The organism is Fundidesulfovibrio soli (assembly GCF_022808695.1).
In the GTDB taxonomy this organism is placed as follows: Bacteria; Desulfobacterota; Desulfovibrionia; order Desulfovibrionales; family Desulfovibrionaceae; genus Fundidesulfovibrio; species Fundidesulfovibrio soli.
Window position 1 is genome coordinate 57,672 of record NZ_JAKZKW010000010.1, and the last position, 57,671, is coordinate 115,342.

General features: G+C 69.9%; 47 protein-coding genes (2 of these 47 cut by a window edge). 38 read left to right on the forward strand and 9 right to left on the reverse strand.

Annotation, left to right across the window (positions count from 1 at the left end):
- Positions 1 to 205, reverse strand: partial view of a DegT/DnrJ/EryC1/StrS family aminotransferase gene (locus MLE18_RS10475; RefSeq protein WP_243438748.1) — the beginning only. It extends 923 nt beyond the left edge of the window; 205 of the gene's 1,128 nt are visible here — the first part of the coding sequence; its start codon is at positions 203 to 205; its stop codon lies off the left edge, out of view.
- A 67-nt stretch (positions 206 to 272) separates the two neighbouring features.
- On the reverse strand, positions 273 to 1,292 hold the full coding sequence (locus MLE18_RS10480; protein ID WP_243438749.1) for a Gfo/Idh/MocA family protein: 1,020 nt from the start codon (positions 1,290 to 1,292) through the stop codon (positions 273 to 275).
- Between the two features lie 88 nt (positions 1,293 to 1,380).
- Here MLE18_RS10480 and MLE18_RS10485 point away from each other — a divergent pair, with 88 nt between their 5' ends.
- Together MLE18_RS10485 and MLE18_RS10490 are read left to right on the forward strand one after the other, a co-directional pair.
- Positions 1,381 to 2,178, forward strand: coding sequence for a glycosyltransferase family 2 protein (locus MLE18_RS10485; RefSeq protein WP_243438750.1), 798 nt, complete (start codon positions 1,381 to 1,383; stop codon positions 2,176 to 2,178).
- Positions 2,175 to 3,407: a radical SAM protein gene (locus MLE18_RS10490; RefSeq protein WP_243438751.1), complete on the forward strand. Its 1,233-nt coding sequence runs from the start codon at positions 2,175 to 2,177 to the stop codon at positions 3,405 to 3,407. The genes MLE18_RS10485 and MLE18_RS10490 overlap by 4 nt, the downstream gene beginning before the upstream one ends.
- On the opposite strand, the gene MLE18_RS10495 is transcribed toward MLE18_RS10490, so the two are convergent.
- The 4 genes from MLE18_RS10495 to MLE18_RS10510 are packed head-to-tail and all read right to left on the reverse strand — an operon-like array spanning position 3,364 to position 7,278.
- Positions 3,364 to 4,467: a glycosyltransferase family 2 protein gene (locus MLE18_RS10495; protein WP_243438752.1), complete on the reverse strand. Its 1,104-nt coding sequence runs from the start codon at positions 4,465 to 4,467 to the stop codon at positions 3,364 to 3,366. The two genes, MLE18_RS10490 and MLE18_RS10495, sit on opposite strands and share 44 nt — an antisense overlap.
- Positions 4,464 to 5,243: a class I SAM-dependent methyltransferase gene (locus MLE18_RS10500; protein WP_243438753.1), complete on the reverse strand. Its 780-nt coding sequence runs from the start codon at positions 5,241 to 5,243 to the stop codon at positions 4,464 to 4,466. Before MLE18_RS10500 ends, MLE18_RS10495 begins: the two co-directional genes overlap by 4 nt.
- Positions 5,231 to 6,427 carry a radical SAM protein gene (locus MLE18_RS10505; RefSeq protein ID WP_243438754.1) on the reverse strand — a complete coding sequence of 399 codons (1,197 nt, stop codon included), beginning with the start codon at positions 6,425 to 6,427 and terminating at the stop codon, positions 5,231 to 5,233. Before MLE18_RS10505 ends, MLE18_RS10500 begins: the two co-directional genes overlap by 13 nt.
- Complete coding sequence (locus MLE18_RS10510) at positions 6,424 to 7,278, reverse strand: radical SAM protein (RefSeq protein ID WP_243438755.1); 855 nt, start codon at positions 7,276 to 7,278, stop codon at positions 6,424 to 6,426. The genes MLE18_RS10505 and MLE18_RS10510 overlap by 4 nt, the downstream gene beginning before the upstream one ends.
- A 133-nt stretch (positions 7,279 to 7,411) precedes the next feature.
- Between MLE18_RS10510 and MLE18_RS10515 the strand changes: the two genes are divergently transcribed.
- The 21 genes from MLE18_RS10515 to MLE18_RS10615 all read left to right on the forward strand — a co-directional run bounded on the left by MLE18_RS10515 (position 7,412) and on the right by MLE18_RS10615 (position 35,989).
- Positions 7,412 to 9,154 (forward strand): tetratricopeptide repeat protein, encoded by a 1,743-nt coding sequence (locus tag MLE18_RS10515; protein ID WP_243438756.1) that lies wholly within the window; start codon positions 7,412 to 7,414, stop codon positions 9,152 to 9,154.
- 63 nt (positions 9,155 to 9,217) lie between these two features.
- A complete protein-coding gene (locus MLE18_RS18120) occupies positions 9,218 to 12,337 on the forward strand; it encodes a glycosyltransferase (protein WP_243438757.1) in 3,120 nt (1,039 codons plus the stop codon).
- Entirely contained in the window at positions 12,334 to 13,071 is a 738-nt protein-coding gene (locus tag MLE18_RS10525) for a TylF/MycF/NovP-related O-methyltransferase (protein ID WP_243438758.1), read from the forward strand. Before MLE18_RS18120 ends, MLE18_RS10525 begins: the two co-directional genes overlap by 4 nt.
- A complete protein-coding gene (locus tag MLE18_RS10530; protein WP_243438759.1) occupies positions 13,068 to 13,739 on the forward strand; it encodes an acylneuraminate cytidylyltransferase family protein in 672 nt (223 codons plus the stop codon). The genes MLE18_RS10525 and MLE18_RS10530 overlap by 4 nt, the downstream gene beginning before the upstream one ends.
- Positions 13,727 to 14,866, forward strand: a complete 1,140-nt coding sequence (locus MLE18_RS10535) for a hypothetical protein (protein WP_243438760.1) — start codon at positions 13,727 to 13,729, stop codon at positions 14,864 to 14,866. The genes MLE18_RS10530 and MLE18_RS10535 overlap by 13 nt, the downstream gene beginning before the upstream one ends.
- 243 nt (positions 14,867 to 15,109) lie before the next feature.
- Entirely contained in the window at positions 15,110 to 16,924 is a 1,815-nt protein-coding gene (locus tag MLE18_RS10540; RefSeq protein ID WP_243438761.1) for a hypothetical protein, read from the forward strand.
- 2 nt (positions 16,925 to 16,926) lie between these two features.
- Positions 16,927 to 18,819 carry an asparagine synthase (glutamine-hydrolyzing) gene (gene asnB, locus MLE18_RS10545; protein WP_243438762.1) on the forward strand — a complete coding sequence of 631 codons (1,893 nt, stop codon included), beginning with the start codon at positions 16,927 to 16,929 and terminating at the stop codon, positions 18,817 to 18,819.
- The gene (locus MLE18_RS10550; protein ID WP_243438763.1) at positions 18,816 to 20,006 is read left to right on the forward strand and encodes a radical SAM/SPASM domain-containing protein; all 1,191 of its coding nucleotides are present in this window, start codon (positions 18,816 to 18,818) and stop codon (positions 20,004 to 20,006) included. The genes asnB (MLE18_RS10545) and MLE18_RS10550 overlap by 4 nt, the downstream gene beginning before the upstream one ends.
- 2 nt (positions 20,007 to 20,008) lie before the next feature.
- On the forward strand, positions 20,009 to 20,788 hold the full coding sequence (locus MLE18_RS10555; RefSeq protein WP_243438764.1) for an amidohydrolase family protein: 780 nt from the start codon (positions 20,009 to 20,011) through the stop codon (positions 20,786 to 20,788).
- A gap of 3 nt (positions 20,789 to 20,791) precedes the next feature.
- Positions 20,792 to 22,891: a hypothetical protein gene (locus MLE18_RS10560; RefSeq protein WP_243438765.1), complete on the forward strand. Its 2,100-nt coding sequence runs from the start codon at positions 20,792 to 20,794 to the stop codon at positions 22,889 to 22,891.
- The gene (locus MLE18_RS10565; protein ID WP_243438766.1) at positions 22,888 to 24,111 is read left to right on the forward strand and encodes an ATP-grasp domain-containing protein; all 1,224 of its coding nucleotides are present in this window, start codon (positions 22,888 to 22,890) and stop codon (positions 24,109 to 24,111) included. Before MLE18_RS10560 ends, MLE18_RS10565 begins: the two co-directional genes overlap by 4 nt.
- Positions 24,108 to 25,292, forward strand: coding sequence for a radical SAM/SPASM domain-containing protein (locus tag MLE18_RS10570; protein ID WP_243438767.1), 1,185 nt, complete (start codon positions 24,108 to 24,110; stop codon positions 25,290 to 25,292). Before MLE18_RS10565 ends, MLE18_RS10570 begins: the two co-directional genes overlap by 4 nt.
- On the forward strand, positions 25,289 to 26,125 hold the full coding sequence (locus MLE18_RS10575; RefSeq protein WP_243438768.1) for a class I SAM-dependent methyltransferase: 837 nt from the start codon (positions 25,289 to 25,291) through the stop codon (positions 26,123 to 26,125). Before MLE18_RS10570 ends, MLE18_RS10575 begins: the two co-directional genes overlap by 4 nt.
- On the forward strand, positions 26,122 to 26,811 hold the full coding sequence (locus MLE18_RS10580; RefSeq protein ID WP_243438769.1) for a polysaccharide deacetylase WbmS family protein: 690 nt from the start codon (positions 26,122 to 26,124) through the stop codon (positions 26,809 to 26,811). Before MLE18_RS10575 ends, MLE18_RS10580 begins: the two co-directional genes overlap by 4 nt.
- A 51-nt stretch (positions 26,812 to 26,862) precedes the next feature.
- The gene (locus MLE18_RS10585; RefSeq protein ID WP_243438770.1) at positions 26,863 to 28,104 is read left to right on the forward strand and encodes a glycosyltransferase family protein; all 1,242 of its coding nucleotides are present in this window, start codon (positions 26,863 to 26,865) and stop codon (positions 28,102 to 28,104) included.
- Positions 28,086 to 29,201 (forward strand): DegT/DnrJ/EryC1/StrS family aminotransferase, encoded by a 1,116-nt coding sequence (locus MLE18_RS10590; RefSeq protein WP_243438771.1) that lies wholly within the window; start codon positions 28,086 to 28,088, stop codon positions 29,199 to 29,201. The genes MLE18_RS10585 and MLE18_RS10590 overlap by 19 nt, the downstream gene beginning before the upstream one ends.
- 396 nt (positions 29,202 to 29,597) lie before the next feature.
- Positions 29,598 to 30,581 carry an NAD-dependent epimerase/dehydratase family protein gene (locus tag MLE18_RS10595; protein ID WP_243438772.1) on the forward strand — a complete coding sequence of 328 codons (984 nt, stop codon included), beginning with the start codon at positions 29,598 to 29,600 and terminating at the stop codon, positions 30,579 to 30,581.
- A 7-nt stretch (positions 30,582 to 30,588) separates the two neighbouring features.
- Entirely contained in the window at positions 30,589 to 32,424 is a 1,836-nt protein-coding gene (gene asnB, locus MLE18_RS10600) for an asparagine synthase (glutamine-hydrolyzing) (RefSeq protein ID WP_243438773.1), read from the forward strand.
- Positions 32,421 to 33,344 (forward strand): glycosyltransferase family 4 protein, encoded by a 924-nt coding sequence (locus MLE18_RS10605; protein ID WP_243438774.1) that lies wholly within the window; start codon positions 32,421 to 32,423, stop codon positions 33,342 to 33,344. The genes asnB (MLE18_RS10600) and MLE18_RS10605 overlap by 4 nt, the downstream gene beginning before the upstream one ends.
- Entirely contained in the window at positions 33,337 to 34,731 is a 1,395-nt protein-coding gene (locus tag MLE18_RS10610; protein WP_243438775.1) for a B12-binding domain-containing radical SAM protein, read from the forward strand. Before MLE18_RS10605 ends, MLE18_RS10610 begins: the two co-directional genes overlap by 8 nt.
- Positions 34,732 to 34,738: 7 nt before the next feature.
- Complete coding sequence (locus tag MLE18_RS10615; protein ID WP_243438776.1) at positions 34,739 to 35,989, forward strand: glycosyltransferase; 1,251 nt, start codon at positions 34,739 to 34,741, stop codon at positions 35,987 to 35,989.
- 184 nt (positions 35,990 to 36,173) lie between these two features.
- Here MLE18_RS10615 and MLE18_RS10620 read toward each other — a convergent pair whose 3' ends face one another.
- Positions 36,174 to 36,485: an RNA recognition motif domain-containing protein gene (locus MLE18_RS10620; protein WP_243438777.1), complete on the reverse strand. Its 312-nt coding sequence runs from the start codon at positions 36,483 to 36,485 to the stop codon at positions 36,174 to 36,176.
- Positions 36,486 to 36,887: 402 nt separating this feature from the next.
- Here MLE18_RS10620 and tssJ point away from each other — a divergent pair, with 402 nt between their 5' ends.
- The 3 genes from tssJ (at position 36,888) to modA (ending at position 39,434) form a co-directional block, all read left to right on the forward strand.
- Positions 36,888 to 37,475, forward strand: a complete 588-nt coding sequence (tssJ, locus tag MLE18_RS10625) for a type VI secretion system lipoprotein TssJ (protein ID WP_243438778.1) — start codon at positions 36,888 to 36,890, stop codon at positions 37,473 to 37,475.
- Positions 37,476 to 37,805: 330 nt separating this feature from the next.
- Complete coding sequence (locus MLE18_RS10630; protein WP_243438779.1) at positions 37,806 to 38,588, forward strand: alpha/beta hydrolase family protein; 783 nt, start codon at positions 37,806 to 37,808, stop codon at positions 38,586 to 38,588.
- A 90-nt stretch (positions 38,589 to 38,678) separates the two neighbouring features.
- A complete protein-coding gene (gene modA, locus MLE18_RS10635; protein ID WP_243438780.1) occupies positions 38,679 to 39,434 on the forward strand; it encodes a molybdate ABC transporter substrate-binding protein in 756 nt (251 codons plus the stop codon).
- Positions 39,435 to 39,562: 128 nt separating this feature from the next.
- Here the strand turns inward: modA and MLE18_RS10640 are convergent, their stop codons facing one another.
- Together MLE18_RS10640 and MLE18_RS10645 are read right to left on the reverse strand one after the other, a co-directional pair.
- A complete protein-coding gene (locus MLE18_RS10640; RefSeq protein ID WP_243438781.1) occupies positions 39,563 to 39,901 on the reverse strand; it encodes a YegP family protein in 339 nt (112 codons plus the stop codon).
- A gap of 320 nt (positions 39,902 to 40,221) precedes the next feature.
- A complete protein-coding gene (locus tag MLE18_RS10645) occupies positions 40,222 to 40,548 on the reverse strand; it encodes a YegP family protein (protein ID WP_243438782.1) in 327 nt (108 codons plus the stop codon).
- A 205-nt stretch (positions 40,549 to 40,753) separates the two neighbouring features.
- Here MLE18_RS10645 and dnaE point away from each other — a divergent pair, with 205 nt between their 5' ends.
- The 12 genes from dnaE to MLE18_RS10705 all read left to right on the forward strand — a co-directional run.
- Complete coding sequence (dnaE, locus tag MLE18_RS10650; RefSeq protein WP_243438783.1) at positions 40,754 to 44,227, forward strand: DNA polymerase III subunit alpha; 3,474 nt, start codon at positions 40,754 to 40,756, stop codon at positions 44,225 to 44,227.
- 171 nt (positions 44,228 to 44,398) lie between these two features.
- Complete coding sequence (queD, locus tag MLE18_RS10655; protein ID WP_243438800.1) at positions 44,399 to 44,812, forward strand: 6-carboxytetrahydropterin synthase QueD; 414 nt, start codon at positions 44,399 to 44,401, stop codon at positions 44,810 to 44,812.
- The gene (gene dtd, locus MLE18_RS10660) at positions 44,809 to 45,300 is read left to right on the forward strand and encodes a D-aminoacyl-tRNA deacylase (RefSeq protein ID WP_243438784.1); all 492 of its coding nucleotides are present in this window, start codon (positions 44,809 to 44,811) and stop codon (positions 45,298 to 45,300) included. Before queD ends, dtd begins: the two co-directional genes overlap by 4 nt.
- Entirely contained in the window at positions 45,300 to 46,847 is a 1,548-nt protein-coding gene (locus MLE18_RS10665; protein ID WP_243438785.1) for an ATP-binding SpoIIE family protein phosphatase, read from the forward strand. The genes dtd and MLE18_RS10665 overlap by 1 nt, the downstream gene beginning before the upstream one ends.
- Positions 46,835 to 47,188, forward strand: coding sequence for an STAS domain-containing protein (locus MLE18_RS10670; RefSeq protein ID WP_243438786.1), 354 nt, complete (start codon positions 46,835 to 46,837; stop codon positions 47,186 to 47,188). The genes MLE18_RS10665 and MLE18_RS10670 overlap by 13 nt, the downstream gene beginning before the upstream one ends.
- A 5-nt stretch (positions 47,189 to 47,193) precedes the next feature.
- Positions 47,194 to 48,420, forward strand: coding sequence for a CgeB family protein (locus tag MLE18_RS10675; protein WP_243438787.1), 1,227 nt, complete (start codon positions 47,194 to 47,196; stop codon positions 48,418 to 48,420).
- On the forward strand, positions 48,417 to 50,033 hold the full coding sequence (locus MLE18_RS10680) for a glycosyltransferase (protein WP_243438788.1): 1,617 nt from the start codon (positions 48,417 to 48,419) through the stop codon (positions 50,031 to 50,033). Before MLE18_RS10675 ends, MLE18_RS10680 begins: the two co-directional genes overlap by 4 nt.
- Positions 50,030 to 51,472, forward strand: coding sequence for a glycosyltransferase family 9 protein (locus MLE18_RS10685; protein WP_243438789.1), 1,443 nt, complete (start codon positions 50,030 to 50,032; stop codon positions 51,470 to 51,472). The genes MLE18_RS10680 and MLE18_RS10685 overlap by 4 nt, the downstream gene beginning before the upstream one ends.
- Positions 51,473 to 51,644: 172 nt before the next feature.
- Positions 51,645 to 53,363, forward strand: coding sequence for a flagellar hook-length control protein FliK (locus MLE18_RS10690; protein WP_243438790.1), 1,719 nt, complete (start codon positions 51,645 to 51,647; stop codon positions 53,361 to 53,363).
- Positions 53,364 to 53,379: 16 nt separating this feature from the next.
- Positions 53,380 to 54,060 carry a flagellar hook assembly protein FlgD gene (locus MLE18_RS10695; protein ID WP_243438791.1) on the forward strand — a complete coding sequence of 227 codons (681 nt, stop codon included), beginning with the start codon at positions 53,380 to 53,382 and terminating at the stop codon, positions 54,058 to 54,060.
- A gap of 39 nt (positions 54,061 to 54,099) precedes the next feature.
- Positions 54,100 to 55,737 (forward strand): flagellar hook protein FlgE, encoded by a 1,638-nt coding sequence (locus tag MLE18_RS10700; RefSeq protein ID WP_243438792.1) that lies wholly within the window; start codon positions 54,100 to 54,102, stop codon positions 55,735 to 55,737.
- A 177-nt stretch (positions 55,738 to 55,914) separates the two neighbouring features.
- Positions 55,915 to 57,671, forward strand: partial view of a DUF7024 domain-containing protein gene (locus MLE18_RS10705; RefSeq protein WP_243438793.1) — the 5' portion only. Its footprint extends 382 nt past the window's final position; the window shows 1,757 of its 2,139 coding nt (coding positions 1-1,757); it begins with the start codon at positions 55,915 to 55,917; its stop codon lies off the right edge, out of view.

Here is a 57,671-nt window from a genome sequence, read left to right on the forward strand (position 1 = left end):
CCATCAAGGCCAGGAGCAGGGCGTCCGTGCCCGAGGAGCAGCCCAGGCAGCGCCGCACCCCCGCGAACGCCGCAAGGCGCTCCTCAAGTGCGCGCACCTCGGGGCCCATGATGAACTTCCCGTGGTCGAACACGGCGCGTATGGCCGCCTCCAGCCGGGGGCGTATGCGCTCCTGCTGGGCCTTGAGCCCGCTGAACTCCATCATCGGTTCTCCTCGGCCGCCCCGCCGAAGGGGTTCGCCTTTGGCGTGAGCCGCAATCCGGCGGATTCCATCACCGCGCCTCCCCGATCGCTTCCCTGACCCCGGCGGCGTTGAGCGAACGCTGGCACGCGCCCAGCACCGTGAGCACGCGCAGGCCCTCCTTGCCGTCGGTGCGCGGCCTGGCGCCGGTGGCCACGCACTCCAGGAAGTGCTCGCACTCGCGCAACAGAGGCTCGCCCGGGGCCACATCCACTCGGACGGCCTCGGCCTTGACCGGCACGGGCGCGCCCGAGTCCCAGCGTATTTCGTGGGGGTAGAGCAGGAGCTTGTCCTCCCAGGGCTGGCCGTCGTCGAACACGGCCATGCCGCCCTGGCCCACAACCACCAGCCGTTGCTCCTTGTAGGGGTGCAGCCAGGAGACGAAGATGTGTCCCTTGAGCCCGGAGGCGAAGTCCATCTGCGTCACGGTGACGTCGGCGATGGCGGACTGGAGCCAGCTCCCGCCCGTGGCCAGCAGGGACTGCGGCATGGCCCCGGCCAGGGCCAGGATCATGGAGATGTCGTGCGGCGCGAAGGACCAGAGGATGTTCTCCTCTCGCCGGATGCGGCCCAGGTTCAGGCGGTGGGAGTAGATGTAGTCGATGCGGCCCAGTTCCCCGGCGGCGCAGAGGGCCTTCAGACGCTCGAAGGCCGGGTGGTAGTGCAGCAGGTGCCCCACCATGAGCGTCAGGCCGCGTTCGCGGGCCAGGGCCACAAGCTCCCGAGCATCCTCCTCGCGCAGGGTCAGGGGCTTCTCCACCAGGGCGTGCTTCCCGGCCAGCAGGGCCTGCCGGGCCAGGGCGTAGTGCGTCTCGGAGGGGGTGGCCACGGCCACGGCCCGCACGTCCGGACGGGCCAGCAGATCATCCATGTTGGCGCAAAGGAAAACGCCTGGGCAGGCCTCCCGCGCTCTCTCCAGGTGCGCCGCATCCCTGGAGCAGACCGCCCGCAACGCGCCCAGCCCGTGGAACACGCGCACCAGGTTGCGGCCCCACTGGCCCGCGCCCACAACACCCACTCCGGGCGAAGATTGAGGCCACGATCCGCTCATCCCTGAAACTCCTTGCCGCCACGGCGGGCCTTGCTTAACACTGCGGCGCATGAAGCCCGCAGAACCAGGCGCCGCCTTGAGGATATCCGTGGTCGTCCCCGCCTACAACCAGGGGCGCTACCTGGCCGCCTGCCTGGACTCCCTCTGGTTCCAGGACCACCCCGACCTTGAAATCATCGTGGTGGAGGACGGCTCCACCGACGACACCCCCTGGGTGCTCGCCGAATACCGCCGCGCCCTGGAGCAGGACGAGGCCTCCTACGCCAGCCGTTACATCCCCGAGACCGACACCCTGGAGCGCGCGCATCATCCGCGCTACCCCAAGGCGGGGCGCAGCCTGCGGGTGATAGAACACGGCCGCAACCGGGGCCTGGCCGCCGCCCTGAACACCGGCATGGCCGCCGCCACGGGCCAGGCCGTGAGCTACGTCCCGGCGGACGACTGGTGCATGGCGAACATGTTCTCCGAGCTGGCCCGCGCCCTGGACGAGGCACCGGCCAGAGCCCGGGCGGACTTCGCCTACGCCGACATGCTCATCGTGGACGACGCCTTCCGGGTCACGCGCCGCTTCGACCTGCCGGACTACAGCTTCGAGCGCAGCTTCGCGGACTGGTACCTCTGCGGCAACTGCAAGCTCTACCGCCGGGAGCTGCACGAGCGCTTCGGCTATTACGACGAGGCCCTGCTGGCCCACGACCACGACCTCTTCCAGCGCTTCGCCCTGGGAGGGGCCAAATTCGTCCACGTGCCCAAGGCGCTCATGGCCGTGCGCGACCATGCCCAACGCCAGGTGGACATCCACGCGCCCTCCAACTGGAGCCGCCTGATCGGCGAATCCAAACGGCTGGCGCTGGAGGCCCGCAGGCACATGGCGGGCACGAAGTGAGCCTTACGCCGCACCACATGCTCCACACGCCGGGCCAGCCCGCGCTTTCCGGCGTGCTTGATCTGGGGCTGCGCTGCGTGCACTCCTGCCGCTTCTGCTACTACTCCTTCCACGGGGGGGCGGTGGAGCAGTTCGCGCCCCTGCGCGGCGCGCCGCTGCGTTCCGCCGAGGACTGCCGCGAAATCCTCACGCTCTTCAAGGAGCAGGGCTTCGTGCGCTTCGACGTCACCGGGGGCGAGCCCACCCTGCACCCGGAGCTGACCGCCATCATCCGCCACGGGTGCGCCGAACTGGGCCTGGCCGGGCGGGTCATCACCCTGGGCCAGCTGCTGGCGCGGCCCGGCGCGGCCTGCGGCAAGTACCTGCTTGACGACCTGCTGGACGCCGGGCTCACGGACTTCCTGTTCTCTCTCCACGCCGCGGACGAGGACTCCTTCAAGGACTTCACCGGCGGCAGCCTCAAGCGCCAGCTGCGGGCCATGCGCGAGCTGGACCGCCGGGGCGTGCAGTACGGGGCCAACACCGTGGTCTTCAGCGGCAGCGCGCCGCTTTTGCCCGACATCGCCAGGCTGGCGGCCTCTCGCGGGGTCTGGGCGCACAATTTCATCCTGTTCAATGCCTACCACGAGTGGTCCGCGACTGGACGCGCCGCCGGGGTGCAGGCCCCCTACCGCGACATCGCCCCGAAGCTGGCCGAAGCCGTGGAGATCCTCACGGAGGCGGGTGTTGCAGTGAACATCCGCTTCGCTCCGCTGTGCGCCTTCCCGGGGCTTGAGCGCCACGTGGTGGGCGTGCTGGGCCTGCCCTTCGACCCCAGCGAGTGGCGCAACCGGGCCTGCAACATCGAGCGCGAGCCCGCCTACTGCGCCAAGGCCATCGAGCTGCCAGCCGACGGCGTGCGCCCGGAGCACGCCGTCTCCCCCCTGGACGAGGCGCTGCAGCACGGGGTGCGCGCCACGGGCCAGCGCGGCAAACGCTTCAAGCTCTTCGCCGGGCCGTGCGCGTCCTGCGCCGCCCGCCCAGCCTGCGACGGGTTGGACCCCGCCTACCTTGAGCGGTACGGCGACGCCGAACTGCGCCCCTTCGCCGAGGCGGCGCTCTCCGGGCCGCTGCTACGCGCGCGCCTGGACTACGCCCCGGCCTTCGCCGTGAAGCTGGCCCAGCAGGCGGACATGCGCGCCTTCGTCAGGGGGCTGGCCGCCCAGGTTCCGCCTCTTCCGGCGCGATGATCTCCAGCTTGTCGGGCCAGGGCGACCTGTCGCGCCGCCAGCGCGAAATCCTGAAACGCAGATAGCCCGCCCAGGCCTTCCAGGCCGGGCCGGGGAACAGGTCCGGCCGTTTGCGCAGCACCTCGCCGAACGCCTTGAGCGTCGCCACCTTCCACACCAGCACCCGAAGCCCCGGCCCGCCCAGGATGGGCAGGAAGCGCGCGCTGTTGGCCAGCACGTGCTCGATGATGGCCTTGCGGAACTCGGGGTGGGGCGGGTGCTTGCTCATGCAGCCCACGGAGTTGAGCGCGCCCAGCACCGGGTTGGAGCCGAAGTTGTTCTCCCCATGGCGGCGGTAGCAGCCGTGGATGGACGGGATGAGCAGGGAGCAGCCGATGAGGTTGGCGAAATGGGCCACGTAGTAGTCCGCGCAGATGCGGAAGGTGCGGGGCTGATGCTCCAGGATCAGGCGCAGCACGTCGGCGCGGTACATCATGGAGCTGGCCGTGGCCCAGACCCAGAAGCCCCGCTGGAACGTGGTGCGCGAGACCAGGCGATAGAACCCCTTGGACTGGTGGTCCAGGTGCTCGGCGCTGAGCACGCGCCCGGCCCCGTCGATCTGGTACTGGTTGGAGCTGGTGAAGGCCACGGGCCTGCGCCCCAGGTGGGCGCGCACGTGGGCCTCCAGGAAATCCTCCAGGAGCACGTCGTCCGCGTCCAGCAGCACCACCAGGGCTCCCGTGGCCAGGGCCAGGCCGTCCTTGAAGGCCTCCATCTGCCCGCCGTTCTCGGTGCGGCGCACCATCCGGAAACGGCCGCGAGATTCCTCCGATGCCGCGAAGGCCTCGATGATCTCCGCCGAGCCGTCCGTGGAGCGGTCGTCCACCACCACGCACTCCCACTCGGGGTAGGTCTGGCGGGCCACGGAGCGCAGGCACTCCAGCACGTAGGGCGCGTAGTTGTAGCTGGTCACCAGCACGGTGACCTTGGGCGGGGCGATCCCGGCGTTGGTGAGGCGGGCGTCCTCCAAGGCGGGGGGCAGGGCGGGGATCTGGGCGAAGGGCGTCGTGCCGGCGGTCATGGCGCATCCTTGAAGGCCAGCGCCAGGGCGGACCCGATGGCCCGGCCCGAGGCGTCGGCGAAGACGTTGGCTTCGGTCTCCACTCCCGTGAACAGCTTGCGCAGGGCATGCCCCAGGGATGCCTCGCTGAAGAAGTGCAGGTGGTCGCGGTTGTCGTGGTCCGGCTCGTTCAGGGGCACCTCCAGGAAGACCGCGCCGCCCGGGCGCAGCAGCTCCCGCTGGCAGTCCAGCGCCGCGAAGGGGTCGCGCAGGTGCTCCAGGGTGTGGAAGGAGATCACCGCGTCGAAGTTCGCGGGCGCGAAGCCGCACTCCTCGGGCGAACCCGGCCGGATGTCCAGCCCGAAGAGGCGCGCGCCCAGGGCGGCCACCTCTGCGTTGACGTCGCAGCCGGACACGTTGTGCCCAAGTCGGGCCAGGCCCTGGAGCACGCGGCCCTCCAGGCAGCCCACCTCCAGGATGCGCAGCGGCCCCGGCCCCAGGCGGGGCAGCAGCAGGCGCTCAAGCTGGCCTAGGCGGTGGGCGGTCCAGCCCTGCCAGGCCGCGTCGTCCTCTATGGAGGCGATGCCCTGGTGGGCGCAGTTCTTCCGGAAATACTCCATGCCCTGGTAGAAGGAGCGGACCTCGGCCTCGCTCCAGGGGTTGAGCACGAAATGGTGCCCGCAGGCCGCGCATCCGGCCACAACCCGGCCGTGCCGGTTGGGCGGGGCGGCTGTTGCCTCAGCAGCGCAGACCGGGCAGGGGTGGCCCGGCTGGATGTGCCCGGCTAGAGCGCCCATGACGCGTCCTCATCCTCCACGATCTTCACCTGCTCGCGGATGAAGCGGCGGGGGTCGCCCGCCGGGCCGGAGAAGTCCGTCAGCTCCTGGGCGTGGGCCTCGCCCGCCCCATACAAGCCGGAGTAGTCCCCGTGGAAGCCGTCGCAGATGTCCTTCAGGGCGCAGGCTTGGCAGGCCGGTGCGAATGAGTAGCCGCAGTGCTCCCTGGCGCGGATGAGCGCGCTGTGGCGGTATTCGTCCTCCACGCTCACGGAGGGATCGGCCAGGTATCCCTCGTGGCCGAACAGCTTCGAGCGGTGGTTGGCCTCCCGCAGGGTGATGGGCGGCTCCAGATCACCGTCCTTGCGGCGCTGCGGGTTGCGCCCCGACCAGGACCAGGATGCGTAGTCCCACTCGTGCAGGTCGAAGGGCAGCTGCTGGAAGTTGTAGAAGTTCTTGCGGTGGCGGGGCTTGGCCGCGCACAGGGGCAGGTAGCGCACGTTGGCCTCCAGCCCGTTTTCCTCGAGGAAGTCCAGGGCGTCGGCCAGCGGCCCGGCCACCTCGGAGTAGCGGGGCACGTCCTGCCCGGTTCGTCCACCCTGCTGGTCCTCGAAGGGGTTGAAGGCAATGAAGTTCATCACTCTGGCCCCGCGTTCCACGGCCAGGCGGGCGATGGCCGCCAGGTCCGGCAGCACAGAGGCCGCCAGCACGCAGTTGAGCCGGAAGGGGATGGCCTCGGCGGCCAGGTTGTCCAGGGCCTTCATCTGCCGGGCGTGCGCCCCGGCCAGGCCCACGGCCTCGTCGTAGGCCGCGCCCAGCCCGTGCACGGAGACCAGCAGGTCGCGCAGGCCCGCCTCCTTGAGGCGGCGGCAGCGCTGCGGGTCGTCCATGGCCACGGCGTTGGTGATGAGCGTGGGCAGCAGGCCGATCTCCCGGCAGTGGGCCACCAGGGCCTCGATCCGCGGGTAGATGGTGGGCTCGCCCCCCTGGATGTCCACAGCGGTGTTGCCGTAGTGGCCACGCAGGGTGGAGCAGATGGCGCGGGCCTTCTCCAGACTCATGAAGGGGTGGTCGGGGTGCTCCCTCGTGGCCACGCGCGTCTGAAAATAGCAGAACCGGCAGCGCAGGTTGCAGGTCTGGCCCAGCCAGACGACGCCCCTGCGGGTGCGCACGCGCCGCGTGGTTGTCGAAAAACCGGTGCTCATTCGGTGGCGTCCAGGCGCTTGGCGATGCGTTCGCGGTACTGGGCCTCGCCCTCCACCTCGGACATGTACCAGTTGTGGTGCGGGTTCCAGTCCTCGGCCTGTTCGCCCCGGTACAGGGCCACGCGGCCCTTGCGCACCTTGGGGGAGGCCATGCGCTCGAGCTCGGCCAGGTTGCCCCGGCTCACGTCGTCCACCTGCTCGGTGCTGGCCCGGCGGGGCAGGGGCACGGCGCAGCCGCAGCGCGGGCACCAGCGCTCCTTCTGGTCGCCGAACTGGTGGGGTTCGCGCAGCCACCAGCCGGGCTCCACGGGCCAGCCGCCCGGGCCGTCGAAGAGCATGTCGAAGGCGGCGGCAACCTCGCAGAAGAAGGCCCCCTTGGGCGTGATGGAGGCCGACCAGCACTTCTGCACCCAGCACTCGTCGATGAGGCTCCACATGCGCGCCGGGTCGGGCACGGCCTCGCTTGCGGCCACCAGCACGGGCTGATGCATGATTTTGTCCACGGTGTGGTCGTTCAGGTACAGATTGCCGAACACCTCCCGGATGAGCGCGCCGTGGCGGGTGCCCTCCGGCACGGTGGACCACAGGCCCCGGCGCTTGGGGTCCTCGATGCGCTCCTGGAGGTAACGGGCCATGCGTGGGAACTCGGGGTGCAGCAGGGGCTCGCCGCCGATCATGCCCACCATGCCGGGGAAGTCCGCCAGGGAGTCCACGGCGCGCGTGAACATGTCGAACTCCATGAAAAAAGGCTTGCGGTGGTGGCCTATGAGCCTCGTGCAGTTGGAGCAACTGTTCACGCAGGCGTTGGTGATGTCGATCTGGATGATCATCATGTCGCGGATGGCAATCATGCGAGAGGCTCTCTGGTGGCGGTGTGCGCGGCCTGCCGGGGCGGCAGAATAGTCCCTGTCCGGGGGCAAGCATCATGCATGCCACGGGCGGTCCCCGTTGCACGGTCAAGATGGCTAGGGTACTCCTTCGTCAATGATATCGCAATCGGACACCCGCCGGGAGGGCGAAAAGCCCGCCACGCTGCTGCTGGTCAACCCCATGGGGCGCGGCCACGGCGCGGCCTACGCCAGCAGCTTCACGCGCTGGGCGATTTCACGCGGCTTCCGGGTTGTCCACGCCGGGGCGGACCTGCGCGCCACCGCTTTCGGCCGGGCCTGCGCGGCGGGCGGGCGCGTGGAATTCGTGGCGGACGGCGGCATCGACTGCTCCCTGGAGGGCGTGCGTGCCCTGCGGGAACGCACCGGCGCGGCGCTCACCGTGCATCTGGGCGCGGACGAATGGCTTTTCACCTGTGACGACATGTTCGCCCCGGGCGCGGCTCCGCTTGCGAACACCATCGCCGTGGCCACCTTCGCCGGGCGCGAGGCCCACACCGGGCAGCGCGAGCCCTACGGGCTGCGCCTGGACGCGGTGCTGGAGAGAGGGCTTGTCTCCGGCGTATTCACCCTGGACGAGTACCACGCGCACGCACAAATCAGGCGCGGGGTGCGCTTCCTGCCCGATCCGTGCCGCGAGCTGATGGGATCGGGGGAGCCCTCCGGCCACGAGGCGGCGCGCCTGCGCGCCTTCCTGGACGCCGCGCCCGGGCCGGTGCTGCCGGTGCTCGGCAAGCGCGACGCCCGCAAGAACAGCCTTTGGATTTTCAAGGCCGTGGCCGACTCCGGGCACATGCGCTGCGTGGTCCTGGGCGAGGCCGTGCGCTCCGAGACCGCGGGCGAGGAGGACGAGCTGCTGGCCTGGCTGGCGGCCAGGGGACGGGCCTTGGTCCACGAGGGCTACCTTCCGGGGGACAGGCTCTTCCTGAGCGTGCTGGCGCACAGGGCCGTGCCCTTTGCGGCGCTGCCCTACCGGCGGCATTACGGCTCCTCGGGCATCCAACTGCTGGCCCATCGCTGCGGCAAGCCAGCGCTGGTGGCGGGCCAGGGGCTCATGGCCCGGCGCGTTGAGGGCAACGCCCTGGGCCTGGCCCACCACCCCGGGGACGAGGCCCACTTCCGCGAGCAACTGGGCCGCATGTTCCAGCGTGATGCGGGGGCCGATAGGGCCGCTGCCCGGGCCTTCTCGCGATATTTCCGCACCCGGGCCGTGTTCGCCGCCATGGACGCCATGCTGCCCGGCCGCCCGCTGCCGCAGCTGCCGCCCTGGGCCTCGGGGCCGCTCCAGCCCGGCCCGTCGCTCGATGAGCTGGGCCGCAGCCCCCACACGGCCACGGAGTTCAACTTCCTTTGTGGGCTGCGCTTCGATCTGGCCGGGGTGCTGCAACGCCTGGGCCGCCCAGATGAGGCCCGCGCGGAGATGGACGCCGTGCTTGCCATGGCCTCGGCCGGTGAGGGCGGGATTCCCGTGGGGCTGGACGCCTCGGCCCTGGAATCCCTTGGCTCCGCCCTGGCCGCCATGGCCCGGCCGGACGAGGCCGAGCGGGCCTTTGCCCGGGCCGTAGGCCTGGCCCCGCGAAATCTGGATTTGCGCCTGTTCCTGAGCGACTCCCTGCGCTACGCGGGCCGCAGCGGGGAGGCCCTGGCCGCGCTGGCCGAGCTGGAAGCCCTGGCCCCGGCCCACCCCGGCCTGCGCCACAAGCAGGGCCAGGCCCTGGCCTGCCTGGGCCGCACGGACGAGGCCCTGGCCCGCTTCGCCCAGGAGCCCGAAGGGTCGCGCTGGAAGCGGCCCGCGCAGGAGTGGGAAGCCAAGCTGCGGCGCGGGGATCAGGCCCGGTAATTGCTGCGGCCGCCATCCGGGTCCAGACGGCAAAAACTGCCGCGCCCGAGCACGAGGAACGCCGTGAAGACAGCCATTTTCACCATCTGCTGCGCCAACTACCTGCCCCGGGCCGCCGTGCTGCTGGAGTCCGTGGCGGCCAACGGGGCGGCCAACGGCGCGACGCAGGGGCTGCACCTCGTGCTGGCCGAGGATCCGGCCTCCATCCCTGCCCTGGGGGCGGATTTCGCCCCACCCGCCGGTGCCCGGCTGATGAGCGTCGACGAGTTGGGCCTGCCGGACGCGCGCGGCATGGCCTTCCAGTACAACGTCACGGAGTTCAACACCGCGCTCAAGCCCTGGGCCATGCTGCGCCTGCTGGACATGGGCTACGACGCGGTCATGTACCTTGACCCGGACATCCGCTTCTATTCGAGCCTCGCGCCCCTGCTCGCCCCCTTGGAGCGCGCCGAGCTGCTGCTCACCCCGCACATCGCCAAGCCCTGCGACTGCGACGGCGTGTTCCCCACCGTGCGCGACTGCCTGCACGCGGGCCAGTTCAACCTGGGCTTCATGGCCCTTCGCCGCTCAGGCCAGACGCTGGACTTCCTGCGCTGGTGGAGCGGGCGGCTGCGCGAGCACTGCCTGCAGGAGCCGGGCTACGCCTACTTCGTGGACCAGCTCTGGGCCAGCCAGGCTCCGTCCTTCGTGGACAAGGTGGAGGTGCTGCGCGGCCCGGGCCTCAACGTGGCCTACTGGAACCTGTTCCAGCGGGAGCTGGCCCGCCGGGGCGACGGCTGGGCGGCGGGCGGGGAGCCCCTGACCTTCTTCCACTTCAGCGGCTTCGACCCGGCCCGGCCGCAGCGGCTCTCGCGCTACAGCGCCAAGGGCAGCCCGGTGGTGCCGGGCGCCCCGCTTGCGGAGCTGCTGGAAGGCTACGCCCTGGCCTTGGCCGAGGCCGGGGAGCGCTACCCCTTCGCGGGCCAGCCCTACAGCTTCGGCACGTACAAGGACGGCGAGCCCGTCACCCAGGAGGACCGGCGGCGTTACCTGGCCCTGCCGAGGTCCGCGCGGGAAAGGGCGGGCGACCCCTTCGAGGGCCGCTGGCGCTGGCCCGAGGCCCCTGTGGCCACGGGCCGCCCATCACTCGTCCTTACGCCCAGCCCCAGCTCTGGCCTCTGCCTGGAAACGGGCGCGCCCCCCGTGCGGCTGGCCTTCCTGCTCATGGGCGGGGAGGGCTGGTTCGCGGGGCTGGTGCACATCCGCAACCTCGTCCGGGCCCTGAAGCTGGCCGAGCCGGAAGCTCAGGCCCACATCCTGGCCCTGCCCGGACCCGGCCCCCTGGAGCGGGCCCGGCTGGAGGCCTACCTGGACGCCCCTTTGGTCCCCTGCGCCTCCCCGGGGGAGGTGCGCGCGGCCCTGGCCCGGGGCGGCTACGACACCCTCTTCGCGCCGGAGCGGCCCTTCCTGCACGGGGAGCTGCCCGTGCCCTGGCTGGCCTTCCTGCATGACTTCCAGCATTTCCGCCTGCCGGAGCACTTCCCGGCCCAGGAGGCCGCCGCACGGCGGGCCTCCTTTGAGCGGGCGGCCCTGCTGGCCGACGGGCTGGCCGTCAGCGGCCGCGACGCCCTGGCCGACTGCGCCGCCTTCCTGCCCGGGGAGGCGTTCAAGGCCCATGTGCTGCCCCCCGCGCCCTGGCCCGGCCCCGAGGTGCAGGCCCTGGAGGAGGCCCCCTGGCGAACGGCCCTGCGCCTGGGCCTGCCCCGGCGCTATCTGCTGCTGCCTAACCAGATGTGGAGCCACAAGAACCACCTCACTGCCTTGGAGGCCCTGGCCCGCTGCCCCGAGCAGGACATGGCCCTGGTGCTCACCGGCGCCCCGCTGGACGGCCGCGCTCCCGGTCACGCCCGACTCCTGCGGGAGCGCATGGCCCCCCTGGAGCGGGAAGGGCGGGTCTTCGCCGCGGGGCTTCTGCCCCCTGAAGACGCCCTGCAGCTCATGCGCGGGGCCAGGGCGGTGGTCCTGCCCTCCCTGTTCGAGGGCTACGGCCTTGCCGTGGCCGAGGCCCAGGGCCTGGGCAAGCCCCTGTTGCTCTCGAACATCGCGGCCCACCGCGAGCACGGCGCGCCCTCGGCCCGATATTTCGAGCCCACGGACGCCCAGGCCCTCTCCGAGCTCATGCGCGAAGCCTGGGCCGGGCCTTGCCCAAACTTTGACCCCGGGTCTGCCGGGGCTGGCCCGGACCACGACCTGGCCCGAGAGCGCGAGGCGTTGGCCCAGGCCCGTGAGCGCGCCATGGGGGCAGGTGAGGCCCTGCTGCGGGCCGTGGCGGCCTGCAAGTCGGCCTCGGCCGCGCGCGTCAGACCGTCGGTCAGTGATCTGGCCGCCAGGGGCCTGCACACGGACGCCGCCGTGGCCCTGGCCCGTGCCGGAGCTGGGGCCGGAGCTGGGGCCGGAGCTGGGGCCGGAGCTGGAGGCGACAAAGCGTTGGCCCAGGCCCGTCTTGCCGGGCTGGCCGCGAGTGTTCGCCACTCCTTCCTCATGGGCGAGGAGGAGGCCGGGCGCATCCTGGGCCGCGCCCTCATCAAGCAGGGGCCGGACGGCGACGCCGAGCGCTTCTATTGGGCCGGGCTGGAGGCCCTGCGCCAGAGCGAGCCCATCGGGAGTGAGATACTGGAGCGCGTCCGCGCCGGAGGGCAGGGCGTGGGCGCGGGCCTGCGGGCTTGGGCCTGCTTCAAGCTGGGCGAGACTTTACTAGGCCGTGACGAGGCAGCCGCCAGGGGGCTCTTCCGGGAGGCCCTGGCCCATGACCCCGGGCTGGCCAAGGCCCGGCTGGCCCTCTTGCCGCACGGCCATTTGCCTTTGCTGGCTGTGAACCTGCCCGGCCCCGGCCCGGAGTGGGTCCGCGCCGATTTCGACCTCCTGGACGAGCCCCTCTGGGCCTACTATCTGGGGCCTTCCGGCAAGGCCGGGGGGCTGCTGCTGGCCCTGCCTGAGGGGCTGCCCCCGCACAAGGCCCGCGAGCTGGCCGTCTTGTTGGCAACCTGGCTGGCTCCAGGAGCATCTGCCCGGCTGCGCATGGGCCGCGAAGGGCTTCCTTCCGATCTGGCCCAGTCCCTCCTCGGCCAGGGGGGGGCACTCTCGCAATCCGGTTCCGACCTGACCGTAACGTTCCCATCCACTGGAGACGTCCGACATCCATGAACGACTACGAACGCCAGAAATACCTCGACGCCATCACCGAGCTGTACGCGCTGTACCGGCGCACGGTCTTCCCGTCCCTGCCCGGCATCGGCAATCGCGCCCCCCTGATGACCGATCTGCTGGGCACCAGCCTGGGCGAGGCCGTCTACCTTCTGGACACCCTGCTCCGCTGCCTGCCGCTGCCGGGCGACGTCTGCGAGTTCGGCATCTGCCAGGGGGCCACCTCCGCCTTCATGGCCAACGAGATCATGGACACGGGCAAGTCTCTCTGGCTCTACGACTCCTTCCAGGGCCTGCCCAAGCCGGGCGAAAAGGACGAGCTGCTCGACGACATCTTCGGCCTGGGCCACATCGGGAAATACCACGGCACCATGCGCTGCGGGCGGGAGGTGGTGGAGGGCAGGCTCGAGCGCCTGGGCTTCCCGGCGGAGCGCACCCGCATCGTGCCCGGTTTCCTGGAGGAGACGCTCACCCCCGATGCCTTGCCCCACCAAGTGTGCTTCGCCTACCTGGACATGGACTTCCACGAGCCCACGCTGCTCGCGCTGCGGGCCCTGCACGGGCGCGTGCCCGAGGGCGGCGTGCTCATGGTGGACGACTACGGGTTCTTCTCCTCCGGGGTGAAGACGGCGGTGCACGAATTCCTGGACGAACACCCCGGCGAGTACGAATTGACCCTGCCCCTGGCCCTCTCCGGCAAGTTCTGCTTCCTCTGGAAGGGGAGCCCGGCGTGACCTCCGGCCTGCTGGCCATAGTCCCCGCGCGCGGAGGCTCCAAGGGCCTGCCCCGCAAGAACCTGCTGGACCTGGGCGGCAAGCCGCTGCTGGCGCATTCCATCGCCGCCGCCCTGGCCACGCCCGGCATCGAGCGGGTGGTGGTCTCCACCGAGGATGAGGAGATCGCCAGCGCGGCCAAAGAGTGGGGGGCCGAAGTGCCCTTCATGCGCCCTGCCGGGCTGGCGCGGGACGAATCACTGCTCAGCGAGGCCGTGGAGCACGCTTTGGAAGCTCTGGCCGGGCAGGGGTACCGTCCCCGGGCCTACTGCCTGCTGCCGCCTTCGCACCCATTTAGACACTTGGAGATGATGGAGGAACTGGCCGCCCGCGCCCTGGAGGGTTTCGCCACGGTGGGCACGGTGCGGCGCATGGCGCCCCGGATCTATTTCGAGCCGGACGGCTCGCGCTACGCCCCGCCCGAGTTGGAGCAGGGGCCGTACTTCCGGCCGTACGGGCTGTTCACGGCGGCCAGCCTCGTCCCGGCCAGCCGCCACTTCACCCGCGAAATCTCGGACCCCGCCGGACTGGTGGACATCGACCACGCGGAAGACCTGCTGCGCGCCAGGCGCATCCTGGCCGCCAACCTGTTCGACGAGCGAAAGGGGTACCTGGGATGCTGCTGGTAGCGCCGGTCGTCTTCACCTGCGCCGAGGAGGCCGAAGCCTGGAGCGGGGAGGCCGGGAGGCTGGCCCTTGGGCGCTGGTTCGCCGGGCTTGGCGCGGGCGTGGTGGCCTGCGCGGATTCCTGGGTGGGCGAACTGGCCCGGGAACACGGCCTTGAGGTACTGGATATCGCGGGGGCGGACCCCAGCTCCGATGGCGACGCGCCCCCCGGCTGGGGCGCGGCCCTGGCCGGCCTGCGCGCCCCGGGGGGGAATTTCGAGGACGGAGCCGCCGTGGCGGACTTCCGCTATCCGCACATTCCACACGGGCTGCTCGCTCAGGCCCGGCAGCGCCTGGAGCGTGGAGCGCGGGACGTTCTGTCCACGGTGCGCCCCTGCCGGGATCACCCCTGCCAGTTCCAGAGCCACGACGACGTGCTGGACGCCGGCATCCTGGCCCTGTTCGATCCCAATGCCACGCGCCTGGAAGGCCCCGCGCCGTGCTACACATGCCTGCCAGTGCCCGCGCACGGGGGCGGCGCATTCGTCGCCTCCGGCACGCTGGACCCGGCCTGGCTGGCGGGGGTCGTCCCGCCCGCAACCGGGGCGGCGCTGGCTGGCGTATCCTCCACGGGGGGGGAGGGGCATCCGCGCCTTTGCCTCTGGCGCATGGAGGACGGGGGCCTGCTGGCCATCCCTCACGGTTTCACCTGCGGGCCGGACGCCCGGGCCTCGTTCCTGCCGGTGGGGGAGGGCGGGCCGACCGGCAATGCCCTGGAACCTCCTCCCGAAGCGGACGGCTGGCGGCTGCCCGCCGACAGGCTGCCTGAAGGCCTGCGCGGCTTCACCTACGCCGTGACCGGACACTCGCCCGGCCCCGCGCATGACATGCTCACGTGGCTTGAGCCTTCGGACGGACGCTGGCACTTCGACCACCTGCGGCAGGTCATGGTGGACGGCCGCACGGGCGCGTCCATCACCGGCAGGCAGAGCTTCCCGGAGCTCTACGAGCTGTGCCGGGCGCTGCGCGTGGCCCGGCCCGGCGCGGTGGACCGGCTGGCCCGGTTGGGGGCGCTCACGGGCTGCGAACTCCTGGTGCTTGAGTGGCGGGAGGCGCGGCGGGTGCGCTGCGCCCTGGACCTGGAAGCCTAGCGCCAGGTGGACTCAGGGCGGCTCAGGAGGTGTCAGCCTGAAATTGTTTATCAGGTGAATGGTTGTTGTGCTGTTGAACGAGATGTTCGGCCGAAATTTGCGCTCCCGAGAGATTCTTTTTGACGTTTCCGGCCAAATATTGTTCGGTGTGTTATCGGTTGCCGTAAAACACGGCATATTCCTTGCTCGCCGTACTGTCGACCGGAAAAATCAGCCGGTGATCCGCACCCCGGTGATCCCACTATGGAAACCATGCACGCCAGCGCCACGTCCAGCCCTGCTTCGGCACGCGCCACGAGCCGTGAGGCCCGGGGCCTGGATTGCTCCCTGGCCCTGGCTGCCAGCGCCCTGGGGGCCGGCCGGGCCGGGGGGGAGGCGCCGCTGCGCAGGCTGCACGCCGCGCTGGCGCAACGGGCCGAACAGGCCGACCACGCCCGGCTGCTCGCGGGGCTGCTCCTGCTCGACGCCGGGCTGACGGATCAGGCCGGGGACGTGTTCGACGAACTGCTGCGCACCCCGCGCGCCCAGGCGGCCGTCATCGCCCAGCTGCGGCCCCGGCTGGAGGCATTGTTGCGCGTCCCCTGTGCGAACTTCTCCCCGTCCCTGCGCGCCCTGCTGGCCCAGCTCTGCTTCCAGGCCGGGCGGCCCGGCGCGGCCAGAGCCTGCCTGGAGGGCATGACCCCGTCCCACTGGCGGCGGGCGGGCCTGGGCGCGCCCCTGGCGGAGCTCTGCCAGAGCCTTGTTGCCCACGGCTGCCTGGCCGAGGGGGCGGCACTGCTCAAAGGCCTCTCGGGCCGCGATCTGGCTGCCGCCACGCCCCAACTGCGCCTACTCCTGGGCGAACTGGCCTGGGAGCTGGGGGCCAGGACCAGGACCAGGGCCAGGGCCAGTGCGAGGCTCCATTTTTCGGGTGCGGCCGGGCCGGGCGTTGAGTCCGACCCCTTCGCCCTGTCGCGGGTGGTCTGCGGTCTCATGGCCTGCTCCCGGCCCGGCCTGGCCGAAGCCGTGACAGAGCGCGCCCGGGCCGCGCTGCCAGATATTTCGCCCAGGACGCTTCCCATGGCCCTCTCCCTGGCCGAGGCCCTGGCCTTCGCCGGGCGCGCAAGAGAAGCCAGGGGAGTGCTGGCCGGGCTGGACATGGCCTGGCTGGCCGGGAGCGGCCCCAGGGGCGGCGGCCTGACGCACTGGGCCGCCACGGTCTGCCTGCGCGCCCAGGATTGGGCCATGGCCGGGGCCATCTGCCGGGCCTACGTGCTTCCCAAGGCCGCCCTGGGCCACGCGGACCTGAACCTGCTCTGGAACGTGGCGGCGCTGGAGGGCCAACGGGAGGACTTCCTGGATGCGGTCCGGGACCGGGCCGACAGGCAGGCCCTGGGGCCGGACCTCGCGGCCTTCTGGGAGGCCGAGGCCCTGGCCCTGCTTGGCCGCTTCGACGAGGCCCTGGAGCCCCTTCGCCGGGCGGAGCGGGGAGGGCTTATTCTGCTCGGCCGGGTGCCCCTGCTTCTGGGCACGGCCCTGGCCTGTTCGGGTCAGGCCGAGCTTGGGGCCGATGCCCTGCTTGCGGCCCAGGCCGCCCACTTCACCAACAACCTGCGTGTGGCCTGGGGCTGGGCCGCCGGGCTGGAGGCGGCCCTGGCGCTCCTGCACCTGGGCCGGGCCGACAACGCCCGCCAGGCCCTGGCCGCCGCCGTGCGGGCCTATCCCGGGCCGGGCAACCCCTGCCGGGCCCTGCTGCGCCATCTTTCGCCCGGGCCACTGCCCGCCGGTTTCTCCCGCCGCTGCCTGGCCGGGGCCGAGGCCTGTCCCAGCGCCATGAACGCGGGCCACCTGGGCCGGGCCTGGCATCTGCTGCTGGCCGCCCTGTCGCACCGGAGTTCCAATCCATCCCCGGCGGCGGGCCTGTTACGAGCCTGTCCGGGCCTGATTTTCCCCGATGGGGGCGAGGCCGCGCAGCTTCCCGCGCCCGAGGCCGTCGCCCGGGCCTTCTACCCCTACGATCCCGCCGGTTCGCCCCGCCTGGCCGTGCTGGAATCCCTCGCCGCCGGGGAGCGGTTCTAGCCATGTGCGGCGTCTGCGGCATCCTCTGCGACAATGGCTCGCGGCCCGACCTCGCGGCCCTGGAGTCCATGACCCTGGCCCTGGCCCACCGAGGCCCGGACGGCCAGGGCCTGCACGCGGACGGCCCCTGCGGCCTGGGCCACCGCCGCCTGGCCATCCTGGACGTGAGCGAGGCCGGGGCCCAGCCCATGCTCCTGGACTGGGGCCGCTTCGCCCTGGCCTACAACGGGGAGGTCTACAACTTTCGGGAGCTCAGGCGCGAGTTGGAGGCCCTGGGCCGCGCCTTCCGCAGCAACACGGACACCGAGGTGGTGCTGGCGGCCTACGCGCAGTGGGGGCCCGCCTGCGTGGAGCGCTTGAGCGGCATGTTCGCCCTGGCCCTGTGGGACTCGCGCGAGCGCACGCTCTTCCTGGCCCGCGACCGCTACGGCATCAAGCCGCTGTACTGGTGCCGGGCGGGCGGGGCGCTGCTCTTCGCCTCCGAGGTCAAGGGCCTGCTGGCCCACCCGGACGCCCCCCGAGGCGTGGATCTGGAGGGCCTGCGCGAGTACATGACCTTCCAGAACTTCTTCACCGCCCGCACCCTCTTCGCCGGGGTCTCCATGATGCCCGCCGGAACCTGGTGCCTGCTGCGCCCCGGCGGGCCGGACCCCGAGTTCCGGCGCTACTGGGATTTCGCCTTCGCCCCGAAAGTGAACGACACCCGCACCCCGCGGGAACTGGAGGAGGAGCTGGCCCACCTGTTCGAGCAGGCCGTGCGCCGCCACCTGGTCAGCGACGTGGAGGTGGGGGCCTACCTCTCCGGCGGGGTGGACTCCGGCTCCATCTGCGCCGTGGCCTCGCGCCTGGTCCCGGGCATCAAGAGCTTCACCTGCGGGTTCGACCTGAGCTCCGCCTCCGGCCTGGAGCTCAACTTCGACGAGCGGGGCAAGGCCGAGCGCCTCTCCTACCTGTTCGGCACCGAGCACTACGAGGCCGTGCTCAAGGCCGGGGACATGGAGCGCTGCCTGCCCGCCGTGGTGCGCCATCTTGAGGAACCCCGCGTGGGCCAGAGCTACCCCAACCACTACGCGGCCGGGCTGGTCAGCCGCTTCTGCCGGGTGGTGCTCTCGGGCTCCGGGGGCGACGAACTTTTCGGCGGCTACCCCTGGCGCTACTACCGCGCCGCGGCCAGCAGCTCCTTCGACGGCTTCGTCGAGGAGTACTACGCCTACTGGCAGCGCCTCATCCCCGACGGGCGCGAGGCCGAAGTGCTGGCCCCGGTGTGGGGGGAGGTGCGCCACATGGACATGCGCGAAATCTTCCGTGGGGTGTTCGGGCAGCGCCCCGAGCGCCTGCGCACGCCCGAGGAGTACGTGAACCTCTGCCTCGGCTTCGAGGCCAAGACATTCCTGCACGGCCTACTCATGGTGGAGGACAAGCTGGCCATGGCCCGTGGCCTTGAGAACCGCGTCCCCTTCCTGGACAACGACCTGGTGGACTTCGCCACGGCCCTGCCCGTGGGCGTGAAGATCGGCAACCTCCACGAAACCCTTCGCCTGGACGAGAACGAGTTCGCCAAGCCGCGCCAGTATTACCAGCGCACCCGCGACGGCAAGATCATCCTGCGCGGGATGCTCTCCCGCTTCGTGCCCGAGGATGTCTGCGTCTGCGAGAAGCAGGGCTTTTCCGGCCCGGACCGCTCCTGGTTCAGGGGCGACAGCATCGAGTTCGTGCGGAGGAACCTCTACGACCCGGCCGCCCCGGTGTGGTCCCTGCTGGACCGCAAGGCCTGCACCGCCCTGGTGGACCGCCACCTGGAGGGTCGGGACAACTTCCGGCTGCTGATCTGGTCGCTCTTGTACCTCAACCGCTGGCTGCCGGAGTTCGGCATGTGCGCTGGGGGCCGGGCGTGAAGTCGCGAGAGGAATACGCGACCATCCGCGCAAAGGAGGCCGCCAACAAGGCCTTCTATGCACGGGAGGACGGCGTGGCCGCCGCCCCGCACACGGTCTGCCTTTCGGTGAACACCAACTGCTTCATGCGCTGCCGCATGTGCGACATCGGCACGGCCAACGCGGCCAAGGGCGCCCCAGGCGAACCGCGCCTGTTCTCGGGCCGCTACTCCCGCCCGGGCCGCCAGCGGGAGTTCCCCCTGGAGCGGGTGCTGGAGCTGGTGGACGAGCTGGCCCCCCACGGCCCCACCATCAAGACCAATTTCGTGGAGCCCCTGCTCTGGAGCGGCCTGGAGCGCCTGGCCCGGTACGCGAAATCCAGGGGCCTGCAATTCTACACCATCACCAACGGCTGGACGCTCGCCCGCCACGCAGGCTGGATCGCCGACACCGGGGTGGACTTGGTGCGCGTCTCCATTGACGGCCCGCCCGAGGTGCACGACCGGCTGCGCGGCGTGCCAGGCAGCCACGCCCGGGCCGTGGCCGGGCTCAAGGCCCTGGTGGCGGCCAAGAAAACCCTCGGCACCGAGCGGCCCATCCTGGGCGTGTGCTGCACCGTGAGCGACCACAACTGCCGCCACCTGCTGCCCATGCTGCGCGGCCTGCGCGAGGAGGGCCTGCTTGCGCACTGCTACGTGAACATCAACCACCTGCAGTACACCACCGCCTGGGAGGCGGAACAGAGCCGGGAGCAGTCCCCGCTCTTGGCCCACGCCTCCCCGTGCAGCCTGGACGGCGTGGACCTGGCCGCCATCGACGTCCCGGCCCTGGCGGAGCAGGCGGCGCGGATCGCCCGGGAGTTCCCCGCCGGGGAATACAACGTCTACTTCTCGCCGCGCCTCGAAGCCGGGGACCTGGCCGCCTATTACGACCCGAAGGCCTGGATGTTTCCCGGCACACCCTGCTATCTCCCCTGGTACGCCGCCCAGCTGGATATGGACGGCAACGTGGGCGTCTACGGCCACTGCGTGCTCCCCGGGTTCGGCAGCATTCTGGATGCAGGGGAGCGGGGCGGCTGGAGGGGCTTCATGGACGTCTGGAACTCGGAGCGCGCCCGGGAGGTACGCCTGGCGCTCAAGCGGGCGGGCTCCTTCGCGGCCTGCAACCGCTGCATAGGGACACTTTATCCCCTGAGGGGGAGGGACTGAGCATGATCGTAGACGCACTGGCCCACGCCACCGAAGACGGCAAGTGGTTCGAGACAGGCCTGGACGCCTCCGTGGCGGCCCTGCTGGCCTCAATGGACGCAAACGGCGTTGAGCGCGCCGTGCTGGCGGGCATGCACGGCCACGCCGAGCTGGACTTTCTGGCCCGCACGGCAGCCAAACACCCGGGGCGCTTCATTCCCGTGGCCGGGCTGGACCTCTCCATGGGCCTGAACACCGCCGCCCGGACCATCGCCCAGGCCGAGGAGCTGGGCTTCGCCGGGGTCAAGATCTACCCCCGGATGAGTGGCGTGTCCCTCACCGACCCCCTGGTGGAGGAGGTGGTGGACCTTGCAGGCGAGGCCGACCTGGCCGCCTTCATCTGCACCATCCATCGCCCTCCGCTGCCGCCCCTGGGCCGCCCGGTGAGCGACGCCATCCACCAGCTCTGCGCCGTGTGCGAGAACACGCGCATCGTGCTGGTGCACGGCGGCTACGACGACCTGCTGGCCACGTCGGAGCGCATCCGGCCCATGGAGCACGTGCTGCTGGACCTGTCGCTGACGCTCACCCGCTTCGCCAGGGCCTCCGTGGGCCTGGACATCGCCTTCCTGCTGGAGAGCTTCGACAGGCGCATCTGCGTGGGCACCGACTTCCCCGAGACCTCCTGGGGCGACGTGATGCGCGCCTTCGAGAGGATAGGCTATTCCCGGGCCGATCTGGCTGGCGCGGGCGTTCTGGGCGAGAACCTGCTGCGCTTCCTGACCCCGGACGAGGAGGGCTAGGGCGTGGACGCCGCCGCCCGCCGCGCTCCCGCCCTGCTGGAGTGCACCCTGCGCGACGGCAGCTACGCCGTGGACTTCCAGTTCTCCCCGCAGGATACGGCCCTGGTGGCACGCGTGCTGGAGGAGGCCGGGGTCGGCATGGTGGAGATAGGCCACGGCCTGGGCCTGGGGGCCTCCCTGGCGGGCAAGGGCCGGGCAGCCGCCTCGGACGCGGCCTACATGGAGGCGGCGGCCGGGGCCCTGGAGCGGGCGCGCTGGGGCATGTTCTGCATCCCGGGCATCGCACGGCTCGCGGACCTTGAGCTGGCCGCGTCGCTGGGCATGGGCTTCGTGCGCGTGGGCGTGAACCCCTCGGAATCGGCCGGGGCCGCGCCGTTTCTGGCCCGGGCGGCGGAACTCGGGCTCACGGCCTTCGCCAACGTGATGAAATCCTACGTGCTCGCGCCAGTGCAGCTGGGGGCCAAGGCCCGCGAACTGGCCGGGTACGGCGCCGCGGCCCTGTACGTGGTGGACTCCGCCGGGTGCATGCTGCCCGAGGCCGTGGGCGAGGCCGTGCGCGCCATGGCCGGGGAGACCGGCCTGCCCGTGGGCTTCCACGGCCACGACAACCTGCGCCTGGCCGTGGCCAACAGCCTGGCCGCCTGGCGGGCCGGGGCCGTCTGGCTGGATTCCACCCTGCACGGCGTGGGCCGGGGCGGGGGCAACGCCGCCACCGAGGTGCTGGCCGCCGTGCTGGAGAGCGCCGGAGCGCCCACGGGGCTTAACCGCGACGCCCTGCTGGACGCCGGGCGCGCCCTGTTCGGCCCCCTGGCCGAGGGAGCGCCGGGGCTGCGCGGCCTCACGCTGGAGGCCGGGCGCTGCGGGCTGCACTCGTCCTTCCTGCCGCTGGCTGAGCAGGCGGCGCGCGAGTGCGGCGTGGACGTGCGCGAGGTGGTCCGCCGCGCCAGCCGGGAGCAGCGCGAGAACCCCGGGCCGGAACTTTTCCTTCGCCACGCCAGGGAGCTGGCGGATGCGGGGGGCAATGCCGTGGAGCGGGGTCCGCGCCTGCCCGAAACGCTGTTCGGGCGGACGGAGGGCGGCGCGAAATCCCCGGAGACCCTGGAAGCCCTGGGCGCGCGGGTGCGCTCCCGGGCGCGGCTCACCGGGCGCAAGGCCGTGATGAACGTCTACCGCCTGCCCGAAGGCGCATCGGGCGTTGTCGCCTCGCCCTTCGTGCAGGAGGGCTCTGGCTACGTCATCGGCAGCCTGCGCTGCTGTGAGGAAGGCTTGCCCGAGGTGGCCGCCGCGCTGGACGGCGTGGTGGACGTGTTTTTCGCGGACGCCGGGCGCAGGGCCGGGCAGCCCCGCTCGCTGCACGAGATCCTGTCGAGGCTGGCGCGGTTTACGCCGGTATCGGCCTACTGCGACGCCGACGTCTGGGCCAGGGCTGTGGCCGCCCAGGTGGCCTGGCATCGCGGCGGCGCACATGATGTTCGGATCGCCCTGCTGGACGCCTCGCCCCTGGCCCTCGCCGCCGCCCTGGCCCTGGCCGCCCGGGGGGCACAGGTCGTCGCGGAGCGGGAGGTGGCCCGCGAGGCATCGGCCGTGCTCACCCGCCTGTGTCCCGCCGCGCCGGAGGTCCTGCCTGTGGCGGACCGCCTTGAGGCCGCCGCGCGGGCGGACGTGCTGCTGGCCTTCGAGCCGGGGCGCATCGACGCCGCCGTGGCCCAGGCGGCCCCGGAAGACGCGCTGGTCATGGATGGCGGCATCGGCGCGGCAACCCCCGAAGCCCTGGAGGCCGCCCGGGCGCGGGGGCAACATGTGCTGCGCCCGGACATGCGGGCCATGCTCGCGGCGGAGCTGCGCGCCGCCCTGGACGCCGGGCGCTGGCTTGCTGGCGGCGGGCGCGGGGAGCTGGCCGGGCAACCGGTGGCGGCCGGCGGCATGGTGGCCGATCGCGGCGACATCATTTTGGATAGCCTCACGCAGCCCACCCAGGTCATCGGCGTGGCCGACGGGCAGGGCAGAATTCTGGATGATCCCGGCGAGTTCGCCGCCCGGCTGGCCCTGGTCCGGGCCGAGGTGCTGCGCCGCCGCCTGGGCGGAGAAGGGGCGGCGCAATGAGCGGGCGTAAACGCGTGCTCATCCTGGGCGGGGGGCGCTACTACCTCAAGGCCATCGAGACGGCCCGCCGCCTGGGCTATTTCACCGCCGTGGCCGACCGCGACCCCAAAGCCCCTGGCCTGGCCGCCGCCGACGTGGGCCGCGCGGTGGACATCGTGGATGTGCCCGGCCTCACCGCCCTGGCCCGGGAGCTGCGCATCGACGCCGTGGTGCCCCTGAACGATTTCGGCGTGCGCCCGGCCGCGGCCGTGAGCGCCGCCCTGGGCCTGCCCGGCGTGGGCGAGGCCGTGGCCGCCCTGGGCACGGACAAGGCCGCCATGCGCCTGCACTGGCGGGAGCGCGGCCTTCCCCAGCCCCGCTTCGTGGTGATCGAGAGCCCGGAGCAGGCCCTGGCCGCCGCGCGGGAACTGGCCGTGTGGCCCCTGGTCTGCAAGCCCGCCGACAGCCGGGGCGGGGGCAGCCGGGGCGTGAGCATGGTCCGCACTCTCGAGGACCTGCCCGCAGCCGTGGCCTTCGCCCAGTCCTTCTATGCGGATCGCCGCGTCATGCTGGAGGAATGCGTTCAGGGCCTGGAACATTCGCTGGAGACGTTCACCGCCGGCGGGCGCACCACGGTGCTGGCCGTGTCGGACAAGCGCAAGACCCCGCCGCCCTACCGGGTGGACACGGACGTGATCTACCCCAGCACGCTGGAGGGCGACGCCCTGCGCGCCGTGGAGGGCGCGGCCTGCGACGCGGTGCGCGCCCTGGGCCTGCCTTTCGGCCCGGCGCACGTGGAGCTGTGCTCCCTGCCCGGCGGTGGGACGGCCCTGTTCGAAGTGGGGTTGCGCCCCGGCGGGGGCCACACCCCGGACCCCATCGTGCCCTGGGTCGCGGGGGTGGACGTGGTGGCCGCCACCCTGCGGGCCTACCTCGGCGAGGCCCCGGGACCGCTTGAGCCCACGGCGCGGCGGAGCTGCGTCTATCATTTCCTGACCCCTGAGCCGGGGCGGGTGGTTCGCGTGGATGGGCTGGAGGAGGTGCGCTCCTGGCCGGCCATCCTGGACGCGGGCCTGCTGGTCTCGCCCGGGGATGCGATCCGGCCCGTGCGTACCGGGGCGGACCGGGCCGGGTTCGTGGTGGCCGCCGGAGAGGACCGGGAGCAGGCGCTGACGCTGGCGCAGCGTGCGGACGCGGCCATCCGGGTGGTCACCGAAGGTATTCAAGGAGAACGGGCGTGAAGAAGGACGATTTCGTCTACAAGGAGCTGAAAACCCAGCTCAACCGGCTCAAGTTCATCGAGGCGGCCGTCAGCGGGACCGCGCCCGAGGGCTTCCTGCCGCGCCGGGTGTTCATTGAGCCTACCAACTCCTGCAACTGCCGCTGCGTGCACTGCCCCACCCACACCCAGATGGAGCGCCCCCGAGGGCAGATGGACTTCGGGCTCTACACCCGCATCATCGACGAGTTGGCCCCGCACTGGGCTGAGATCACGGTGAATCTCTACAAGCACGGCGAGCCCACCCTGCACCCGCGCATCTTCGACATGGTGGACTACGCCCGCGAGCGCAACCTCTTCGTGCAGATGAACACCAACCTGGCGGCCATCCGCCCGGAGCACATCCCGGCGCTGAAACGCGTGGACTACCTGGGCGTCTCCATCGACGCGGCCAGCCCGGAGACTTACCGCGCAGTCAAGGGGCGCGGCCACTTCGAGCAGGTGATCGGGAACTTCCTGGACTTCCTGGAGGCCTGGGGCGAGGGGGCCACCTCCGCCGCCTACGCCTGCGACGCCGTGTTCCTGCGCCAGCAGGCCAACGACCACGAGGCCGCCCTGTTCGAGGAGATGTTCACCCGCCTGCCCATCGGCCACGTGAGCGTCTTCGCCCTGCACAACTTCACCGGCCCCATCGGGGAGGGCGCCACAGGCCTGGAGGGCAAGGCCGCGCTGCCCCGCGGGCAGTGGCCCGTGTGCAACATCCCCTGGGACATCATGGGCATCGACTGGGACGGCACGGCCATGCCCTGCACCATCGACTGCAACACCGGCTACCCCCTGGGCAACGTGGCCGAGGAGGGCGTGCTGGCGCTGTGGGAAGGCCCGCGCATGGCCGCCTTCCGCGACGCCCTGCGCAGGCGGGATTATGAGTCGCTTCAGGGTGGGCGCGCCCTGTGCGCGGGCTGCTCCATCCTCTGGGAACCCGCCTACGCCCTGCCCACGGACTTCCACGCCGAGGTGGGCCGCATGGAGAAGTACCTGACCGCCGCCGTGCGCCGCGTGGCCGAACAGAAAGAGCGCCACGGCGAGTTGATGGCCAAGTGGGAATACCTCAAGGCCAACCGCCAAGCCTGGACCCGCGAGCTGCGGGAGCGCGCCGAAGCCCTGCGCCCAGAGGGATTGGGCAAGGAGGCCGCGCCGTGAGCGGGGGGCGGTGTCGAAACGAGGGTCCAGGGGGCGACTCGGGCGGTGGGGATCATGCACCCCCGGACTCCAGGGCCAACGGCGGGCCGCACGCGGGGGCGCAAACCCTGGCCGACAAGCTGGCCGACAACCAGGCCCGGCACGAGGCCTACTACGCGGGGGTGCGCTCCCGGGAGGACTCCGGGCGCATCAACGCACCGGGCAGCCAGTACCTCGTCCACCTGCTGCGCGGCGGGCATCTTGGGGCCGATTTCGCGGACGGCCGGGGCCGGGCCGCGCTGGATGTGGGCTGCGGCTCCGGGTGGGACCTGGCCGGGCTCGGCATGATGGGCTGGCGGCCCCACGGAGTTGAACTCACCGAGGCCATCGCACGCCGCGCCGAGGCCAACGCCCGCGCCCACGGCCAGGAAGCCCAGGTGCGCGTGGGCACGGCGCAGCGGATTCCCTACCCGGACGGCATGTTTGCGCTGGCGCTCGCGGGCGGCGTGCTGCACTATGCCGCCCACATGGACCAGGCGCGCCTTGCGCTCGCCGAGATGGCCCGCGTGCTCGCTCCCGGGGGGAGGGTGGTGCTCACCACCAACCACCCGGAGAACTGGATCATGCGGGGGTGCGAACGCCTGGGCAACGGGGTGGTGCGGGTGAACCGCCCCGGGGACCATCGCCACGGCCAGCTCCACGTGCTCTTCGAGCGCGCGGAGGATTTGGCGCGTGCGCTCTCGGAACATTTCACGGGGGTTCAGGTGGGTGAAAACCGCCTGGAATTTTTCGATAAAACGGTTCGGAACTGGGTGGCCACGGGCGTGGTGGCCGAAGGGGAGGGGGAATCGTGATCGTCTGTCTGTGCTACGAAGCGGATTGGGTGCTGCCCGAAATAGCGGACCACTGCCTGCACATCCTGGAAGAGGCCGGTGTGGCCCACACCTACTTCTCCACCGAGGACCAGCGCGTGCGCTGCTCCTCCACCCGGGACGTGGCCCTGCTGCCGGACATGAGCGTGGACGACCCCACGGCCCACGTCATCTCCATGGCCCGGCTCTACCACTGCGCCCGGGGCATGCGCCCCTACGGGCTCAACTGGGGCCCGGGCCTGCCCGAGGGCCTGCTGGCCAGCCTGGAGATCAACTGGACCAGCGCCCGCCACGGCGAGGACTGCATGCCCGCCCCCCTGGTGCAGGGCCGGCCCGACGCCTCGATAACATGGGACGACACGCAGTGGCTCGAAGGCCGGTCGCTTCCCAACCTGGAGCGCATGTCCAGCCGCGAGCCGGGCATCTTCATGCTCAACTTCCGGCCCATCCACATCTACCTGAACACCGCCTCCCAGGAACACTACGAGCGCGCCAGACCCCACCTGCGAGACCTGGAGGCCCTGAACGCCCTGCGCAACACCAGCGAACTGGGCGTGCACGACATCCTCGATTCCGTCCTGGCCCGCATGGGCCAGCCGGGCGTACGCTTCCTGACGGTGGGGCGCGCCCTGGAGCGCTTCAAGCCCGAGCCGGACGAGGACGAATAGGCCATGCGGGGCGGTGCGGGGGCAAATGCGGGCCCCGGTGAGGACCCCGCAGTGGGCCTGGATGCGGGCCCAGATGCGGGTCTGGATGCGGGTCTGGATCCGGGCGTGCGGGTGGCCTGCATCGGCAACATGAACAACAACTACTTCTGCCTGGTGCGCTACCTGCGGGATATGGGCATCCAGGCGGACCTGCTGCGCCTCAATTGCGAGCAGGAGCACTTCCACCCGAGCTTCGACAGCTACTGCGAGGGCTACAAAGCCTACACCGTGGACCTGCCCTGGGGCGACCCGGCCAGCTTCGCCGCGCTCTCCCCCGAGGCCATCGCCCGCGACCTGGCCCCCTACACCCACATCGTGGCCTGCAACTACGCCCCGGCCTTCGTGCACAAGGCGGGCCGCAGGCTGGACGCCTTCTGCCCCCACGGCTCGGACTACACCGAGGTCCCCTACTACAAGGACGAATCAGGCCACGGCTGGCACCCGCTCTCCCTGGCCCAGCGCGCGGCCATCCAGGGCGCCGCCCACGTCTTCGCCCCGGCCCACAACCCCGAGCGCGAGCGCTACTGGGCCGAGCTGGCCCCGCGGGGCATCCGCCACCAGCACTCCGTGCCCATCCTCTACATGCCGGAGTACGCCCCCGAGGCCCTTGCCGCCCGCGTCGGGCTGGCCCCGTCCTACGGCCGGGTGCTTACGCTGCGCCAAAGCTGCGACCTGCTGGTCTACCATCACTCCCGCCACGTCTGGGCCAGCGCCCAATACCCCGACGACCTCAAGGGCAACGACGTGCTGTTTAAGGGCCTGGCCCTGTTCGCCAAGGCCCGTCCCGGAGTGCGCGTGGGCCTGGTCTGCCACGAGTACGGCGTGGATGTGGAGGCCAGCAAGCGCCTGATCGCGGAGCTTGGCATAGCCGATCTGGCGCACTGGATGCCCCTGGCCGGGCGCAAGCAGGTGATGCCCTGCGCGGCCCTGGCCGACGTGGTGGCCTCGGGCTTCGCCTACAGCTGGAAGGGCGGGGGCGTGGTCAGCGAGGCCCTCTGCCTGGGCAAGCCCCTGCTGGGCCGCCGCGACGACCACCTGGACCCTGAAGGCGCGGCCGCGCTCTATCCCATGCTCACCGCCGCCACCCCGGAAGAGGTGGCCGCCCGGCTGGCCCAGGCCGCCGACGACCCCGCCGGTGTCGCCGACATCGGCAGGCGCGGCAGGCAATGGATGAGCGACAGCCTCATCGCCCCGGCCCTGGAGCGCTTCCGGGCCATCTTCACCGGAGCTTCCGAATGTACCGCATCCCGCTGACGCGCCCCTGGCTGCCCCCCGAGACCCTGGACGAGGTGCGCCGGGTGCTGGAGAGCGGCTTCCTCACCGAAGGGGCCGCCACGGCCGAACTGGAGACTTTGGCCCGGCAGGCCACGGGAGCCGCTCACTCCCTGGCCGTGACTTCCTGCACCACGGGGCTGGAGTTGGCCCTGCGCGCCCTGGGCGTCGGCCCCGGGCACGAGGTGCTGGTCCCGGCGTACACCTACCCGGCCACCGCCACGGCCGTTTCCATGGTCGGCGCGCTGCCCGTGGTCGTGGATGTGGACCCCTGGAGCATGAACGTCGATTTCGAGCGCCTGGAGCGGGCCGTCACCCCGGCCACGGCTGCGCTCATGCCCGTGTCGCTCTTCGGCAACCCCCTGGACTGGGACCGCCTCGGCCCCCTGCGCGAGCGGCTGGGCATCCCCATAATCGAGGACGCCGCCTGTTCTCTTGGTTCGAGCTGGCGCGGCCAGCCCGTTGGCTCCCAGGCCGACGTCACGGTCTTCAGCCTGCACCCGCGCAAGGTGGCCACCACCGGCGAGGGCGGGCTGGTCACCACGAATGACGAGGCCCTGGTCGAGCGCATGTGGTCGCTCAAGCACTTCGGGCTGGAGCGCCAGGGGCCGGAAGGCGGCCGCCCGCGCTTCGTGCGCATGGGCACCAACCTGAAGCTCTCCAACATCCAGGCCGCCGTGGGCCTGCCCCAGCTGCGCCGCCTGGAGGAAATCGTGACCCGGCGGCAAGAGCTTGCCGCGCGCTATCTGGAACTGCTGGCAGGCGTGGAGGGCGCGGGCATGCACGCCATCACCCCGGGCGGGCTGAGCTGCCGCCAAACTTTCTGCGTGTTCGTGCCCCGGCGCGACGAGGTCATGGCCAGGATGCGCGCCCGCGGGATAGAGGCCCAGATCGGCACCTACCTGCTGCCCGCCGAGCCCGCCTTCCAGGACCCGGCCGTGTGCAGGCTGGAAGGGCCGTTCCCCGGCGCGCAGCGGGCCTGGGACGAGTGCCTGGCCCTGCCGCTCTACCACGAGATGACGGACGGGGAGCAGGTCGAGGTGGTGGAGGCGCTGCGCGAGGCGCTCGGGGGGAATTGAGGAAGGGGGGATGCCTCCGGCGGCCAAAGGGAGTTCCTCCCTTTGGAATCCCGTCTAGCTTCGCGTTATGGGGCGAGGCTTTTACGGGCAGCAGGCAAACTCGACTGGTCCGACCAGTCGCAGAATCAGTGAATTTCTCCGGTTCGCCGCGATGAACCGGATAGGCTCCGGTCAAATCATCGGGCTTTCCTGCTTTTCCGCCGTGAACGGTGTTGGCTCCCGCTGTGGCCTCCCCGGCCGGGAGCCTAGGATATTCTTCAAATATATCCGACGGCTCACGGCCGGGGAGGCCACAGCGGGAGCCGGAATAGGACAAAACCATCGTCTTCTCCCACCGGGAGCCCGGACTAGACCAGAAGACTGCGCCGCGCCCGGCGCGGCGACGGAGTGAATACAATGGACATCCAAGGCAAGCGCCTCCTGGTCATCGGTGGGGCGGGCTTCATCGGCTCCCACCTGGTGGACCAGCTCACCGCCGAGGACGTGGCCGAAATCCGCGTCTTCGACAACTTCACGCGCGGCACCCGCGCCAACCTGGAGAACGCCCTCTCCGACCCCCGGGTGAAGATCTTCGAGCTCGGCGGCGAACTCATGCACCGCGATATCCTGGACGCGGCCATGAAGGGCGTGGACGGCGTGTTCCACCTGGCCGCCCTCTGGCTGCTCCACTGCCAGGACTACCCCCGCTCCGCCTTCGAGGTGAACGTGGCCGGCACCTTCAACGTGCTGGAGGCCATGCTGGCCAACGGCGTGCGCAGGCTGGTCTACTCCTCGTCCGCCTCGGTCTACGGCGACGCCGTCAGCGAACCCATGGCCGAGGACCACCCCTATGCCAACAAGACCTTCTACGGCGCCACCAAGATCGCGGGCGAGCACTTCTGCCGCGCCCTGCACCACCGCTACAAGGGCACACCCCAGCACTTCGACTACGTGGGCCTGCGCTACATGAACGTCTACGGCCCCAGGCAGGACTACAAAGGGGCCTACATCGCGGTCATCATGCGTATGCTCGACCGCATCGACCAGGGCCTGCCCCCCGTGCTCTACGGCGACGGCAGCCAGTCCTACGACTTCGTCTCCGTGGCCGACTGCGCCCGCGCCAACCTGCTGGCCATGAAGGCCGAAGCCACCGACGCCTTCTACAACGTGGGCACTGGCAAAAAGACCTCGCTTAGGGAACTGGCCGAGATCGTGCTGGAGATCACCGGCGCGAAGACCGGCATCGAATTCCAGGAGGGCGGCCAGACCTTCGTGAAGAACCGCGTGGGTTGCCCCGAAAAGGCCCGGCGCGACCTGGGCTTCACGGCCACGGACGACCTGCGCCAGGGCCTGGCCCGGCTCATCGAGTGGCGCGAGGCCGCCAAGGCGGGGAGGGCCTAGACGCACCATGTGCGGCGTCGCCGGAGTGCTGCGTTCCACTGGAACGCCCCCCTCGGAAGGTGAAATCGCGGCCATGACCGCCGCCCTGGCCCATCGCGGCCCCGACGGCGAGGGGTTGCGCCTGTTCGGCTCCCCCGCGCCCTGGCTGGCCCTGGGCCAACGCAGGCTGGCCGTGATCGACCGCGAGGGCGGGGCCCAGCCCATGGCGAGCGCGGACGGATCGGCCTGGGTGGTCTGCAACGGGGAGATCTACAATCATCGGGAGCTGTTCGGCGAACTGGCCGGGCTCGGATTCGCGGCCCGCACCCGCAGCGACACCGAAGCCGTGCTCCTGGCCTGGCAGGCCTGGGGCCGCGAGTGCCTGCCCAGGCTGCGCGGCATGTTTGCCTTCGCCCTGGTGGACTTCCGGCGCGGCGAGCTGCTGCTGGCCCGCGACGGGCAGGGCATCAAGCCCCTTTATTACAGGCCGTTGACGGGCGGGCTGGCTTTCGCCTCCGAACTGGACGCCCTGGGCAAGATGGATGGCCCGCCCCCCCGCGCCAGCCTGCGCGCCGTGGAGCACTACCTGCGCTACCAGTACATCCCCGCGCCCATGACGATCTTCGAGGGAGTCTTCAGCCTGGAGCCGGGCTGCTCTGTCTCGGCCACGTTCGGGGGCTGCGGCCCGGACGGGGCGGGGGGGATACGCGATTTCCGGCTGGAGGAGCCCCGGCGCTGGCACGACCCCGGCTTTGAGCCCGACCCGGCCCTGGAGGATGACGCGGCCGCCCTGGAGGCCGTGTCCGAGGCGGTGTGCGGGGCCGTATCCGCGCAGCTGGTCTCCGACGTTCCGCTGGGGCTTTTGCTCTCCGGCGGGGTGGACTCCACCCTGGTGGCCTGGGCCGCCCGCCGGAGCGTGGATGGGCCGCTCCCTGCCTTCGCCGTGGGTTTCGAGCTGGCCAGCGCCAGCGAGCTGGAGTATGCCCGGCAGGCCGCGAAAATCCTGGGGCTCGATCTGCATGAAACCGTGGTCGCCGAGGACATGCTGTCCCTGCTGCCGCACCTGGCCGCCGCGCAGGGCCAGCCCTTCGGGGACAGCTCCATCCTGCCCACCTGGCTGCTCTGCCGGGCCGCGCGGCAGGGCGTCACCGTTGCGCTCTCGGGCGACGGCGGGGACGAGGCCTTCGGCGGCTACCACACCTACGCCAACTGGCTGGCCTCGGGTGAGCGCCCCGGCTGCGGGCCGACGCTGTGGGAAAACCACGTGCTGACCACGCCGCGCCCCTTCCGCGAGCCACTCTGGAAACCCGAGTTTCGAGGCTCGCTGTCCGAGCCTTGCCCGGCCTACGCCGACGCCGCCCGGCGCAGCTGCGGCTTCGACGCCCTGGCCCACGCCCAGTGCATGGACATGCGCACCTACCTGCCCGGCGACATCCTGACCAAGGTGGACATGGCCTCCATGACCCACGCCCTGGAGGTGCGCCCGCCGCTCCTGGACCCGCAGGTGCTGGACGTGGCCCGCCGCCTGCCGCTTTCTCAACGCTACCGCGAAGGCCTGGGAGGCAAGGCCGTGCTCAAGCGGCTGCTTCTGGCCGAAGGATTTTCGCCGGAGTTCGTGCTGCGGCCCAAGCAGGGCTTCGCCATCCCCCGCGAGCACTGGTTCCTGCCCGGCACGGAGGCCTCAGCCATGCTGCGCGACCTGCTGGACGAGCCGTCCTCCCGGCTGGGCGAGCTGTTTTCGCGGAACTGCATCGAGGACTATCTGGCGCGCCACACCCATGCATACGATCTTTCAGGCATCCTCTGGCTGCTCACGGTCTTTGGCCTTTGGAACGTGGCCCACCCGGGCCTGGAGTACGCATGAGCGCGCCAACCTCACGCCCGCGCATCCTCTGCGTGGCGGACCAGCGCGGCTGGATCTTCGACCGGCACATCGCGGCCCTGCGCCGTTTTCTGGGCGAACGCTTCGAGATTGTGCCCCATTACTACTGGGACAAGCAGCCCTACGACGAGGGCGAGTACGATCTGGTCTACACCCTGGAGTGGAACCTGGCCCGCCCGGAGCTGATGCGCCGCCGGGAGCGCAACGTCACGGGCATCCGCTCCCATGTGGCCTGGGAGGCCATGGGCGCGGCAGGGCTCGGGCTGATCCTGAGGGAACGGTTCGGCGCGGTGCACGCCGTATCGCGCAGGCTCTGCGGCATCTTCGCCCCGCACCTGCCGGGCGTGGCCTATGTGACCCACGGGGTGGACCTGGAGCTGTTCACGCCCGGTTGCGCCCCGGGCGCGCATGGCGGGCCGCTGCGCCTGGGCTGGGCGGGCAACCGGCAGAGCCCGGGCGACAAGGGCTGCGGCCTGCTGGACGGGCTGGGGGGGCTTGCGGGCGTGGCCCTGGCCACCTGCGGCCTGGGGGAGCGGATGCTCACGCTTGAGGACATGCCCGGCTTCTACGCGGGGATCGACGTGTACTGTTGCGCCTCGCTCACGGAGGGCAGCAACAACTCGCTGCTGGAGGCGGCGGCCTCGGGCCGGGGCATCGTCACCACGGACAACGGCACCGTGCCGGAGTACCTGCGCCACGGGGAGAGCGCCTTCATTGTGGAGCGCAGGCCCGAGGCCTTCGAGCGGGCCGTGCGGGAGCTGGCGCGGGATCGTGAGCTGCTGGCGCGCATGGGCGCGGCCGCGCGGGAGGCGGTGCGGGCATTCGACTGGCGCGCGAAGGCGCTGGATTATGCGGGGTTTTTCGATCGGGCGCTCAACAAGGAGTCCCAACCCGATGGATAAACGCCTGCTGCTGGTTGAGCCGCCGTTCTACCGCCTCTACGAGGCGGGGATGGTGCTGTGCAACATGCCGCTGGGCCTGGGCTACCTGGCGGGAGTTGTTGCTGCGCGCGGAGACTGGCGCGTGCGCGTGCTCAACGCGGACTTCGACCCCGCGGTGACGCCCGCCCCCACCAGCCACGCCGTGCTGGCGGGCGAGGGCTACCGGCGCTACAGGGCCAACCTGGCCGACCCCGAGGCCCCCATCTGGCGCGAGACCCTGGAATCAATCGCCCTCGAGAAACCCAGTGTCCTCGGCATCTCCGTGAAGTCCCAGAACTGCGCCTCGGCCAGGCTGCTGGCGCGGCTGGCCAAGCGCCAGAACCCGGACCAGTTCATCGTGGCGGGCGGGCCGCACCCTTCCATGACCGGGGCGGAGATCCTTACAGAGCCTGCCATCGACGCGGCCGTGATCGGGGAGGGCGAGGAGACGCTCACCGACCTGCTGGACGCCCTGGCCACGGGCCGCCCGCTCTCCGGGGTGCCCGGCCTGATCTTCCGCCAGGGTGGGGGCATAGTCTCCACGGGCCGCCGCGCCCCCATCGCGGACCTGGACGCGCTGCCCTTCCCCCACGCCGCCGCCCCCGAGGTGCTGGTGGATTACGCCCGCTACCCGCGCGAGGCCTTCGGCTTCGTGTTCGCCACGCGCGGCTGCCCCTTCGACTGCCAGTACTGCGGCTCGCGCTATATCTGGAGCCGCAGGCCGCGCCTGCGCTCGCCGGGCAACGTGGCGGCGGAGCTTGCCGCCCTGGCCGCACTGGGCCTCAAGCACGTGCACTTCGAGGACGACACCTTCGGCGTGGGCAAGCCTCACCTGCTGGCCCTGTGCAAGGCCATAGCGGGTTCCGGGCTCACCTGGAGCTGCGAGCTATCCGTGCGCCTGGTGGACGACGAGGTCATGGCGGCCATGCGCGCAGCCGGGTGCGTGGCGGTGCTGCTGGGCATCGAGTCCGGCAACGACGCCATGCTCGCCCACATCCGCAAGGGCATCAGCGTGGAGCAGTCCCGGCGCGCGTCGGCCACGGTGAAGCGCCACGGCATCCGCCTGCTGACCTTCTTCATGGCCGGTTTCGCCCTGGAGACCGAAGAGACCTTGCGCGACACTTTCGAGCTGATGCGCACCATCGGCAGCGACCAGATCATCTACTCCGTGTTCACGCCCTACCCGGGCACCGAGTCCTTCGAGGAGTGCAAACGGCTGGGCCTGGTGGACGAGGGCTTCGACGTGTCGCTCTACAACCACCAGAGCCCGAGCAACTGCTTTTGCGCCAACATCCACCGGGAGCGCTTCCGGGAGCTGGCGGGCGAGATGGAGGCCTTCGTGGACGCCTACAACCGGGAACACGCTTAGGCACGCCGTGAAAATACTCATGGTGGCCCACGGCATGCCCCCGCACGAGATCGGCGGCACCCAGCTGCACACCCTGGACCTGGCCCTGGAGCTGAGGCGGCGCGGGCACGAAGTGCTGGCCCTGTGCCCCAGGCGCTCTCCCGGCGGCGGCATGATCATGGAGGAGGCGGACGGGCTGCGGGTGGCGCGCCTGGAGCTGGACCCGCCCCCGCCGGACCGCGACGCGGCCGCCTTCGCCCTGGCCCACGACAACCCCGAGGCCGGGCGGCGCTTTGCCGAATTCCTGCGCGCCGAGCGGCCGGATGTTGTGCACTTCCATCACTTCTTCGACCTCTCGGCCTCCCTTGCGGACGCGGCCAGGCGGGAGGGCGTCCCGGCGCTCCTGACCCTGCACGACCTCTGGCTGGCCTGCGAACAGCCGCACTTCCTGCACGCGGACATGACTCCCTGCAACCACGAAGCCCCGCAGCCGCGCGACTGCGCCCGCTGCTTCGCGGCGCGCAGGCCGGGCGGCCATCTCTCCCGCGACATGGCAACCCTGGAATCCTGTTTTGCCGCGCGGCGCGAACACCTGCGGCAGGTCGTGGCGGGCCTGGAGTGCGTGGTGAGCCTGGCGGGCTTCCAGGAGGAGCGGCTGCGCCGCCAGGGGCTCGTTCCGCGCATGGTCCGACGCATCCCGCTCGGGCAACGGCCCCTGGGGCCTGTGCGGCGGCCCAGGCGGCAGGACGGTCCGCTCAGGCTGGCCTACATGGGCATCGTGGCCCCGGCCAAGGGCTTGGACGTTGTCTTCGAGGCCCTGGGCATACTGGGCTGGGAGGGCGTGACCCTGGACGTGCACGGCATCCCCTGCGTGCCGGATTACGTGGAGCGCCTGAAGCGGGCGCATCCGCAAGGCGCGGCGGCCTGGCACGGCGGGTACGGCCCGGCTGACCTGGAGCGCATCCTCTCGGCGGCGGACGCGGTGGTCATGCCCTCGCGCAGCGAGAACACGCCCCTGGTGGTGTCGGAGTGCCTGGCCGCGCGGGTGCCCGTGGCGGCATCTGACGTGGGCGGGGTGCCGGAGATGCTCGGGTTCGGTGAGTGGGGCCTGCTGTTCGCCAATGGCGACGCACACGGGCTAGCGCAGGCCATGCGCAGGATGCGCGACGAGCCGGGGCTGCTGGAATCCATCTCGGCGGCCATCCCTCGGATTAGGGGCGTGTCGGATGAGGCGGATGATCTGGAGAAGGTCTACCAGGAGCTGCGGCGAGGCCGATAGGGGGCGGGATCGTCCCGCGACCGCCTTCCTGCTCTAGGAGCCGAGGAGCATGGCCAGCTCCTGGACCGTGAGCTGGCCTGCGCATGGGGCTGACGGGGGGACGGACCCGCCGGGGAAATAAAAAAGGCCAGGAACACGTCCTGGCCTTTTGAATCATTGCCGACAGGCGGCAAGGGCGCCGGTGCTACCAGCGGCCGCCGTAGCCGCCGCGATTGCCGGAGCCGCCGCGGCCACCGCCGCCGCCGGAACGGGGCTTGTCCTCGGCTTCGTTGACCTTCAGGTTACGGCCGCCGAAATCCTTGCCATCCATGCCCTGGATGGCGGCGAGGGCGCCTTCGTCGTCCATCTCCACGAAGCCGAAGCCGCGCAGGCGGCCGGTTTCGCGGTCGGTGATCAGGCTCACGCTGATGACTTCGCCAAAGGTGGCGAACTGGTTGCGGATTTCGTCTTCAGTGGAATTGAAAGAAAGATTGCCGACATAAAGTTTCTTAGACATGGGCTGTTGCTCCTGTTTTGTAGCACGTCATTTCAAATCGCTTGGAGCTGTAACAAGAAAGCCCAAGAATCAAGAAAATGTATGCTGGTTGAGTTGCTGAAGTGCTGACTATAACCAGTAAAAACAGAAAGGCAACAACTAAATGCCAATTAAAAATATTTTCATCTTCCGGGATGAGTTGCGCAACGAACGCCGCCTGGCAGAAAAATCTACGTAACAGTTGTGAATCATGGAGGAGTCTGGCCGAATCTGGGGTGTCGTGGACGTTGTTTTTTTGTTCCGCCGCGTCTCGTGGCAGAGCCTGTCCGCGCAACATCTCCCGGCCCTGGCATCAGCGGAGAGCGGGCCTTGACATCTGGCCGCCCGGCGATGTTGAGTCCTGGAATTCCATCGGAGGGATCAATGCGCAAGCTGTCGACACTCATGGCGATGCTGGCCCTGTGGGCTTTCGTGGCGTGCTGCGCCGGATGCGGGGCGGGCGGCGGGGCCTCCTCTCCCGCCCCGCGGATAGCCGAGCCGTCCTACAGCCCGGAGCCCGCAAGCTGGGGCTTCGCCCCCAAGGCCCTGGAGCTGACCTTCACGGCGGACCCCTTCCTCAACGAGTATGATGGAGCGGCCCACGCCCTGAGCGTATGCGTGTACCAGCTCGCCAACCCGGCCGCCTTCCAGGATCTGGCCGCGAGCGCGACGGGCGTGTCCAGCCTGCTGGAGTGTCGCGAGTTCGACCAGGGCGTGGTGGGCGCGCAGCGCCTGAAGGTTCAGCCAGGCTCCAGCGAGTCGCTGCGCCTGGACCGCGCCGGGAATGCCCGCTTCGTGGCCGTGGCCTGCGACTACTACGACCAGAACCAGGGCAGGACCACCCGCGTCTATGAAATACCGCTCAACGCCAACACCTCCGGCTGGCTCTGGTGGAAGGAGACCAGCTACGAGGCGGGCAAGCTCTCCAAAAAGATCCTGTTGGGCAAGACCGGCATCCTGGACGCCGATTGATCCCCCGCATTCCCTTCGCCCCATGATGCGCGTCACCGTTTCCCCTTAAACGGTGACGCGCTCCACTTTTTTCCGCCACTCTCCTAGATTCCTCAGAGCGCGCTCGGGCCTGCCGGTGATGGCTGGGCATACAAAAACGAATGATGATCTTCATTTTTGTAGGGCTTTGAGCTAGCCCCCTGATAAATACGCATGATTTCAGCGCGTTGTGCATGGCAGGATGTTTGCTGGCACATCCTGGGCCGACTGTACGGCCCGGGAGGATGCGGATGAACTCAGGCGGGCAATACAAACGAGGTTACGCGCAACGGCCGGGGAGGGCGGGCTGACATGGCCGCCTTCGTGCTGATCCACGGGGCGTTCATGGGCGGCTGGGTCTGGCAGCGTATGGCCTCGACCCTTGCCGGGCTCGGGCACGACTGCCTGCGGCCCACACTGACGGGCTGCGGCGAGCGCTCGCACCTGTTGCGGCCCGAGATTTCGCTGGCCTGGCATGTGGAGGACGTGGCCCAGGCCCTCTTCCACGAGGACCTGGAGCGCGTGGTGCTCGTTGGGCACGGCTACGGCGGCATGATCGCCGCCGCTGTGGCCCACCGCCACAGCGGCAAGGTGGCCGGGGTGGTGCACCTGGACGGGGTGCTGCCCGAGCGCGGCAAGAGTTTCGCGCAGCTGTGCGGGCGCGCGGCCCCGGGCAGGGGCGACGGCGGGGACTGGCTCATCCCCCCGCCCACGGCGGAAAGCCTCGGCGTCTCCTGCCGGGAGCTGGGGCGTTGGCTCTCCGTGAGGCTGCAGCCCTTCCCGCGCGCCTGCCTGGAGGACGCCTACGCCTACGGCGACAGGGACCGCCAGTTGCCCGGCGTGTTCCTGCGCACCGCCGGCCGGGAGGACCGCCCCGCCAGGTCGCAGGCCGCACGGGCGGCGCTGAGCAGCATGCCGGTGCTGGAGCTGCCCCTGGGGCCGCTGCCCATGATCACCAGTCCGGGCAGGCTGGCGCAGGCGCTTTCCTCCCTGGCGATGGAGATGCGGCCGTCCGAGCCGCCCGCGCCGCGCAGGCGGACGCGGCCCCTCCGCTGCAAGGCCCGCGGCCAGGAGCCGGAGGCCGACACGCCCTGATCCCCGGGACTCGGGAGCGGGGAATCCGGCCCGGAATTCCGGCCGGAGTTACATGTTTTCCGTTCACCGCAACCATATAGGAGTGAAAATATGAAACGCGCCCTGATAATCCTCGCCCTGGCCGCCCTGCTGGCCTTGCCCCTCATGGCCCAGGCCGGGAGCGTCACCGTCTCCGGGGCCGCCAGCCTCACCGCCGCGTTCACAGAGATGAAGGCGGCATTCGAGAAGGCCCGCCCCGGCGTCACCGTGAACACCAATTTCGCCGCCTCAGGGCAGCTGCTCCCCCAGATCGAGGCCGGCGCGCCCGTGGACATCTTCGCCTCGGCCGACCAGGAAACCATGGACCGCGCCCAGGCCAAGAACCTCATCGACACGGCCTCGCGCAGGAATTTCGTCGCCAACGCCCTGGTGTTGTGCAAGCCCAAGGGCGGCAAGGCGGCCGTGACCTCGCTCGAGTCCCTCAAGGACAAGGCCGTGGAACGCATCGGCCTGGGCAACCCCGAGACCGTCCCCGTGGGCCGCTACGCCCGTGAGGCTCTGAGCACCGCCGGGTTGTACGAGGCGCTGACCCCCAAGCTGGTCTTCGGGGACTCCGTGAAGCAGGTGCAGGATTACGTCAGCCGGGGCGAGGTGGACGCCGGGTTCATCTTCGCCACCGACGCCCAGAGCGCCGCGGCCAAGATCGACGTGGCCGCCGAAATCCCCACCAAGGCGAAGGTGAGCTACCCCCTGGCCATCGTGGCTCGCTCCAAGGACAACGCCGACGCCAAGGCCTTCGCCGATTTCGTCATGAGCCCGGAGGGGCAGGCGATCCTGGCCAAGTACGGGTTCAAGAAGCCCGAATAGCCTGGCGGGAAGCCGCATCGGCCGCGAGTGAAATAAAGGCCGGGCCTTCGCAGACATGGCGAAGGCCCGGCCTTGATGCTGTTTTGGGGGAGTGGATGCGCCGGGTTTGTGATGACAAGGCTTCAAAATCAGGTGTGGTCTACCGTGGTGGCTCCTGGAGCGTTGTTCATCACCCAGGTGATGCCGTTGTCTCGGTTCTGGGCCGTCGTGTAAGCCTCGCTAACTCCGATTGCCTTGTTGTTCTGCGCTTGAAGGCGAAACCTGTACTGCCCCGATGCATCAGTCTGTTTAGTGTAGTTAGATGCAGCCGGTGCGTTTGATTTCACGGAATCTATTCCGTTTTGCGCGCCTTGCTTCGTATGGTACGTTTCGCTTGCATTGAGCACGGTTTCATGGTTTCCACTGCTGTGAAGCGTAAAGAAGTACTGTCCGTTGCTTGCCTTGAACAACTTGAAGTATGCACTCATATAGCACCTCGCCTGGTGGAATTAAAGGTTATAATGCTCATCTAATAACATCGTTGCTTCGTCAATGGTAAAATCAATTATGCTGTAAATGAATATTTGACGGTGCAATCACTTTGTTGCGTGACGGTTGCGTGGAGTCGCAGCGGGGGCAGGCGCTGGGGAATAGACAAATGGTTCAACTCTAGTGAGGTGGGCAGGGGCGAGGGCTAAGGTCAGGGGGGCGTCACCCCGTCTGGAACCCAGGACAACAACGGCGGATATCGCCAGCGGGCGTGAAATCTGTTATCGCCCGAAAGAAGAGAGATCGGGGTGCGCCGTCCTCAAGGCAGCACCAGCTCCACCTGGGGCATCAGCTCCTTGATGGTGGCGATGGCCTGGCCCAGGCTGTAGGGCGTGGGGTGGGGCGTGCTCACGGCCAGGGTGCAACCGCTCTCCCCCAGCACGCGGAAGCGGTATCCGCCGGAGCTGTCGCGCTCCAACTGGTAGCGGCCGTCCAGGGCCACGGCCTGGCGCAGGGCCTCGGCGTCGCTCACGGCCTCGTGAGGGCCGGGGCGCACCGGGCCGCAGAGCAGTTGCCGCCCTGCATGGCTGAGTATCAGGCGATATCCCTGATCCTCCACGGCGGCGATGGTCAACGCGACGGACATGACGGCTCCCTGGTGAGGCGCGCGAGAAAAATGGGTGCGATTCGTTCTTCAGGTTGCGGTAAACGTATTTAGTGTAATTGCTCGATATTGTAAAGCGTACACGGGCCCTCCCCGGGGCGGTTGGCATCCCCGGTGAAATGGGCTAGGGAACATCCGCCCGGGGTGCCTTTTAAATTTTTATTCAGTATTTACAGGTGATTGAATTATGTCCGACTTTGTCCATCTGCATTGCCACACGGAATACTCCCTGCTCGACGGGGCAATCCGCATCGGCGATCTGGTCAAGCGCGCGGGCGAGTTCGGCTGCCCGGCGGCCGCCATCACCGACCACGGCAACATGCACGGCGCCCTGGTGTTCTACGAGTACTGCAAGAAGGCCGGGATCAAGCCCATCGTCGGCTGCGAGGTCTACGTGGCCAAGGGCGACCGCACCAGCAAGGACGCCAAGTCCGCGCGCGACGCGGGCTACCACCTGGTGCTGCTGGCCCAGAACCTCACGGGCTTCCAGAACCTGCTTGCGCTCTCCTCCAAGGCCTACATGGAGGGCTTCCACTACAAGCCGCGCGTGGACAAAGCCCTGCTGGCCCAGCACAACGAGGGCGTGATCGCGCTATCGGCCTGCATCAAGGGCGAGATCCACCAAGCCCTGCTCAACCAGGGCATGGACGCCGCCCGGGACATGGCCCGCACCTACATGAACTTCTTCCCGGACAGGCTCTATCTCGAGATGCAGGCCAACGACCTGCCCGAGCAGGCCCGGCTCAACGCCCTGGTGCTGGAGCTGGCCGACGAGATGAAGCTGCCCCTGGTGGCCACCAACGACTGCCACTACCTGAACGCCGACGACGCCTCCGCCCACGACGTGCTGCTGTGCATCCAGACCCAGGCCCAGGTGGACGACATCAAGCGCATGCGCTTCACCACCCAGCAGCTCTACTACCGCTCCCCGGAGGAGATGGCCCAGGCCTTCGCCCACGCCCCCCAGGCCATCTCCAACACCTGCGAGATCGCCGAGCGCGTCAATCTGGAGCTGGACCTCAAGACCTACCACTTCCCGGTCTACGAGGTGGCGCCCGGCAAATCCCTGGACGACGAGATGGCGGACATGGCCCGCGAGGGCCTCAAGGAGCGCCTGGCCCGCATGGACCTGACCCCCGAGCGGGCGAAGGTCTACTGGGACCGCCTGGAGTACGAGCTGGGCGTCATCAAGCAGATGGGCTTCCCCGGGTATTTTCTCATCGTGCAGGACTTCATCAACTGGGCCAAGGGGCAGGGCATCCCCGTGGGGCCGGGGCGCGGCTCGGCCGCCGGTTCGCTGGTGGCCTACAGCCTGCGCATCACCAACCTGGACCCGCTGCCCTACGACCTGCTGTTCGAGCGCTTCCTGAACATCGAACGCATCTCCATGCCCGATATCGACGTGGACTTCTGCGAACGCCGCCGCACCGAGGTGATCCGCTACGTCTCCGAGAAGTACGGGCGGGACTCGGTGGCCCAGATCACCACCTTCGGCACCATGAAGGCCAAGGCCGTGGTGCGCGACGTGGGCCGCGCCCTGGGCATGAGCTTCCCAGAGACGGACCGCATCGCCAAGCTCATCCCCGAAGACCTGAAGATGACCATCGACAAGGCCCTGAACCAGGAGCCGGAGCTCTCCGTGCTGGCCGCGCAGGACCCGCGCATCGCCCGGCTCATCGACGTCTCCCGCAGGCTGGAGGGGCTCTCGCGCCACGCCTCCACCCACGCGGCGGGCGTGGTCATCTCGGACCGGGCCATGATGGAGTACGTGCCGCTCTACCTGGGCAAGAACCAGGAAATCGTGACCCAGTGGGACATGAAGCGCGTGGAGAAGATCGGGCTGGTCAAGTTCGACTTCCTGGGCCTCAAGACCATGACCGTCATCCAGGACGCCCTGGACATCATCCGGGAGATGGGCCAGCAGCCCCCCGACCTGGACACCCTGCCGCTGACCGACCCCGAGACCTACGAGCTGTTCTCCCGAGGGGACACCGACGGCATCTTCCAGGTGGAATCCGACGGCATGCGCAAATACCTGCGCCAGCTCAAGCCCAACTGCTTCGAGGACGTCATCGCCATGCTGGCCCTGTACCGCCCCGGCCCCCTGGGCTCGGGCATGGTCCAGGAGTTCATCGACCGCAAGCACGGCCTGGTGGAGGTGCACTACCCCCACCCGGACCTGGAGCCGGTGCTCAAGGCCACCTACGGCGTCATCGTCTACCAGGAGCAGGTCATGCAGATCGCCCAGGTGCTCTCGGGGTACTCCCTGGGCGAGGGCGACCTGCTGCGCCGGGCCATGGGCAAGAAGAACCCGGAGGAGATGGCCAAGCAGCGCACCCGCTTCCTGGAGGGCACGCGCAAGAAGGAGATCCCCGACTCCCAGGCCAACGAGATCTTCGACCTGATGGAGAAGTTCGCGGAGTACGGCTTCAACAAGTCGCACTCGGCGGCCTACGCGCTCATCTCCTACCATACGGCCTACTTGAAGACGCACTTCCCTGTTGCCTTCATGGCCGCGCTCATCACCTCGGACCTGGAAAACCAGGACAAGGTGCTCAAGTACATCTCCGACTGCAACGACCGCGACATCGAGGTGCTGCCGCCCAACGTGAACCTCTCCATGCGCCACTTCAGCGTGCGCGAGGGCAAGATCGTTTACGGCCTGGCGGGCATCAAGAACGTCGGGGGGGAGGCCATCAACGAGATCGTGCGCGAGCGCGAGGAGAACGGGCCCTTCACCAGCCTGGTGGACCTGACCACCCGCGTGAACCTGCGCAAGGTGACCAAGCGCGTGCTGGAGTTTCTGATCAAGGCCGGGGCCATGGACTGCTTCGAGGCCCCGCGCGCCTCGCTCATGGCCGGGCTGGACAAGGCCGCAACCCAGGGCCAGAAGCGCGCCGAGGCCAAGAACTCGGGCCAGCTTTCGCTCATGAGCCTGGCGCCCGCGCCCGAGGCCCCGCCCACCGGCGGCATCGGCTTCGCCTGCGAGGAGGCCAAGGTGCCCGAGTGGGGCCACGAGGAGATGATGGCCTTCGAGAAGGAGGCCATCGGCTTCTACCTCACCAGCCACCCCCTCAAGGCCTACTCGCGCGACCTGCGGCGCATGGGGCTCAAGACGCTCTCGGACTGCCGGGGCTACGCTCCCGACTGCGAGGTCAAGGTGGCGGCCATCATCACCACCAAGAAGGAGCACATCACCAAGAAGGGCTCGCGCATGGCCTTCTGCGGCCTGGAGGACATCGCCGGGGACGGCGAGGCCATCTTCTTCCCCGAGGCCTTCACCCAGTGCCGCGAGCTGCTGGAGGGCGACGCCCCGCTGCTCATCACGGGCAAGATCGGCAAGGACGACCAGGACGCCCCCGACGGCCAGGCCAAGCTCAAGCTCATCGTGCAGTCGGCCCGGCCCCTGGCCGAGGCGGTCCAGGCCGGGGACGAGCCCCTGGAGCTGCGCGTGGACGCCCACGTCTGCACCACGCTTGCGGGGCTCAAGGAAATCTTTCATAAGTATCCGGGAAGCGCCAAGGTGCGGCTGCGCCTGGTGTTCGACAGCATGGAGTGCCTGGCGGGCCTCTCGGACGAACTCAGCGTCGGGCCGTGCCCGGAATTCTGGCTCGCGGTGGACGACTGTCTGGCCCGGGCCCACAACAAGGCGCCAGCCTGATCGCCTGTTGAAAAATCCACGCTGGCTGCGTTGCGGGCAAAAAGTCAAACCCTCGCATATGCCCGATATGCTTCGGTCTTGACTTTTTTCCGCGCCTTGCCACCGTGTTTTTTGAACAGGCGGGGAATTACCGATCACTCCAACGGGCTGACAAAGGGGACCATTGTGACCATGCAACACGGCGAACGCCCGGTCCTGCGCCGGGGCCTGTTCAAGCTGACCATCACGGACGACTTCTCCTCCGCGCACTGCCTGCGCAACTACAACGGGCCCTGCGAGGCCCTGCACGGGCACAACTTCGTGGTGGAGGCGGTGTTCCAGGGCGAGCGGCTCACCCAGGACACCGAGATGCTCATGGACTTCAAGGACCTGAAGGCCCTGCTCAAGAAGGTGCTGGACAGGCTCGACCACAAGCACTTGAACGAGCTGCCCTATTTCCAGCGGCGCAACCCGACTGCCGAGAACCTGGCCCGCTACATCTACTGGGAGCTGGGCAGGCTGATGGAAGGCATGCCCGCCCAGGTGGCCGAGATCAGCGTGTTCGAGAAGGCCACCAGCAAAGCCACCTACACCGAGCTGTCATGAGGCTGGTGATCCAGCGTGTGGCCAAGGCCTCCGTGGAAGTTGCGGGTGAGCGCGTGGCCGCCATCGGCCGGGGCTTCCTGGTGCTGGCGGGCTTCGGCCCGGACGACGGCCCGGACGCCCCGGAGAGCCCGGCCTGGCGCACCATGCTGGACAAGCTCGCTGGGCTGCGGGTGTTCACCGACGCCGGAGGCAAGATGAACCTGGGCCTGGCCGACGTGGGCGGCGAAGTGTTGCTGGTCTCCCAGTTCACCCTCTACGCGGACTGCCGCAAGGGCATGCGCCCCGGCTTCTCCCGGGCCTGCCCGCCGGAGACGGCCCAGGCCCTGTTCGAGCGCCTCGTTGAGGACGTGGAGGAGCGCCTGCCCGGACGCGTCGCGCGCGGGGTGTTCGGCGCGGACATGGACGTGAGCCTGACCAACCAGGGCCCGGTGACCATCCTGCTGGACAGCGCCGCGTTCGAGCCCGCCTGCGCGAGGCAGGCCGGCTGATGGCCGCCGGGGACGACATCCGCGTCCTGGTGGTGGACGACTCCAAGACGGTCCTGCGCCTGCTGACCTTCATCCTGGGCAAGCTTTACCGCCTGGAGGCCGCCGAGGACGGGCAGGAGGCCATCGAAGCCCACGCCTCCTTCAAGCCCGACGTCATCATCCTGGACATGAACATGCCCGTGAAGTCCGGGCTGGAGGTGATGCAGCACATCCGGGGCGTCGCGCAGGACCACGACGTGCAGATCGTGGTGCTCACCGCGCAGGACACCAAGGCGCTCAAGGCCCGGGCCTTCGCCGCCGGGGCCAACGATTTCCTGGCCAAGCCCTTCGACCGCGAGGAGCTGCTGGCCCGCGTGGGCGCCGCTGCCAGGCAGGTCACCCTGACCAGGCAGCTGCGCCAGGCCTACAACCGCATCAGCCGCGAGATCGACACCGTGGCGGGCCTGCAGAAGCGGCTGCTCCCGGACTGCTCCCCGCTCTTCGGCGACACCCTGGTGGAGTGCCTGTACCGCCCCTCCGGGCGCGCCAGCGGCGACTACTACGATTTCTTCACCCTGCCCGACGGCTGCATCCGCGCCGTGATGGCCGACGTGTCCGGCCACGGAGCCAGGGCCGCGTTCCTCATGGCCGTGGTGCGCACCCTGGTGCGCGTCACCCAGACGCACTACCTCTCCCTGGCGGAGATGCTGAGCCTCGCCAACCACCACCTGCTCAGCTCCATCGGGCAGGAGCCTGATTTCGTGACCCTGGCCGCCGTGGACATCGACCCGGAGGAGGGCACCCTGACCTACGTCAACGCCGGGCACTGCCCCCCGCTGCTCTGGACCGGCGGCAGGATCATGGAGCTTGCCCCCACCTCCTCGGTGCTTGGGTTCTTCGACCAGAAATACCCCATGCGCACCATCGAGTTCGAGAAGCCCGCCGGGCTCCTGCTCTACACCGACGGCTGGTACGAGTGGCACACCCTGGAGAAGGAGATCTTCGGGCTGGAGCGCTTCACGGAGCTGGCCTCCGGGCTCATGCGCTCGGGCCGCTTCACCCTGCAGAGCCTGCTGGAGAACCTCAGCGGCGAGAAGGCCGGGCCGGTGTTCAGCGACGACGTCACCGGGCTGTGGGTCTGCGCGGGCAGCCCGCTCTCGCGGGTGTTCTCGGGCCGGTCCACCCCCCAGGCCAGCAGGGCCCTGGCCAAGGACGTGGTCTCCGCCGTGGGGGATTACGTGGAGGACTCCGACATCCTGCACGACCTGGACATCCTGCTCACCGAGGCCTGCGCCAACATCACCCGCCACGCCTACGGCGGGGGCGAAGGCCCCATGGAGGTGCGCCTGCGCATCAGGCCGGGCCAATCCGTGGACATGGAGGTGGTGGACTGGGGCAAGGGCTTCGGCGACGCCGTGAAGTTCGAGAACGCGGCCCCCGAGTCCGAATGCGGGCGGGGCATGTTCATCATCTGCAAGCTGTCAGACCAGTGTGAACTCAAGCGCCGCGGCAGGGAGAACGTCCTGCGGGTGGTCAAACAGATAAGGAAGGAACTGTGGAAAACCTGATCTGGCTGCGCAAGGGCGCGTGTCTTCTGGCCAAGTTCTCGGGCGAAATCACCATGGAGGTCACCCAGGACTTCAAGCACGCCGTGGAGCAGGCCCTGGAGAAGGACGACTCCCAGGCCCTGGCCCTGGACCTCTCCGAGGTGAGCTTCATGGACTCCTCCGGCATCGGCTTCCTGGTCTCCTGCAACACGAGGCTCCAGAGCCTGGGCAAGCGCCTGGTGCTCATGTGCCCCAGCCCCCAGGTGCGCAAGACCCTGGGCCTGGTGCAGCTCATGGATTTCTTCGCCGTGGCCGAATCCGACGGCGACCTCGAGTCCCTGACCGCCAAGGGCGGCAAGTAGCGCCGATGGCCGAATCCCCCCGCGTGCTGCTGGTCACCAGCCGGTTCTTCCTGCTGGGCGAGATCATGACCGCCTTCAGGCGCATGGGGGTGGAGTACGGCTATCTGGACACCGGCGGCGACGAGCTCGACAGCGAGGAGTACCTGCGCCCCCTGCTCAAGGGCATCGAGCGGCTGCGCCCCCACTTCCTGCTCACCGTGAACCACCTGGGCGTGGACCACGAGGGCCTGCTCACCGGGCTGCTCTCCCGCCTGGACATCCCCCTGGCCTCCTGGTTCGTGGACAACCCCGCCCTGGGCCTGGCCCTCTATTCGCGCCCGTCGGCCACCAAGACGGCCATGTTCACCTGGGACGCCGACAACATGGCCCCCCTGCGCCAGATGGGCTTCGAGCATGCTTTCCACCTGCCCCTGGCCGCGGACGAGCGCCGCTTCGCCCCCCCCGCCGAGCTCCAGACCGGCAGCCCCTGGCGCAGCGCGGTGAGCTTCGTGGGCAATTCCATGGTCATCAAGACCGGCCTGCGCCTGGACCACGCCCACCCCTCCCGCAGGCTGCGCGCGGCCATGCCCCGCCTGGCCCAGGCCTTCGGCGAGCACCCCGAGGGCAGCGTGCGGGCCTTCCTGCGGGAGCGCTTCCCGGCGCTGGCGCCCGACTTCGAGGCCCTGGAGACGCCGGACCGCCAGCTCTCCTATGAGACGGCCGTGATCTGGGAGTCCACCCGCCAGTACCGGGCGCGCTGCCTGGGCAAGCTCATGGAGTTCGGCCCCACCATCGTGGGCGACGAGGGCTGGCTGACCACCTTCGGCAAGGAGGGCGCGCAGCCCGGCGGGCGCTGGCGGCGGCTGGCCGAGCTCTCCTACTACGACGACCTGCCCGGCTTCTATCCGCTCTCCGACATCAACTTCAACTGCACCAGCCTGCAGATGAAGGGCGCGGTGAACCAGCGCGTGTTCGACGTGCCCGCCTGCGGGGCCTTCCTGCTCACGGACTACCGCGCGCAGATCGAGAATCTTTTCGAGCCGGGCAGGGAGGTGGCCCTCTACGGCGACCCGGACGAAATCCCGGACATGGTCCGCCACTTCCTGGCCCACCCCACGGAGCGCGCCCGCATCGCCCAGGCCGCGCGCAAGCGGGTGCTGGCCCAGCACACCTACGTGACCCGCATGGGCCAGCTGCTGCGCACCGTGCGCGACACCTTCGGCCTTCCCTACTGCGAGCCCGAAGGCGCATGAGCACGCCCCTGGAGAACCTGCCCGAGCCCCTGCGCTCCCTGCTGCTCTGCGGCGGGGAGGGGGCCGCCCATTTGGCCCGCTGCTCCCGCCTGGCCGCCGAGGCCGGGGAGGCCGGACAGGACGGATTGGCCGAAGCGCTGGCCGTGGCGGCCTGGTCCCAGTCGCCCCTGGACGCGGCCCTGGCCCTCCAGGCGGCCCCGCTGCTCACGGGCTGGCCCCAGGCCGCGCGCGCGGCCATGCACGTGGCCCGCTTCGCCCGCCAGCCAGGGGACGCCGTCGAATACGCCCGCCTGGCCGCCAGCCGCGACCACGGCCGGATCAAAGAATATCTCGATTCCCGGCTCCAGGCCGAGCAGGGCAACCTGTTCTGGGTCCGCCTTGCCATGAGCCACGCCCTGGCCGACATGGACCAGGACTGGGCCGAGGCCCTGGCCGCGCTTCTGGCCGCTTGGGGCCAGCCCCTGCTGGCGGCCCTGGCCGGGGCGGACGCGGCCCTCACGGCGGGTGAGGGCGGGCGCGCGTTGGAGATTCTGTCCCTGGTGGAGCTGCCGGACGTGCTGCCGGATGTGCTGATGGCCCGCCGTGCGGCACTGGCTCTTGGGAGCGCCGAGGGCTTCCGGCGCTGGCTCGAGGCCGAGCCCTGGAACCCGACGCCCCTGCTGCTTGCGAGCGAGGCGCTGCGCCAAACGTCGGGCCAGACTTCGGGCCAGGCCCCGACTGCGTCCCCGCCTGAATCCGTGGCCGTGCTGCTCTACACCTTCAACAAGGCCCGCGACATCGACGCCACCCTGGACAGCCTCGCCGCCTCGGACCTGGGCCAGGCCCGCCTGGCCGTGCTGGACAACGGCAGCACCGACGACACCGCCCAGGTGCTGGAGGGCTGGCGCGGCCGCCTGGGGCCGCAGCGGCTGGAAATCGTCTCCCTGCCTGTGAACGTAGGGGCTCCCGCGGCCCGAAACTGGCTGGCGGCGCTGCCCCTGACCCGCGGCGCGGACTTCGCGGTCTACCTCGACGACGACGTGGAGCTGCCCCGCGACTGGCTGGGCCTGCTGGTCGAGGCCGAACGCCTCTATCCAGATGCCGGGGTCTGGGGGGCCAGAGTGGTGGACCACGCCGCGCCAGTGCGCATCCAGTCGGCGGACACCTTCCTGCTGCCCGAACCGGAAGAACAGGCCAAAGCCCCGGGAGCCAGGCGCTTCGCGCTCTCCGACTGCCACCACCAGACCCTGGACATGGGCCAGTTCGGCTATGTCCGCCCCTGCGCCACGGTCACGGGTTGCTGCCACATGTTCCGCACCGGGCGCCTGCTGGCCCAGGGCGGGTTCGACCTGCGCTACTCCCCCACCCAGTACGACGACCTGGACCACGACGTGCGCCTGCTCCTGGCCGGGCTCACCCCCGTGTACCAGGGCCGGCTCCGGGTGCGGCACTTCAAGAGCACCGGCAGCCAGGGCGGGGAAGGGCAGGCCCAGTGGGGGCTGGGCTGGGCCAACCAGTACAAGCTGCACCAGAAGTTCGAGGCCGCCGACTTCCGCCGCGCCGCCGCCACCGCCCAGCAGGCCGCCCTGGAGGATCTGCGCGCCCGCCGCGAAGCGCTGGAGCAGGCCCCGTGAGCGCCTCCCCCGACGGTCAGGCCCCCGCCCAGGCACCGGCCCCGGCTCCGGCGCTGGTGCTGCAGATGCAGCGCATGGGGGACATCGTGCTCTCCTTCCCGCTGTTTCTCTGGCTGAAGCGGGGCGCGCCCGAGCGCCCGGTGTGGGTGGTGGCCGAGGAACAGTTCTACCAGGGGCTCAAGGCCGTCTCCCCGCCGGTGGTCTACGCGCCCTGGACCGCCGTGGACCACCTGCCGGCCAGCGAATACTCCCTGCTGGTGAACCTGAGCCACAGGCCCGAGGCCGCCATCCTGGCGGGCGGGCTGCGGGCCGCCACCCGCCTGGGGCCGTACCGCGACCAGGGCGACCACCTGCGCGTGGGCGGGCGCTGGCAGCTCTACCGGGCCTCGCTCACGGGCAACAACCGGCACAACCGTTTCCACTGGGTGGAGCTCAACGCCCTGGACTGCGTGGACCACCGCCAGATCGCCTCCACCGTCTTCGACACCCCGCGCACCCCCGCCCCCGGCAAGGACCGCGTGGGCCTGTTCCTGGGGGCCAGCCAGGAGGAAAAACGCCCCCCGGCGGCCTTCTGGGCCGCCCTGGCCCATGCCCTGCAACGCAGGGGGCTGGCCGTGGTGCTCCTGGGCGGGCCAGCCGAGAAGGCGTTGGCAGCCGAGGTGCGCGCCCTGCACGGCGGCACCCTGGCGGATTTCAGCGGGCAGCTCTCCCTGGAGCAGTTCATGGCCGCCGGGCAGACCATGTCGCTCATGATCACGCCGGACACGGGGCCCATGCACGTGGCCGCCTGGTCCGGGCTGCAGACCCTGAACCTCTCCATGGGGCCGGTGAACCCGTGGGAGACGGGGCCGTTCAACCCCGGGCACTACGTGCTGGGCGCGGGGATTTCCTGCCAGGGCTGCTGGCAGTGCCGTTTCGTCCGGCCGCGCTGCCGGGAGCGTTTCGACCCCGAGCAGGTTGCCTACCTGGCCTGGAAGCTGGCCAGGGGGGGGCGGCCCATGCCACCGCCTGGCATGCGGCTGTACCGCACCGGGCGCAGCGCCGCCGGGTTCTACCAGCTCGAGCCGGTGGGGCGCGCCGCGCCCAGGGCCGGGGATGGCCTGGGCGAGTTCTGGCGCGGGGCCTTCGGGGCGCACTTCGGCCTCTGGGGGCAGGATGTCCCCCGGCGGGACTGGCTGGCCCTGGCCGGGGCGCATCCGAAACTGGCGCGCTCCTTCGCGCGCGGGGCTGCCCGGCTCTACGGGCGTGTGGCGGCACTGCTCCCGGCGGGGGGGGCGCTTCCGCCCGCCTTCATGGAATCCTGGCCTCCCATGCTGCGTCCGGCGGCCGGATACGTCCAGATGGCCCTCGAGAACGCCGACTACTCCCCCGATTCCCGGGACGAATGCCTGGGCTTGCTGGGGGCCGTGCTCGCCTCCGTATCCTCCGTATCCTCCTGAGCGTTCCAGCGGCCCCAACGGGCCGGAATACCCGCAAATTCCTCCCTGCCCAGCTGCCGATTGTGCCGCCCGGGAAATTCATGCCGCTCTTGTCTCGTCGCAAGTGCTCGGAATCGCATGGCGCGAATGTTGGAACGGCTTTTGTAGAATCAGGGCCGTCAGGAGGAATGACATGCAAATCCTTCCCAGTTCGATCGCCCGCCTTGGGTTCGTCCCCAAGGATTCATCCCTCTCAGGGACCTCCTCCGTGAGCGCCGCCGACATGTTCGCCGGGCTGCTCAACAGCTATAAGATGAGCTCCAGCGCCATCGTGGACGACGCCCTGGGCACCCCCCTGCCCGGCAAGGACCCGTTCTCCCAGCCGTCCACGGAGCTCGAGAGCGCCCGCTCCACGGCGGGCGACCCCCTTCGCGACGTGAAGATGACCCGCGAGGACATCCTGGAGTTGGCGCCCAAGCTCGAAGCGGCGGGCGTCCCCAAGAGCAAGATGGACGAACTCACCGCCATGGCCGAGAGCCCCAAGGGCATCACCTGGGGCCAGTTCACCCACGAGGTGGAGCAGGCCACGGTGTCCAAGTCGGTGAAGAAGGAAGAACTCTCCGACCAGGACCGCCAGACCCTGGCCTCCCTGTTCACGCACATGGGCTTCAGCGAACCCAAGGCCAAGGAGCTCACCGAGGCCCTGGCCAACGGGCGCACGGAACACGTCTGGCGGCAGGTCTCGGCCCAGCTCTCCGAGCAGGGGGCTTCCGGCAGTTTCAGCATGTCCCGCGATGAGATGGCCACCCTGGCCAAGGCCCTGCGCCTGCCCCAGGAGGCCCGCGACCGGCTGGCCACCCTGGGCGCCAAGGTGGAGGGGGCCGACCTCTCCGGCGCCGGACTGAAGACCATGCTCGCGGCCGTGCAGCAGGAAGTGACCGCCCAGAAGGGCCAGGCCGATGCCGGGCTCCAGCCCGTGCGCCAGGTGCTCGAGCAGGCCATGGCCCAGGCCAAGGACAAGGCCGGGACGGCCGCCAAGGCCGAGGCCGACAAGGTGCAGCCCGCCGGGGTGCGGGCCTCCTCCCTGCTCAAGGACCCGCAGGACCTGGGCGCCGGCAAGGACGACTCCTCCAAAGTGGCGGCGGCCGACGCCAAGGCCCAGGCCCCTTCCGGGACACCCGGCGCCAACGCGGCCGGGGCCAAGCCCGGAGTCCAGCCCGGGGCGCAGGCGGGCAACCAGACTGGCAACCAGGCTACAGGCCAGCAGAACCAGCAATTCTCCGGCAAGGGCGCCGGGGATCAGGCCGTGGCCGACTTGGGCGGCAAGATCCGCACCGAGAGCGGGGCAAGCCCCAACGGCGCGTCCCTTTTCGGCCTTGGCCAGCCCGGCCAGGTCGCGGCGGGCGCGGCCCAGGCCCGCACCGCCGACCCCCAGGCCGCGCGTGCCCAGGCCAGCCAGCTGCTCGAGCAGGTGGAGGCGGGCGTGTTCAGGAACATGGGCCAGGGCGTGAAGCAGCTCACCCTGGAGCTGACACCCGAGGGGCTGGGCAAGCTCAACGTTGTGCTCACTGTGAAGGGCAAGGAAGTGCAGGCCATGATCAAGGCCGACACGCCCGAGGCCGAAAAGATGCTCTCGGAGAACCTGGGCCAGCTCAAGAAGAGCCTGGAGGACCAGGGCCTCTCCGTGGCCAAGCTCGAGGTGCAGCACAAGGCCGCGCAGGACGCGGGCCTGGGCCAGCAGTGGGCGGGCGGCTCCGAGAAGCACAACGAGTTCCAGCAGCGCCGGGACGCCCTGGAGCGCCTGCGCGCCAACACGCTTCTTTCCTCCGGCGGGGAGTCTTTGGCCCAGCAGATGCAGAGTGTGGGTGCAGAGGCAAAAATTACCCAGCGCGGCTTGGACATAGTGGCCTAGTCCGCAGGAGGATCCGATGAGCACTTCCGCAGTTTCAGCCACCGGCAGCAGCCTGACCAAGGCCGCTGGCAGCTCAAAGCAGCTCGGCAAGCAGGACTTCCTGAACCTGCTGGTGAAGCAGCTCCAGTACCAGGATCCCCTCAACCCCATGGACGACAAGGACTTCGTGGCCCAGCTGGCCCAGTTCTCAAGCCTTGAGCAGCTCACCAACATCAGCACCGGCATCGAGGGCCTGATCCAGGCCCAGGGCCGCCAGGAGATGATGAGCGCGGTGGGCTTCATCGGCAAGGAAGTGAAGGCCTCGGGCGACACGCTCTCCAAGTCCGGCACCAGCGTCAGCAAGCTTTACTACACCATCCCGGGCGACGCGGCCTCGGTGACCATCAACGTCATGGACGCCAACGGCAACATCATCCGCAGCGCGCCCCTGGGCGCGCAGACCGCGGGCGAGCACGCCTACAGCTGGGACGGCAAGGATTACAACGGCAAGACCGTGGACGACGGCTACTACTCGATCGGCGTCACCACGGCCAAGGTGGACGGCACGTCCATGATGGTGAGCACCTGCGTGACGGGCATCGTCAGCGGCGTCACCACGGACACTTCCGGCCAGTACGTCCTCTCCACGACGGACGGCAGGCAGGTGCCTTTCTCGGACATCAAGGGAATCGTCACTCCCGCGGCCTCGGCGTCGTAACGGGCAGAATTTTCCGGCAGCAGATTTCGGAGGTGGAATATGGGTCTCTCGACTTCAATGTGGGCGGGCGTCACCGGCCTCATGGCCCACGGCGAGAAGATGGGCGTCGTCGGCAACAACCTGGCCAACGTGAACACGGTGGGCTTCAAGTCCCAGCGCATGGACTTTGAGGACCTGGTCTACGCCAGCATCGGCACGGGCGTGGGCTCGAGCCAGCTGGGCCAGGGCGTGCGCCCCGAGGCCATCCTGGGCGACTTCTCCCAGGGCGGCTTCGAGACCTCCAACGAGGTCACGGACATGGCCGTCTCCGGCCAGGGCTTCTTCACCGTGCGCGACCGCAACAACCAGGCCACCTACTACACCCGCGCCGGCAACTTCCGCTTCGACCAGAACGGCTTCCTGACCGACCCCAACCACTACACCGTGCAGGGCTGGCAGGTGGACGCCCTGAACCTCCGCGCGGAGCGGGCCAACGGGCAGACCGTGACCAAGATCCCCACCAGGGGCTCCATCACCGACGTCCGCCTGGACACCCTGGCCCTGGCCGCCCAGCCCACGGACAACGTCACCGTGGTCACCAACCTGGACCCGCGCACCGGCAGCAAGTCCACCAGCACGACGGACCCGGCCTTCTCGCTGTTCCAGAACTACCGCTTCAACCCGACCCGCCCGCAGGACTCCCCCCTGCCGGACACCGCCTTCGGGTTCCAGACCACCATCAAGGTCTACGACCAGCGCGGCGGCTCCCACAACCTCACGGTCTACTACGACAAGATCTCCGACGTGAACGGCAAGGAGTACTGGGAGTACATGGTCTGCACGGACCCCACCGCCGACGGCCGCACCTTCGACGTCAACGGCGTGCCCGTGAACATGGCCTCCGACGCCCACGCGGGCGTGCTGATGATCGGCACCATGACCTTCTCCGACTCGGGCGCCCTGGAGAACCAGACCGCCTTCACGCTCAACGCCGGCGCGATCACCGGCAGCGTCAGCGACCTTTCCAACTGGACCCAGGCCCGCATCTCCGGCTCGGGCTACCCGGTGTTCACGGCCAACTTCCGAAGCGTCTCGGGGGCCAGCGTCACCACCGCCTCCAACGCGGTGAGCATGTCGCTGAACTTCGGCATCCGCAGCGCCTCCACCCAGTGGAACGCCACCGCGGCCACGGACGCCTCGCAGATCGGCTACAACTTCCTCACGAACTCGCCCCTGCTGCAAGGCTTCGTGCCCTCCACGCTCACCCGCAACAACCTCGCCACCACCAACTACGAGGCCTCGTCCTCCAACCTGTACCTCTCGCAGAACGGTTACCCGCCGGGAACCCTGCAGAGCATCAGCGTGGACAGCGACGGCGTGCTCTCGGGCCACTTCTCCAACGGCCAGGTGCAGGAGCTCTACGTGATCGCGCTCACGGACTTCTCCAGCCCCTGGGGCCTCAAGCGCGAGGGCTCCAACCTGTTCGCCCAGACGCGCGAGTCGGGCGACGCGGTGACGGGCAGGGCCAACACGGGCCGCCTGGGCTCCGTCGCCAGCAACTCGCTGGAAACCTCCAACGTGGACATGGCCCGTGAAATGGTCCAGATGATCCAGACCCAGCGCGGCTTCCAGGCCAACTCCAAGATCATCACCACCGCGGACTCCATGCTCTCGGAAGTCATCCAGCTCAAGCGCTAGTCCGGGTAGGCAGAAAATGCAGGCCCCCCTTCCGGCAGGACCGGAAGGGGGGCTTTGTCGTCTGACCAGCCGGCCCGCGAGGTTTGCCCGGCTCCTCAGGCCGCCTGTCAGGCGTCCAGGGGGCGCGGAGCCGTGCGGGCTCTTGAAGGGCGGCGCTTTATGCCCTAGGCTCCCGGAATGACTTCCGACCCCGCCGGGTCCGGCTCCACAGGCTCCGGCCCTGTCCAACCTTCCGCGCCCCACGGCTGGGGACCAGGCTCACTTTCCGGCCTCGTCCTGCTTCTGGCGGCCCTTGCCGCCGGGCTGTTCACCCTGTTCTCTCCGGGCCGCATCCCGGGCGACCTGGGGGACAGCCGCTTCAACATGTACATCCTGGAGCACGGCTGGCGCTGGCTCACGGGCCAGGCCCCTTCCTTCTGGTCCGCGCCGTTCTACTACCCGGCCCCTGACGTCACGGCCTTTTCCGACAGCCACCTGGGAACGCTTCCCCTCTACGCCGCGCTGCGCTGGGCGGGCCTCGGGCGGGAGGCGGCGTTCCCGGCCTGGATGGCGCTGTGCTCGGCCTTGAGCTATTTCGCCTGCTACGCCGCGTTGCGCAGGCTCGGAGCGGGCCTGGCGGGCGCCGTGGCCGGGGCCTGGGTTTTCGCCTTCGGATTGCCCGTGGCCGGACAGCTCAACCACGCCCAGATGCTGCCGCGCTTCTGCGTGCCTGTGGCCTTCGCCGCCTGGGCCGCCTTCCTGCGCAGCGGGGCCGCCCGGCCACTGGCCCTGGCCCTGGGGGCGCTGGTCTGGCAGACGTACTGCGGCATCTACCTGGGCTACTTCCTGGCCCTTTGCCTGGGGCTGATGACTGCGGCCCATCTGCTGGCGGGCGGCGGTGAAGCCGCAGGCACATGGCGAGCCGGATTTTTCGCCCGGCTGGCTGCCCTGGCCGGGGGCTCCCGGGGGCTTCCGGTGCGCCTCGCCCTGCTGCTGGCCGCCGGGGGGGCGCTCGTCCCGTTGTTCGAGCCCTACATTCGGGTGTCGAGGGCTCTGGGCACGCGCGACCCTTCCGAGATCGAGGCCATGCTGCCGCGCGTGCTCTCCTGGCTCAACGCCTCGCAGAGTTTTTGGTGGTCCTGGGCGGCGGACTTCAGCCCCAGCTTGCCCCTGGCCCACGAGCACGCCCTGTTCGCGGGACTCGCCCCCATGTTGGCCCTGGCGGCCCTGCCGCTGCTGGCCCTGGCGGGGCGCGACCCCCTGGCGCGGAGGGCCATGCCCTTCTGGTGGTGCTTCGCCCTGGCGGCCATCCTGACGCTGCACGCGGGCGGCCACAGCCTCTACATGCTGCTGGTTTCGGCGGCCCCGGGCGTAGGGGCCATCCGCTCGGTGACGCGCATCGCGCTGGTGCTGCTGTTCCCGCTGTCCGTGGCCCTGGCCGTTGCCTTCACCGCCCTGGAGCGGAGGCTGCGCGGCATGGCGGGCTCACGCTTTGCGCCTGCGGCCGTCCTGGCGCTGGTCTGTCTCGTCCTGACGGAGCAGGCCCACCGGCCGCTGGCTTCGTATTCCTTGGCCGAGGCCAGGGCCCGTTTGGATGCCGCGGTGAGCGGCCTCGGGCCTGCAAAACCTGACGCCGTGCTCTTCCTGGATGCGGCGCGCGCGCCGGGCCAGCCCTTCTACGTGGTGCAGCTGGACGCCATGCTGGCCTCGCAGGACATGAACATCCCCACGGTCAACGGCTACAGCGGCCACCACCCGCCGGGTTATCCCGAGGATCTGTTCCTGCTGCGGGGGGACGTGGAGGGCGCGCTGGAGCGCTGGGTCTGCCTCCACGGAGGCGGCATCCTCATGGGCCGCATGCTCCCGCCCCGAAGCTCGGGGCTCCCGGCCGCGACGGCGCGGCAGGGCGGGGGCGCGGGCTGGAGTGTGGACCTCACTGGGGAGTGCTACCCCCT

Bases quoted from the DNA above. Each gene is read 5' to 3' on its own strand.
- MLE18_RS10480 (WP_243438749.1), bottom strand. From the start codon at position 1,292: ATGAGCGGATCGTGGCCTCAATCTTCGCCCGGAGTGGGTGTTGTGGGC.
- MLE18_RS10495 (WP_243438752.1), bottom strand. From the start codon at position 4,467: ATGACCGCCGGCACGACGCCCTTCGCCCAGATCCCCGCCCTGCCCCCC.
- MLE18_RS10500 (WP_243438753.1), bottom strand. From the start codon at position 5,243: ATGGGCGCTCTAGCCGGGCACATCCAGCCGGGCCACCCCTGCCCGGTC.
- MLE18_RS10505 (WP_243438754.1), bottom strand. From the start codon at position 6,427: ATGAGCACCGGTTTTTCGACAACCACGCGGCGCGTGCGCACCCGCAGG.
- MLE18_RS10510 (WP_243438755.1), bottom strand. From the start codon at position 7,278: ATGATTGCCATCCGCGACATGATGATCATCCAGATCGACATCACCAAC.
- MLE18_RS10515 (WP_243438756.1), top strand. From the start codon at position 7,412: ATGATATCGCAATCGGACACCCGCCGGGAGGGCGAAAAGCCCGCCACG.
- MLE18_RS10525 (WP_243438758.1), top strand. From the start codon at position 12,334: ATGAACGACTACGAACGCCAGAAATACCTCGACGCCATCACCGAGCTG.
- MLE18_RS10535 (WP_243438760.1), top strand. From the start codon at position 13,727: ATGCTGCTGGTAGCGCCGGTCGTCTTCACCTGCGCCGAGGAGGCCGAA.
- MLE18_RS10540 (WP_243438761.1), top strand. From the start codon at position 15,110: ATGGAAACCATGCACGCCAGCGCCACGTCCAGCCCTGCTTCGGCACGC.
- asnB (WP_243438762.1), top strand. From the start codon at position 16,927: ATGTGCGGCGTCTGCGGCATCCTCTGCGACAATGGCTCGCGGCCCGAC.
- MLE18_RS10555 (WP_243438764.1), top strand. From the start codon at position 20,009: ATGATCGTAGACGCACTGGCCCACGCCACCGAAGACGGCAAGTGGTTC.
- MLE18_RS10565 (WP_243438766.1), top strand. From the start codon at position 22,888: ATGAGCGGGCGTAAACGCGTGCTCATCCTGGGCGGGGGGCGCTACTAC.
- MLE18_RS10590 (WP_243438771.1), top strand. From the start codon at position 28,086: ATGTACCGCATCCCGCTGACGCGCCCCTGGCTGCCCCCCGAGACCCTG.
- MLE18_RS10595 (WP_243438772.1), top strand. From the start codon at position 29,598: ATGGACATCCAAGGCAAGCGCCTCCTGGTCATCGGTGGGGCGGGCTTC.
- asnB (WP_243438773.1), top strand. From the start codon at position 30,589: ATGTGCGGCGTCGCCGGAGTGCTGCGTTCCACTGGAACGCCCCCCTCG.
- MLE18_RS10605 (WP_243438774.1), top strand. From the start codon at position 32,421: ATGAGCGCGCCAACCTCACGCCCGCGCATCCTCTGCGTGGCGGACCAG.
- MLE18_RS10610 (WP_243438775.1), top strand. From the start codon at position 33,337: ATGGATAAACGCCTGCTGCTGGTTGAGCCGCCGTTCTACCGCCTCTAC.
- MLE18_RS10620 (WP_243438777.1), bottom strand. From the start codon at position 36,485: ATGTCTAAGAAACTTTATGTCGGCAATCTTTCTTTCAATTCCACTGAA.
- tssJ (WP_243438778.1), top strand. From the start codon at position 36,888: ATGCGCAAGCTGTCGACACTCATGGCGATGCTGGCCCTGTGGGCTTTC.
- MLE18_RS10630 (WP_243438779.1), top strand. From the start codon at position 37,806: ATGGCCGCCTTCGTGCTGATCCACGGGGCGTTCATGGGCGGCTGGGTC.
- modA (WP_243438780.1), top strand. From the start codon at position 38,679: ATGAAACGCGCCCTGATAATCCTCGCCCTGGCCGCCCTGCTGGCCTTG.
- MLE18_RS10640 (WP_243438781.1), bottom strand. From the start codon at position 39,901: ATGAGTGCATACTTCAAGTTGTTCAAGGCAAGCAACGGACAGTACTTC.
- MLE18_RS10645 (WP_243438782.1), bottom strand. From the start codon at position 40,548: ATGTCCGTCGCGTTGACCATCGCCGCCGTGGAGGATCAGGGATATCGC.
- dnaE (WP_243438783.1), top strand. From the start codon at position 40,754: ATGTCCGACTTTGTCCATCTGCATTGCCACACGGAATACTCCCTGCTC.
- queD (WP_243438800.1), top strand. From the start codon at position 44,399: ATGCAACACGGCGAACGCCCGGTCCTGCGCCGGGGCCTGTTCAAGCTG.
- dtd (WP_243438784.1), top strand. From the start codon at position 44,809: ATGAGGCTGGTGATCCAGCGTGTGGCCAAGGCCTCCGTGGAAGTTGCG.
- MLE18_RS10665 (WP_243438785.1), top strand. From the start codon at position 45,300: ATGGCCGCCGGGGACGACATCCGCGTCCTGGTGGTGGACGACTCCAAG.
- MLE18_RS10675 (WP_243438787.1), top strand. From the start codon at position 47,194: ATGGCCGAATCCCCCCGCGTGCTGCTGGTCACCAGCCGGTTCTTCCTG.
- MLE18_RS10680 (WP_243438788.1), top strand. From the start codon at position 48,417: ATGAGCACGCCCCTGGAGAACCTGCCCGAGCCCCTGCGCTCCCTGCTG.
- MLE18_RS10690 (WP_243438790.1), top strand. From the start codon at position 51,645: ATGCAAATCCTTCCCAGTTCGATCGCCCGCCTTGGGTTCGTCCCCAAG.
- MLE18_RS10695 (WP_243438791.1), top strand. From the start codon at position 53,380: ATGAGCACTTCCGCAGTTTCAGCCACCGGCAGCAGCCTGACCAAGGCC.
- MLE18_RS10700 (WP_243438792.1), top strand. From the start codon at position 54,100: ATGGGTCTCTCGACTTCAATGTGGGCGGGCGTCACCGGCCTCATGGCC.